Genomic DNA, 55,702 nt, shown 5'->3' with positions numbered 1-55,702 from the left:
GCCGTCGAGGACCCCGGCCACAACCACTTCAGGAAAGTCGTCCAGCGCGCCGGGCTCACCACCGTCCCCCTGCCGGTCGACGCCCACGGCGCCCGCGTCGACGCGCTGGTGCCGGGCACCGCGGCGGTGTTCCTCACCCCGGCCCACCACTACCCGACCGGCGTCCCGCTCCACTCCAGCCGCCGCCAGGCGCTCTACGCGTGGGCCCGCGACACCGGTGGCCTTCTGGTCGAGGACGACTACGACGGCGAGTTCCGCTACGACCGCCAGCCCGTCGGCGCGCTCCAAGGACTGGCGCCCGACCACACCGTCTACTGCGGCACCGCCTCCAAGACCCTCGGGCCCGCGCTCCGGCTGGCCTGGATGGTGCTGCCACCGGCCCTCCTGCAGGAGGTCGTGCTGGCCAAGCAGGAAGCCGACCAGTACACCGAGACCCTCAACCAGCTGGTGCTGGCCGACCTGATCGCCACCTACGCGTACGACCGCCACATCCGCGCCGCCCGCCTGCGCTACGCCCGCCGCCGCGCGCTCCTGCTCGACCGCGTCGCCGCGATCCCGGGACTCGCCGCCCACGGCGTTCCTGCGGGGCTCCACACTCTCGTCACCATCCCGGACGACGGCCCGAGCGAGCGGGAACTCCTGGACCACTGCGCCGCCCGCGGACTCGCGCTCCGCGGCCTCACCGAGCTCCACCACGACGCCGCCGACTCCCCGCAAGGTCTGCTGATCGGCTTCGCGGCACCGTCCGAACGCGCCTATCCTGCCGCCCTCGACGCCCTGTCCGCGGCCCTGTCCTCCGTCCGATTCCCGTAGCGTTCCGGCGCGAAGTGGCCGCCTCTACAGGTATTGCCCGGCGCCGGCGCTGTCCGACGTGGACACCCGTACCAACACCACGTTGGCCAGGTTGACGACCACGCCGTTCGTCTCGGTCTCGTGGTCGTAGCCCGCCTGGGTCAACACCAGGCTGCGCCGTTCGTCCAGGGCGCTGGCGATCGCCTCCACCGCCTGCCGCTCTCCGTCGAAATCTCCGGTGACCATGGAGATGTCCTCGCCGCTGAGCGAGTGCAGTCGGATGATCAGTACGTTGTCAGGCACGATCGGCTCCTTTCGCCAGAGCCGGCTTCCGGCAGGACGGCAACGATACGCACTTGGCTCGAATCTACTCCGATAAATGATATTCGACGATAATTTGGACTTATATTGAAATATTGGCTTTATCTTTCCTGAAGCACGCGCGGTATCTCACCTGCGCGCCACCGCATGGCGCGCGTCTTCATGCCCGGCCTTCACGAGGTCCCTGCCGAGCAGGGTAAGAGTGTGCAAAGGGCTGCCGGGATCGGCGTGAAGGGTGATCAGTTGCTGGCCTGGCGCGCTGTTGACGTTGAAAGTCTCGTACGTGACGGTCAGGTCTCCGGCCACGCGGTGGCGCAGGAGTATGACCTTGTGCGGTACGCGGGACACGTCGTGGCCGGCCCACAACCGGCGGAAGTCGGCGCTCCTGAGGGACAGCTCGCCGACCAGGTCGGCCAGGTGGGGGTCGTCCAGGTCCGCCCCCGCCTCGGCGCGCACGTGCCCGACATGGGCGCGGGCGACCTGCTCCCACTCGCGGAAGAACTCGTGCGCCCCCGGATCCAGGAAGATCATGCGCAGCAGGTTGCCTGCGTGGTCCAGCCCCTCGTGGAGGGCGGTGGCCGTCGGGTTCGCCGCCAGCACGTCCAGCCGCCGGTTCGTCACCAGGGCCGGCGTGTACGGCCAGCTGTTCATCATGCGCAGCAGGTCCGGGCTGACCTGCTCCGGCAGGCTGGTCGTTGCCCGGCGACGTGGTCTGGGATGGGCGAGTTCGTGCAGGTGCTCTTCGGCGTCGAGGTCAAGGGCGAGTGCCTGGACCAGTCCCTCGAGCACCCGTTCGGACGGGTGGCGTTCGCGTCCCTGTTCGAGACGGACGTAGTAGTCCGTGCTGACCCCGGCGAACATCGCCACCTCTTCGCGGCGCAGTCCAGGGGTTCGGCGGGGACCGGCGTGCGGCAGCCCCACCTGCTCGGGGGTGGTGACCTCGCGCCGAGCGCGAAGGAACTCACCCAGAGAGTTGTCGCTGACCATTTCATTCACCGAATGTGTTGTTCATCACTTTTCGGTGGCAACCAGGCGGCTGTGTGGCGTATTCCTGGTTCGCGATAAACGCTTCGGCATTTCCCGTCCATGGGGGTGAGGGGGAGGGCCGCCCCTGGGAGCGGGACTCCTCCCATGCCTTTCCGCATCCCTCCTAGCGTGATGTCCGCAGGCGCCGTGTCGGTGCACGCGATACCGATGTCGGCGTTCCGTCAGCCCGGGCCCATCGCCCAGGGCGCGACCGACAGGACATGGAGTGATCTGTCATGATCAAGTTCAGGAACGCTCTAGCGGTTGGAACGATGACGGCCTTCGCCCTTGTGGCGCCCGCGGCCGCGGTGGCCCCGTCCGCCGGCGCGGACACCGTTGCCGGAACGTCGTCCATCGTGTCCGCTGTCACCGTCCAGCTGGATGGCGGCGGTGGCAGCGCCAACGGGGCCGCCACCGGGGCCGCCAACGGGGCCGCCAACGGAGGGGGCGGCGCCAGGAGACGCTGAGCGGCGGGGGCGGCGGAAACACCTCCGCCGCCTGCCCTGCCCGCCTGGCGGCCGGGGGGCGACGTCCTCCGCTCAGACGAAGCGCTTGACGAAGGCCAGGGCGGTGTCGCAGACCTCGCGCCAGCCGCTGTCGATGGTCAGCGAGTGCCCGCGCCCCGCCATCTCCGTGATCTCGGTGACCGCGTGCTCGTTGCGCGCCTGCTTCTTGTAGGAGGCGTTGGTGATGGCCCACGGGACCGTGTGGTCCTTCTCGCCCGAGATGAGGAGCAGCGGGCCGCGTCCTGGACCGGTGCTGTCGACCTTGGTCTCGCTCCACGGGTTGAAGTTGGCCACCGCGGCCTGGAACAGCGGAGCGCCCGGGGCGGGGACCGAGAAGGTCGCGTACAGCTGCTCGGCCTCCTCCTCGGTGACGGCGTTGGCGAAGGCGTAGCGGAACTGGTCGTAGGTGAGCGGGACGGCACGGTGGATGTTGGCCGGGTTCGTCAGCACCGGCGCGGCGGCACGCAGGGAGGACACCGGCAGCGGCAGCACGCCCTGGAAAGGGGCTGGGTCGATCGCTACCGAGGCGCAGGACAGGCCGCGACCGGCGAGGATCTGGGTGAGCAGGCCGCCGAAGGAGTGGCCGATGACGGCGGGCCTGCGCTCCAGCTTGGAGATCAGCCCTTCGAAGTGGTCGGCGATCTGCCCGACGGTCTTGTGGGCGAACACCTCAGGGTGGGCCCTGGCCTCGGCCACCGTCTCGGGGTCGTCGGGCCAGCCGGGCGTCACCGGGGCGAAACCCGCCTCGGAGAAGACGGCGGCCCAGCGGTCCCAGCTGCTGGGCAGCAGCCACAGGCCGTGGACGAAGACGACAGGGATCCTGCCGGAGGCGTTGGCGTGCTCGATCTGCTGATTGTCATGCTCGGCGGACATGGTGGGGGCTCCTTGCGACGGGTGGCCCCAGCCAACCCGAGCGCGCGCCTCGCGGCATCGCGTGAATGAGCCAACTAGCGGCCCGCCGCGGCGCGGATCATGTCCGCCACGGCGGCGGGCAGGGACAGCGGTACGGCGTGCGAGCCGTCCAGGTGGTGTTCGACGGCCGCCATGCGCTGGGCCATGAAGTGCTGGGCGCGGGGGTTCAGCGCCCGGTCGGCGTGGGCGATGGCGTACCAGGTGGGCAGCGACGCCCAGGAGGGCCGCCCCGACCTGCCCTCCAGCGCGCCGCGGGCGATCGGGCGCTGTGCGGCCGACATGACGGCGGTCACGTGGGGCGGCAGGTCGGCGGCCAGCACCTCGCGGAAGCGATCGTCGCGGACGTACAGCTCGCCTTCCGCGCGGACCGTCGCGGCCGCGATCGGCATGGGGGCGAAGCGGTGCACCAGGTCCCTGACGCTTTCCCCTGAGTCCAGGCCGAAGGCCGCCACGAAGCCCAGGGCGACGACGTTGCCGGCGTCCACGTTGGTGATGACCGCGCCGCCGTAGCAGTGGCCCACCAGGACGACGGGCCCGTCGATCGCGCGTACCACGCCTGAGATGTGCGCGGCGTCCCCGGCCAGGTCGCGCAGCGGGTTGGCCGGGGCACGCACGGTGAACCCGGCCGCCTGAAGCTCGCCGATGACCGCGGCCCAGCTCGACGCGTCGGTGAAAGCGCCGTGCACGAGCACGATCGTCGGCCGGATGGGTTCGCTCATGTCGCCTCCCGGGAGATACCGCCTCCAGCGAACCCGACTGCCGGGCCATGGGCATCGCACGAACGTCCCACATCCGGTCGTCAGTCCTCGGGGTGGCTCATGGCGATGTGGGTGAGCTGCACCCGTGAGTTGACGGCCAGCTTGCGGTAGACGGAGGTGAGGTGGGTGTTGATCGTGTGGGGGGAGACGACGAGCCGGCCGGCGGCGGAGCGGTTGGTGTGACCCGCGGCGATGAGGCGGGCGACCTTCTTCTCTGTGGCGGTAAGCGCCTGCCAACCCTGCACCGGCCGTACCGTGCGGGTCGAGCCCGTCTCCAGGTGGGCGCGGACGCGGGCCGCCTCGCCGTGGGCGCCGAGGTCGGTGAACGTGTCGTGGGCCTCGTTCAGCGGGCTGAGCGCCTCGCCACCGCGCCCGCGCGCCATCAGCGCCAGCCCCAGGTCGGCGGCGATGTCGGCACGGACGAGCGGGCGGGGGCTTGACCGTGCCAGCTCGTGCGCGCCCGCCAGCAGGTCGAGGTCGTCGCCGACGAGCCCGGCGACCTGTGCGGCGATGGCGTGAACTGTCGGGACACCGGGGTTGAGCGCGGCGTGGGCGTCCGCCTGGGCGGCCAGGCTCCCTGCCAGGTCCTGGTCCCCGTCGCGCAGCGCCAGCCGTACCGCGGGGGCGATCCACGTGCGCAGCAGCCGCCAGCGGGTGAACGGTCCCTCGACGTCGCGCAGCCTGCTCGCGGTCCGGCCGATGATCGCCTCGGCGAAGGCGACGGCCGCCTGGTTGCCCCGATCCGGCTTGTCGGCGAGTGCCTGGCGGGCCGCCTCCAGACATACCCCGGCCTCGTCGGGCTCGCCGCGCAGGCACGCGATCCAGCAGCGGATCACGTGCGCGTTCACCTGGTGGACGGACTCGCCGACGTTCCGCTCCAGGTGTTGCATGGTCAGCAGTTCGGCCTCGGCGTCGTCCAGCCTGCCCAGGCCCAGATGATGGTTGGCCTGCGCCCATCGGAGCATCCCTGGACGGGGAGCCTCCTGCTCCGCCTCCAGTACGGCCAGCAGCCGCTCGGCGGCGGCATAGTCGTCGAGATGCTGGTGGGCGATGACCTCTTCGGCGGTGTAGGCCTCGTCGACCAGCCGCAGGGCGGTGAAGTGGGACAGGGCGGCGCCGCCGCGACCGGCGTTGAGCTCGATCTCGCCGAGCGCGAGCAGGCTCGTCACACGCGCCTGGCGGTCGCCTGTCTCGACGGTCTGGGCCAGCGCGGCACAGCCCGCCTCGCGTGCGGGTTCAAGGTCGGGATCCCGCGACATCGCCAGCGCGCGCAGGGCCGCCAGCCGCGCCTGGACGTGTGGGCCGCCACCGCCCGCGTCAAGGCCGCTCTCGGCGCGGTGCCGCAGCTCCTGGGCCAGGCTCAGGTTCCACAGCGGGTCGCCCAGCGCGGCCTGCAGCCGCCCGAAGACGTCCAACGACGGTCGGAGGGCCAGCAGTTCTTGACCGGTCCGCACGGCTTGCCGGTTGCGGCCGGCCCTGGTCAGATGGACGATGGCCTGCTCGCCCACCTCGAAACGCAGCGGAGAGGCGACGGGCGCCAGCTCGAGAGCGCGGATCGCCAGGTCGGCGGCCAGCGCGGGGGCGATCGGCAGCACGTCGTGGGCGGCCCTGCCCAGCAACGCGATCGCCTGCTCGTCCCCTGGCACGGCGCCGATGAGGATGTGCGGGGCGGCGTCCATGGGGCTGCGGCCCGTGGTGACCAGGTGCGCGGCCGCTTCGCGGTGCAGCGCCTTGCGGGCGGAGGGCGGCACGTCGGCATAGATGGCCTGGCGGAGCAGGTCGTGGCGGAACGACAGGTGATCACCGTCGTCTTCCAGCAGGCCGCCGCGGACCGCCGACTCCAGGTCGGCCAGCAGGGTGACGGGTGGTCGGCCGAGGAGCGCGGCGGCGTCGGCGAGGGTGAACCTCCGGCCCAGGACCGCTCCAGTCTGCAGGAAGCGCAGCGTGGAGGTGGGGAGCGAGCCGAGCCTGCCGCGCACGCCGGGGACCAGCCGGGAGGCTGGATCGGCGGAGGCCACCCCCGCGAGCATCTCCACCGCCAGGAACGGGTTGCCGCCCGCGCCCTCCAGCAGCTCCTTGACCCGGTCGTCGGCCTCCTCTCCCAGCGTGTCGCGGGCCAGCTGGTCCATCGCCGTCCCCGACAGCGGGCCCAGCCGCACGGTCCGCGCCGGCAGGTCGCGCGCCGCCGCGAGGGCGATCTCCTCCGCCGCGCCACCGTGGTCGTCACGGCTGGTCAGCAGCCACAGCACCGGCGAGGTCCGCAGCCTGACGGGAAGCAGCCCGAGCGCGAACCGGCTGAGCGGGTCGGCCCAGTGCACGTCGTCCAGCGCGATCAGGACCGGTTCGTCCACGGCTCTCGCCTCGATCGCTCCCGCGAGCTGCTCCACCAGCCAGATGCGCTGGTCATGACGGTGAGACAGCCGGGCGAAGGCGTCGCAGGACATCAGCGGGCGCTCGCCGTGACGCAGGCAGGCCACCAGCGACGCGAGGGGCGCGATCTGGTCGAGCTCGTCGGCGCGGCCGAGACCGACCGAGAATCCCGCCGCCCTCGCACGCGTGATCGCCTCGTCGAGCAGCGCCGTCTTGCCGATCCCCGGCTCGCCGCGCAGCACCCCCAGCGCGCTCGTCCCCGCCTGCCGTACCCCCTCCACCAGGCCGTCCAACCGCCCGATCTCGATCTCGCGTCCACGCAACCCCTGACGGCTGAGCACCTCAGCCACCGCTCTCATCCCCACAGCCGGTAAGGATGCCCCACCCCAGGTGCTCATCGAATCCCGGAAACACCGTAGTAATTCGACCAATCGTGAACTTCGATACCTTTATCCCCATGATCCTGCACGACAGGCAGGCCGAGCGTGTGGAGCTCGAACGCCTGGTCAACGGCGCGCGAGACGGCCTGAGCGGGGCTCTGGTGCTCCGTGGTGCGGCCGGAATCGGGAAGACCGCCCTGCTGGATCACACGGTCGAGGCGGCGGCGGACCTGCAGATCACCGTCGTGGCCGGAGTCGAGGCGGAGCAGGAGCTGGGTTTCGCGGCGCTGCACCGCCTGCTGCTGCCGTTCCTGGGCGAGCTCGGCGGGTTGCCCGCTCCGCAGCGCCACGCGCTGGAGACCGCCTTCGGGATGCTCGCCGCACCCGCGCCGGACCGGTTCCTGGTGGGGCTGGCGGCTCTGACGTTGCTGGCAGGAGCCGCGGCCGAACGCCCGCTGCTCGCCGTGTGCGACGACGCCCAGTGGGTGGACCGCGAATCCCTGGAGGTTCTCGCCTTCGTCGGGCGCAGGCTCCATGCCGAAAGGATCGTCCTGCTGTTCGGCGTGCGCGACGACGACACCGTCCTCGCGTCGCTGTCCGGCCTGGCGGAGCTGCACGTCGGCGGGCTGCCCGAGCGCGACGCCCTGGCCCTGCTCACCGCGACGATCGACGGCGACCTCGACCGCGTCGTCGCCGCCCGGATCGTCGCCGAGACCGGGGGCAACCCGCTGGCCGTCCGCGAGTTCGCGCGCGGCGTCACCGCAGGCGACCAGCTGCCCTTCGGCGGGCCGCGGCAGCTGAGCCACAGGCTGGAGGCCAGGTTCCTGAGCCAGGTCAGGGACCTGGGCTCGCTCACCCAGACGGTCCTGCTCGTCGCCGCCGCCGACGCGACCGGAGACCAGCACCTGGTACGGCAGGCCGTGACGTTGCTGGTGCCGGGCTCGGAAGACGCGGTGGACGCCGCCGTGGAGGAGGCGGAGCGCAGCGAACACCTGTACGGCGGGCTGCGCTTCCGTCACCCGTTGATCCGCTCCGCCGTGTACGGCGGCGCCACCCGCGCGCAACGCCGCCGCGTGCACGCCGCCCTCGCCGCGGTCACCGACCCGGCGACCGATGCCGACCAGCGGGCCTGGCATCTGGCCTCGGCGGCGGAAGGCCCCGACGAACGGGTCGCCGCCGAGCTGGAGGCCAGTGCCGTACGCGCCCGCGAACGCGGCGGCTGCCTGGCCCAGGCCGCCCTGCTGCACCGGGCCGCCGAGCTCACGGCGATCGGGCCGCGCCGCAACGCCCGGCTGCTGGCCGCCTGCGGAGCGGCGCTCACGGCGGGCGCTCCGCACCGGGCCGAGGAACTCCTGGACTGTCTCACCGCGGACCTGGGCGTGCCGGCCCTCGACGCGCAGGCCATGCGGCTTCGCGGGCTGCTCAGCGTCATGCTCGGCAGGGACGGCGCGGTCGGGCTGCTGCTCGACGCGGCGCGGATCCTCACGAAGATCGACGTGGAGGCGGCCAGGGACACGCTGCTGGAGGCGCTGGACGCCTCGATCGTCGTGGCGGGGAGCGAGGAGGGCGCGAGCACGCTCCGCGTCGCGCAGGCCGCGCTCGAACTGCCGCGCGTGTCGTCGGAGCCGGCGGTGGCCGACCGGCTCCTCGCCGCGCAGGCCACGCAGGTCGCCGTCGGCTACGTTCCGGCGGTCCCGAGGCTGAGTGAGGCGCTCGCCGCCATGCGGGCCGATGCCGCCGAGGACGGCGACGCGGCCCGCTGGTCGCTGCTCTGCATGATCACCGCGTTGGACCTGTGGGACGGCGTCGCGCTCGGCGCGTGCGCGCAGGACTACGCGGCGTCGGCACGCAGGAACGGGGCGCTGCGGGCGCTGCTGAGCGCCCTTCACGGGCTCGCGACGTGGGAGCTGCCACGCGGGCACTTCGCCGCGGCGGAAGCCCACTTCGAGGAGTACGTGGAGGTCGCCAAGGCGATCGGGACCTTTCCGCACTTCGCCCGGCCTCGCCATGTCATGCTGCACGCCCTGCGGGGCGAGGAGGCGGAGACGATGGCCGCCGTCGCCGAACAGATCGGCCCTGGCGGTGATCGCCGAGGCGGGCTCTCCGTGCAGCTCGCCCGTACCGCGCTGACCGTGCTGCACCTGGGGTACGGCCGCTACGCCGAAGCGCAGGCCGCCGGTGATGTGATCTACGAGGAGAACCCGCCGCACTACGGCTCGCTCGTGCTGCCTGACCTCGTGGAGGCGGCCGTGCGCAACAACGACGTCGCCATGGCGGAGCGGGCGCTCGCCCGGCTGGCCGAGCGCGCCACCGCGAGCGGCACGCCCTGGGCGCTGGGGTTGCTGGCTCGCAGCAGGGCGCTCCTGGCCGACGACGAGGCGCTGTATCTGGAGGCGATCGAGCGGCTGGGATCCGCGTCGCTGACCACGGAGCTGGCGCGGGCGCGGCTGCTGTACGGGGAATGGCTGCGACGAAGGCGCCGCAGGTCGGACGCCTGTGACCAGTTGAGAATCGCCTACGACCTGTTCGCGACCATGGGAGCGACGGCCTTCGCCGAACGTACCCGGCTGGAGCTCAGGGCCGGCGGCGAGCGCGCCCGCGCACGCGCGGTCTCCTCCAGTCACGACCTCACACCGCAGGAGATCCGTATCGCCCGGCTCGCCGCAGGCGGCGCCACCAACCAGGAGATCGCCACAGCCTTGTTCATCAGCGCGAACACGGTGGAGTACCACCTGCGCAAGGTGTTCAGGAAGCTCGCGATCCGCTCGCGCAGGCAGCTGGGCAGGGCGCTGCCCGACTAGGGGCTGCGAGGTCGTGGTCAGTCTTCGGGCTGTGACTGTTCAGCTCGTCTGGCGGGTGAGCATCAGGATCGGCGGACGTCGTGCCCAGCGCCTCGGCCTTCTCCGGACAGCCGATATCTCTGGTTCTTCTGGACCGATGCCCTCTGGCCGCGACCAGCCTGAGGGCATCGGCCCAGTTGCGCGGGTGGGCGGTGTGTCAGGTGGTGATGGTGGCGACGGGTTCGAGGCCGTAGGTTCGGGCGTAGCCGTTCTCGGTGCCGACGAGGAGGTCGACGACCTCGAAGTAACGGTCCCAGAACGGGGTTTCGCGCAGTGCGTCGATGAGGAGCTGGTAGGCGTGGTGGTCTTCGGCTTCCCACACCCAGACGTCGGTGACGCGCGCGGAGTAGAACTCCGTGTCGTAGAAGCATGACCGGACGCCGGTGGTCTTGGCCTCGATGGCCGGCAGGACCTGGGTGGTGAAGGCGTCCACGCGTTCCTGGACGGTCAGGGCGAGCCACTCGGGTGTGGTCTTGACCAGCATGAACGCCGTGACCGGTGGTTCGGTCTTTTCAGCGGGCATCAGGGTGCCTCCAAAGTGGCAGGTGGCCTTGGTTCGCCGGGCTCCATGTGTTCCGGCGCTGGGTGCTGGACTTCAGGAGAGGACGGCAGGCTTGAGGGTCTGGGCGCACCACTGCTCGAAGCTGGTGGGGGAGGTGGTGTCCGGGGTGCGGGCGATGCCGGCGTCGAGGCCCTCGTCCTTGGCCCGCTTCATGTCGACCATGCCCTGGACGAATGCCTCGTTGAGGCCGTGGCCGACGAGGGTGGTGTACAGCTCGTCGAGCGGCTGGCGTTCGTAGCGGACGGGGCGGCCGAGCTGTTCGGTCATGATGCGGGCCAGGTCGTTGGGGGACAGGTCCTGCGGCCCGAGGACCGGGACGCTGTCGGTGCCGGTCCACGAGCGGTCCAGCAGCAGGCCGGCGGCGACGGCCGCGATGTCGGCGACGGCGACGAAGGGGGCCTTGCGGTCGGCGTCGACGGAGTCGGTGAAGACGCCCTTCTCGCGGATAGAGTCGGACTCCTCCAGGAGGTTCTCGAAGAAGGACGGGTTGGCCAGGGCCCGATAGGCGACGCCGGTGTCGGCGATGAGGTCGTCCATGGCGAGGGAGGCGGTGACGAGGCCGGCCCGGTCGGCGAGCGGGGTGCCGCGGCCGAGCGCGGAGACGCCGACGACATGGCCGACACCGTGGGCGGCGAGCGCCTTGACGGCGGGGCGGGTGAAACCGCTGTAGGCGTCATGCGGGGTCAGGGAGGCGTCCGGGGGGACGAGCCAGAGGACGGCGTCCGCGCCCTCGAAGGCCCGGTCCAGTACCTCGGCTTCTGCGTGCGAGCCGGTGACCACCTCGACGCGTCCGCGTGCCGCGTCCGGAAGCCGGGCGGGATCGCGCACGATCACGCGCAGTTCCTCGCCCGCGGCGGGGGCGGACTCCAGGAGCCGGGAGAGCAGGTGACGGCCGATGTTCCCGGTGGGAGCAGTAATGACGATCATGAAAACCTCGTAGGTCGTGCTGGTTCGGTACGCCCCTCATCCTGCTGAGGATCTCCGTGCTGCCACAATGGGAATTTCAGCACGGAATCATTGACTGAAATGGAATAATGCTGGTGAGCAGCCCGGATCCGGTCATCGACGCCAACCTCGCCATCGCGCTGGATGCTCTGCTGGCCGAGCACAGCGTGACCCGCGCCGCCGCACGTCTGCAGACCTCGCCCGCCGCCATGAGCCGCACCCTCGCCCGTCTGCGCCGCATCCTCCAGGACCCCCTCCTGGTCCGGGCCGGACAGACCATGGTTCCCACCCCACGCGCCCTGGCCCTGCGCGAGGAAGCCGCCACAGTGGTGCGCAGCCTCGGAGCCCTGCTCAGCCCTGGCGCGAGCGTCGACCCCGCCAGCCTCCGCAGCACCTTCACTCTCCAAGCCGCCGACCTGGTCGGCGCGGCACTGGCCCCCGGACTGCTGCGACTGGCCCAGCGGGAGGCGCCGGGGGTCTCGTTCCGGATCCGGGCCGAAGAACTGGAGGCCGGACCCGCCCTGCGCGACGGCCGGATCGACCTGGAGATCGGATCCATCGACCACGTGGACCCCGAAACCCAGGTCGAAGAACTGGTCAGCCTCCGAATGGTGGCGGCCGTCCGGCCCGGCCATCCGCTCACCGAAGGGCCGCTGACCCCAGCCCGGCTCGCTGCCGCCCAACACGTCGCGGTCAGCCGCCGCGGCCGGTTCACCGGCCCCCTCGACACCGCTCTGGCCGAGCAGGACCTCCACCGGCGGGTCAGCGTCGTCCTCCCCAGCCACCTGGCCGCGATGACCCTCGCCACCCGCAGCGACATCGTCTGCCTCGTACCCGCCGCACCCCCCGGCGCCGCCCCCTCGCCCCTCACCCACGACGCCGGCGCCCTCGGACTGCACCTCCTCGACATCCCCCTGGAACTGCCACCACTGACCATCGGCATGGCCTGGCACCCCCGACACACGGCCGACGGAGCCCACCGCTGGCTCCGGGACGCCGTCCGCCGGACTCTCTGCACACCGACAGCGGCTTCTGAGATCACCGTGGCGGACGCGAGCGATCCCGAGTAGTACGACAGATCGGGAGGTTCGGGCTGTACTCGAAGCGGCTTCGGGATCAGTTCGAGGGGGTGCTCTGGCGGTTCCAGGCCCGTGGCCGTGTCGTCCGATCCAGTCACGCATATTCATCAAATGTCGGGCAAAGTCTGACTGGCACCCGGGGCATTGTGCGCGACCCGCTTTAAAGATCTGGGCACGTTTACCGCCTTGGTGAGCGCGGTTCTGCTACTCTGCGCCGCTTTTCCGCTCAGGACGGGTTTTCGGTGAAAGCCCTACCGTATAGGGCGACCTTGACATGGGATTGAGGCGGAGGTTACCTGAAGTATGCCTAGATCGCCGCAGGCCGGCGATGGCTCTGCGGTGCCAAAGGCCGGAAAAGATCGAATGAGATCTCTGACCGGGGGACGCCTATGGCAACGTACGAGTATCACTGCCCCGATTGCGGGCGGTTCGATGTGCATCTACCGATAGGGACTGCCACGCCGGTATGCGACTGCCCCGCGTGCCATGGCCCGTCCCGTCGAGTCTTCTCCTCGCCCTATCTCAGCCGGGTGCCCGCGGCGGTGGCTGCCGGACTCGCCCGTGAGGAGCGGAGCCAGGAAGCGCCTGAAGTGGTCACCGACCTGCCACCCAGGCGGCGCCGTCGGCGGCCGCACCCGGCGCTGGCACGCCTGCCCCGGCCCTGACCAACAGAATCTCTGACCAACAAACAGTGCGGCCACGTGCGGGCGAACCGGTCACGCACGCGGCTCCGCCGGTCCGGACGCGGCGACAGTCACGCGGACCGCCCGGCGTGAGTGATGCCGCCACACCACAACACCAGGAGGTGCGTCGCTCATGGGAGCGGTCGGACTTCTTTACGTCGGCGCAGTGCTCTTCATCAACGGAATGATGCTTCTGAAGATGGTCGAACCACGCGCGGCGGCCATCTTGAACCTCTTCGTCGGGGCCTTGCAGGTGATCACGCCGACCGTGCTGATCATCACCAATCCAGGGAACCCGGCCCAGATCCTCGGTGCGTCAGGCATCTACCTCTTCGGTTTCACCTACCTGTACGTCGGGATCAACCTGCTGGGCGGTTTCGACTCCACGGGAGTCGGCTACTTCTCCTTGTTCGTGGCCGTCATGGCGCTCGGATACTCGTACGCGAACTTCCGGCTCCTGGGCGACCCCGCGTTCGGCGTCATCTGGCTCTACTGGGCCTATCTGTGGTTCCTGTTCTTCGTGCTCCTGGGTTTGAAGCATGAGCAGATCACCAGGTACACAGGCTGGGTCACGGCGATCCAGGGGTGGATCACGGCGGCGATCCCCGCCTTCATGGTCCTGACCGGGTACTGGCAGAACACGAACCTCATCGCCCTCGTCCTCGCGGTGTTCGGCCTGGTGGTCTTCATCGGGCTGTGGCCATTGACACGAGGGAGCAAACCCGCCGCAGCGGCACCGAGCTCGAGCGACGAGGCGCTGGGCGGGACGCATCGCCCCCGCTGGACTTGAACAGGAGCGGCCCGCGAATCCGGAGGAGGTGGTCGGCGCCTACATGCCTGACGGCACATTTTCACAAGAAAGGCATTCATCATGCCAAACGTCGTCTTCAGCATCGATCAATCGATGTCTATGCGCGACCAGAAGATACCCGGGCATAACCGATGGCACCCAGATATTCCAGTAGCCGACATGGTTCGCCCAGGGGATGAGTTCCGAGTCGAATGCAGGGAATGGACCGACGCGCAGATCGGTAACAACGATTCCGCGAACGACGTACGCGACGTCGATCTGAGCGTCGCCCACGTCCTGAGCGGACCGATCGGGGTGGACGGAGCCGAACCCGGCGACCTCCTGGTGGTCGACATTCTCGACCTCGGCGCGGTCCCGCAGCAGGTCGGGGACGCGCCAGGACAGGGATGGGGATACACCGGCGTGTTCGCCAAGGCGAACGGCGGCGGATTCCTGACCGACTACTTCCCTGACGCGTACAAGGCGATCTGGGACTTCCATGGCCAGGTGGCCACATCTCGCCACCTGCCTGGCGTCCGGTACACCGGTATCACCCACCCAGGGCTGTTCGGCACCGCGCCGTCAGCCGAGCTGCTCGCGGCGTGGAATCGCCGGGAGCAGGCTCTCATCGACACCGATCCGCAACGGGTCCCGCCGCTCGGCCTGCCGCCGTTGACTGAGAACGTCATCGCCGGTACGGCAAGCGGCGAGGTGGCGCAGCGGGTCGGGAGCGAGGGCGCCCGCACGGTTCCCGCGCGGGAGAACGGCGGCAACCACGACATCAAGAACTTCACTCGAGGAGCCAGGGTCTTCTACCCGGTTCACGTCAAGGACGCGAAGCTTTCCGGAGGTGACCTGCACTTCAGCCAGGGCGACGGCGAGATCACCTTCTGCGGCGCGATCGAGATGGGCGGATACATCGACTTCCACGTCGACCTCATCAAGGGCGGCATGGAGAAGTACGGCATCTCCACCAACCCGGTCTTCATGCCAGGAAACGTCGAGCCCCGCTACTCCGAGTTCCTCTCGTTCATCGGGATCTCGGTGGACCACGACACCGACACCAACTACTACCTCGACGCCACGGTGGCCTACCGCAGGGCCTGCCTCAACGCCGTCGAGTACCTCAAGAGGTGGGGCTACAGCGGAGAACAGGCCTACCTGCTCCTCGGCTCGGCCCCGATCGAAGGGCGCGTCAGCGGGATCGTCGACATCCCCAACGCCTGCTGCTCGCTCTACCTCCCCACGGCGATCTTCGACTTCGACGTACGGCCGAACCCCGAAGGACCGGTCAGGAAGGAGCGCGGGCAGTGTGCCGTGACGAGCTGACGGTCACAGCGTGATCCAGGCGCCGGCGGCGCATGAGGACGAGAGCGGCCACCGCGCATCGGCTGATTGGGGACGAACGCCGATCGCGCGGTGGCCGCGATCGCGCCCGCGTCGGTTAATATTTTGCCCTTTTTATCCCCAAGAGCCTTTCGCCGCGCGAGCGTGCGGCCGGCAGGGCCGGGGCGCCTTCCGCAGCAGGCTGGAGGCCGTTTTCCAAGGTCTCGCCGCGAGCTGTTCGACGGTTGTCAATGGTCAACTCGGCTCATTGAGTAGAAAAATACGCAAAAATACGGTTATCCTCACGTGTAGCCGCAAACCCTGACATGTCCACCGAAAGCGGAGCAAATCCCGAACGGGTGTGCGCGCCTGCCACTTCGAAGGGTTGATCAATGAACAACGACGCCGTGTGGGTCCGAAGCGTGACGGGCATCCAGATGCACCACACCACAGACCTCCAGGACGCCAGCCGATTCCTCGGCAACGCGGTGATGGCCCTGCGGGCCGCGCACGTACGAACCGGCGACGACAGGTACTCCGACCTCGCCGCCCAGCTCAAGACCATGGTGGCCGAAACACGGACGCTGGAGACCCAGGCCAGGGACCGCATGCACGGGCTGCACTCGGCCGACCCCGAGCAGTTCGTCCGCTGCCGCGAAGGCGAAGAGCCGTGGCCCGACGAGATCCAGGCGGGATTCGTTCCGCGCCACACCTGCAACGACCGGTGCCTGTACCACGACCACGACGTCCTCAACGCCATCATGCAGTGCATCTGCGGGCGTCCCCCGTGCCGCGCGTGCGCCATCGCCGGTACGCCATGAGGCGCACCGGCCGTCGGCGCACGACGGTCGCTGCTCCTCTGCTGGCTCGAGTGTCCGAACACGGCACCTTCCTTCGCGGAGCCGTGACAGAGGCGGCGGTCAGCTCCTGACGAAGGCGAGCAGGTCGGCGTCGAAGGCGTCCTTGAACGCGCCGACGAGGCCGTGCGGGGCCCCGGAGTAGACCTTGAGGGTCGCGTCCTTGACCAACTCGGCGGACTTCAGCGCCGAATCGGCGATGGGGACGATCTGGTCGTCGTCGCCGTGAGCGATGAGGGTGGGCACGTCGATGCGCTTGAGATCCTCGGTGAAGTCGGTCTCGGAGAACTGCTTGATGCAGTCCAGCGCGGGCTTGAGCCCCGCCTGCATGCTCATCAGCCAGAAGGCGTCACGCGTGCCCTGCGAGACGGCCGAGCCCGGCCGGTTGGCGCCGTAGAAGCTCTCGCTCAGATCCCGGTAGAACTGGGAACGGTCGGCGGCGACGCCGGCACGGATACCGTCGAACACCTCGATCGGCAGTCCCTCGGGGTTGGCGTCGGTCCTGAGCATCAGCGGCGGGACGGCGCCGAGCAGCACGGCCTTGGCGACACGGGAGGTGCCGTGCCTGCCGATGTAGCGGGCCACCTCGCCGCCGCCGGTGGAGTGGCCCACCAGGACGACGTCGCGCAGGTCAAGCGTCTCCAGCAACTGGGCGAGATCGTCGGCGTAGGTGTCCATGTCGTTGCCGTCCCAGGTCTGGGCGGAACGGCCGTGCCCGCGGCGGTCGTGGGCGATCGCGCGGAAGCCCTCGCCGGCGAGCAGGTTGAGCTGGTCGTCCCATGCATCGGCGTTGAGCGGCCAGCCGTGGCTGAACACGACGGGGCGGCCGCTGCCCCAGTCCTTGTAGAAGATCTCGGTACCGTCGGTGGTGGTGAAATATGTCATGGTCATTCCCCTTGGATGGCTGTGGTCTCCACCCAACTCGGTGGGGGACGCGCTGACATCGCGCGAATGAGCCAATTCCGCCCGCGCATCTCGACGACCCCCGGCGCGCGGCAACGTCGCCCGCGTCTTCGGGCGGGTGCGGTGGGCGGATCCGTCGACGCCAAGCCGTATCCGGTCGCCCCTCAACCTTTGACAAAGCATCAGCACCCGCAGATTGGCGTGCACATCGCGGTGGAATGATGCCGAATGCACCTTTTGGGCAGCCGACATCCAGGAGGCCGTCCGGCACGTCCAGGCCACCACCGCGGTCCGGTAGCGGCGACGCGGTCTCACACCAAGGTCCGCACGCGAACGAGCTCCCGCCCGAGTCCCGCGTCCCGCCCGCCCGCCCGCGGTACCGGCGGAATGGCGGCCTCCGGCGACGTCGGCGCTGCCTGCGGCCTGATCACGATCCGACCGATCACGGAGGGCTCGACGTGCGCGAGTGGAACGCGATATTCCGGGGCGGGCCGCGGGTGTTCCTGGCCGCGTGCCTGCTGCTGGCGTGCGGGGCCTGCTCCTCGGGGCGCGGTCCCGAGCAGTGGGACCGCGGGGGGCTGGTGGACGGGCAGGTCGGCATGCTGCGGCTGGTCCACGTGCACATCCTGGCCCCGTCCATGGACAAGCAGAAGGCGGGCGACGACCTCGGCCTCTACCTGACGCTGGTCAACAACGGCGACAGGGAGCAGGTGCTCGACGGAGCCAGCACGGTGCACGCCGACAAGGTCGTCTACCGGGAGGGGGCCGCGCCCGCTGATCAGGCCATCCACGTGGCGGTCCCGCCCCGCGGCACGATCAGTCTCCAGCAGGGACACGACAGGCCGCACCTCGAGCTGGTCGGCATTCACCGCCCGATGGGGGCCACCCCCGTCGACGTCACCTTCCGTTCCCCGACCGCGGGCACACTGACGCTCCGCATCCCCGTCCTCCCGCTGTCGCGGGGAGCGGGCAACCCATCTCCTTCACGGTGACGACCCGGATTGGGGGCGTTGTGAGCACGAGATACGGAGTCCACTCCGAGGTGGGCACGCTTCGACAGGTGATCGTGCACCGGCCCGATCTCAGCCTGAAGCGGCTCACGCCGACGAACAAGGACGACCTGCTGTACGACGACGTGCTGTGGGTCGGCCGCGCCCAGATCGAGCACGACGCGTTCGTGGAGATGATGCGTGGCCGCGGCATCGAGGTGTTCTACCACCAGAAGTTGCTCGCGGAGGCGCTGGAGGCCGCCCCCGACGCCAAGAGGCACATCGTGGAGCGCATGGTCACCCACCTGACCGTGGGGCCGGTGCTGGTCGACGAGGTCCGTGACGAACTGGCCTCCTGGAGCGGGGACAAGCTGGCCGAGCATCTGATCGGCGGGCTGACCAAGGAGGAGTTCCTGGCCGACGTCCAGGCAGGCAGGGAAGGCTTCGACGTCCGCTCGCTGGTGACCGCGATGGCCGCCACGGGGTCGTTCATCCTGCCGCCGCTGCCGAACTCGCTGTACCAGCGCGACCCGTCGGCCTGGCTGTACGGCGGGGTGTCGCTCAACCCGCTCTACTACCACGCCCGCCGACTGGAGACGGTCAACCAGAGCATCGTCTACCACTTCCATCCGATGTTCGCCGATGAAGGCTTCGCCTACTGGTATCCGCCGATGGGTGACGACGGCGGGTTCGACGAGGAGGACTTCGGCCGTGCTTCGCTGGAGGGCGGCGACATGATGCCCATCGGCAAGGGCACGGTGGCCATCGGGGTGAGCGAGCGCACCAGCCCGATCATGGTCGAGCATCTGGCGCTGGAGTTGTTCGCCGCCGGGGCGGCGACCAGGGTACTGGCGGTCGGCATTCCGCCGCATCGCTCCTACATGCATCTCGACACCGTGTTCACGCTGCTGGATGTCGACAAGGCCACCGGCTATCCGCCGGTGGTGGAGAACGCGGCGGTGTACTCGCTGCGGCCGGGCGACAAGGAAGGGACGCTCGACGTGCACAGGGAGCCGAACCTGGCCGCGGCCTTCGAGGACGCCCTGGGGATCGGCAAGCTCGACATCATCCCGACCGGCGGGGACGACTACCAGCGCGCCAGGGAGCAGTGGGACAGCGGCAGCAACTTCGTCGCTCTGGAGCCGGGGGTCGTGGTCGGCTACCACAAGAACGAGTTCACCAACAGGAAGCTGCGCGAGCATGGCGTGGACGTCATCGAGATCGAGGGATTCGAGCTGGGCAAGGGCCGCGGTGGAGGGCACTGCATGACCTGCCCCATCCTGCGCGACCCGATCTGACCCGGTCGTCGCCCTTTGCCTCGCCCGCCTCGACCAGTGATGGGAGGGGCCGGGCGGTCGTGCTCAGGTGAAGTAGCGCAGCCAGACGTAGATCCACGCCATGAACGTGCTCAGTACGGTCACCACGATCCCGTACTTGGTGAACTGCCAGAAGCCGATGCTGTGGCCGGTTCGCGAGGCGATGCCGATGGCGACGACGTTGGCGCTGGCCGCCACCGCGGTGCCGTTGCCGCCGAAGTCCGCCCCGAGGGCGAAGGCCCACCACAGCGCCTGGCCGGTCCGCGGATCCGGGGTCGTCGCGACCACGCCCTCCACGACGGGCGCCATGGTGGCGACGTAGGGGATGTTGTCGAAGAAGGCGCCCAGCACGCTGGAGCCGAACAGCAGCGCCGTCGCCGCGAGGAAGTAGTCATCGCCGAACGCGGCCACCGTCCACGCGCCGACCGTGGAGATGACGCCGGTGTGCACCAGTCCGGCGACCATGACGAACAGACCCATGAAGAAGACCAGAGTCGGCCACTCGACCTCGTGCAGGATCTCCGAGACGTCGGCGCGGGAGACCAGGAGCATGACACCCGCACCCACCATGGCGACGATCGAGGGCTCGACGTGCAGCACGGCGTGCAGGCCGAAGCCGGCGACGACGCAGGCGAGCACGGCCATGCACCGCGCCAGCAGCCGGGGGTCGGTGATGGCGCGCCGTTCCTGCAATGCCGTCACGGCGGCGACGTGTTCGGGCTCGTACCGGAACGAGCCGCGGAACAGGACCCGCGTGAACAGCACGAACACCGCGAAGATGACCACCACCACCGGAGCCATGTGCGCGAGGAAGTCGTTGAAGGTCAGCCCTGCGCGGCTGCCGATGATGATGTTGGGCGGGTCGCCGATGAGTGTCGCCGCCCCGCCGATGTTGGAGGCGAGGACCTCGGCGATCAGGTACGGCTGCGCGGGGATGCGCAGCCGGTTGCACACCACCACGGTGACGGGCGCGACGAGCATGATCGTGGTGACGTTGTCCAGGAACGGCGAGGCGATGGCGGTGATGACCATCAACATCACCATGAGCCGGTACGGCTCGCCCTTCGACCTCTTGGCCGCCCAGATGGCGAGATAGTCGAAGACTCCCGTCTGCTTGACCACACCGACGATGATCATCATGCCCAGCAGGAGGAAGATGACGTTCCAGTCGATGCCCTCGTGCTCGGAGAAGAACACCCGGGCGCCGGGTACCAGGCCGAGCACGGCCATGGCGCCCGCGGCGACGAGCACGACCCTGACCTTGTTCGCCTTCTCCGTGGCGATGAAGTAGAACGCCACCACGAAGATCGACAGCGAGATGACGGCGCTCATCGATCACGTCCGGGCGGACCGGCCCGCACCGCTGCGCCCCCATGACCCGAGAAGCTCATGAAGGCGGGCGGCGGCGGGAGCGAGCGGTACACGAAACGACCTCCGGACATGGGCGCGCTGCTGTGTCGCAGGCAGGAGAACGGCGTCGGCGGCACGCGGCCGGTCAGCCGGCCGGGTCGGCGAGCGCGAGGTGGGTGAGCAGGCGTTCCAGGGTGATGGCGCCGAACAGCGTGCCGTCCTCGTCGACGACCGCGACGAGAGGGTTGCGCATCCGCGCCATGAGCGCGGCCACCTCCAGCAGCGTGGCGTCGAGAGGCACCGTGACGGGCCTGGCCGTCTGGCGCGGCAGGCAGTCGCCCACTCTCAGGTCGCCGAGCTCCTGCCAGAACAGGTCCGCGTGGGCCTCGTCGATCGTCTGCGCGAGCACGGGGTCCTCCTGGTAGGCGCCGGGCACGGCGAGCCGGAGCACCTGGGTTCCCGGCAGTACCGTCCACGGGCGCGCCCGGTCGTCCACGACCACCAGACCGGGCAGCCTGCCCAGCGCCATCACCCGAACCGCCTTGGCGACGGGATCGTCGACGGTCACCGTCGGCAGGCTCACGGCGATATCGCGTGCTCGCATGGCACCATCCCGCTGGACGACCGGGTGAGGGGCCGTCTCCGACGTGGTCATGAGGTCCTCCCCCGGAACCGGCGTCCGCGCAGGGCGCTGAGCTCGATCGGGGACACGGGGTTGATCACGACGTCCGGGTCGATCATGGTGTCCACCCTCCCTGCCTGGACGCCTGCCGGGCGCGGGCCGCGAATCCCTCCGCCCAGCGCGCCAGGTCCTTCCTGAGGCGTATCTCCACCCGGGAGAAGTCGATCAAGGTGATCTCCGCTCCCCAGGCGCCGGTGCGGTCGCTGATGGCTGCCGACAGCTCGCGTCGCTCGTCGCCTGAGAGCTCGGACAGATCCAGCAGGTCGTGTTCGCCGACGTACCGGCGGATCTCGGTCTCGGCGATGGTGATCAAGGCAGAGTTCGGCGGATCCTGGCTCAGCGCGTAGGCGACCGGATCGCGGACGGAGGCCAGTGCGGCACAGTTGACGGTCACCGCGACGCCGTCCCTGGTGACGGCCTCGAGCCAGAGCAGGTCGAGGTACGCCGAACCCGCAGGCACAGGGACCACGCGATGGACGCCCGGGATCACGACGGCGAGCCCCGCGTCCTTCACGGCCACCACGCGGCCGAACCTGAACACCACCAGGAGCCGCCCCGCCGGAACGCCCCGCAGGACCATGACCGCGAACGCGGCCAGCATCAGCCCGGCGGTGACGGCCCACACGGCCGGTTCCTGGGACAGAGCGGTCGCCGGCAAGCCGGCGGCGATCGACGCCATCACTGCTCCTCGCGCGTGCGGTGCCTGGAGCCCCAGTCTCACCAGCGCGTCCGGCCTCCCACCATCGGGTCCAGCACCCATATACGCAGGGGTACAACGTGTATGAGGGAGGCGGCGCGATGGGAGGCGGCCCTCATGGACAACCGCACTCACATTGGCGAGTCTGGGCAGATGAGCGACCTCGCCGACCGGCGAAGCGACGGGCGGCCCGCGACGAGCGCGCGCCCGCCCGCGCAGTCACTGTTCTGGCGGCTCTTCCTGATCAACGGGCTGGTGTTCACCGTCGGCACGCTCGTGCTGGCGCTCTCGCCCGCCACGGTGTCCTCGCCCATCCTGCTGACCGAGGTGCCCGTCCTGACCGTCGGGCTGGCGCTCATCCTCACCGCCACCGCGCTTCTGCTGCGCACCAGCCTGGCTCCGCTGAACGCGCTCACCGCGGTGATGCAGCGTGTCGACCTCCTGCGAACGGGCGACCGTATCACCGACGGCGGGAACGGTGACCTCACCCACCTCATCGAGACCTTCAACGCGATGCTGGATCGGCTCGAGTCCGAGCGCAACGCCAGCAGCGCCCACGCGCTGGCCGCGCAGGAGGGTGAGCGCGCGCGCATCGCCCGCGAGCTGCACGACGAGATCGGCCAGAGTCTCACGGTGGTGCTCCTGGGGCTGAAACACACTGTCGACCGGGCGCCCGACGAGCTCCACCAGGAACTGCAAGGTATCCAGGAGACGGTCCGCTCCAGCCTCGACGAGGTGCGCAGGGTCGCCCGCAGGCTGCGCCCCGGCGTGCTGGAGGACCTCGGACTTCAGAGCGCGCTGAGCGCCCTGAGCAGCGACTTCACTCAGGTCAGCGGCGTCCCCGTGGCTCGTACGGTCGACCAGGACCTGCCGGCGCTGAGCGGGGACGTCGAGCTGGTCCTCTACCGGATCGCGCAGGAGAGCCTCACCAACGTGGCCAGGCACGCCCACGCCGGCCACGTGCGACTCACGGTGAGCGCCGCCTCTGGCGACCTGACCCTGCGCATCACCGACGACGGCAAGGGAGGCGTGATCGAGGACGGGGCCGGCATCCGCGGCATGCGCGAACGAGCGCTGTTGATCGGCGCGCGCCTGACCATCACCTCCCCGCCCGGCGGCGGCACGGACGTGCGCCTGGTCGTATCCGACCCGGGGAAGCGGAGCTGAGCACGGTGAACACGCCCCCGACACGGATCCTGCTGGCCGACGACCACGCCCTCGTCCGCCACGGGCTACGGCTGATCCTCGACGCCGAACCCGATCTCACGGTCGTCGCCGAGGCGGCCGACGGGGCCGAGGCCGTCGAGGCGGCCGACCCCGGCCAGGTCGACCTGGCCATCCTCGACATCGCGATGCCGCGGATGACCGGGATCCAGGCCGCCCGCGAGATCGCCAGGCGAGCCCCGCGCATCCGGATCCTGATCCTTTCCATGTACGACAACGAGCAGTACTTCTTCGAGTCGCTCAAGGCGGGAGCCTCGGGCTACGTCCTCAAGTCGGTCGCCGACCGCGACCTGCTGGAGGCGTGCAGGGCGGCGATGCGCGGCGAGCCGTTCCTCTACCCGGGCGCGGTCACCGCGCTCATCCGCGAGTATCTGCAACGCGACCGGCTCGGCGAGCGGCAACCGGACAGCCTGCTGACGCAGCGGGAAGAGGAGATCGTCAAGTTGATCGCCGAGGGCAACTCGGCTAAGGAGATCGCCGACACGCTCGTCATCAGCGTGAAGACGGTCGACCGTCACCGCGCGAACATCCTGCAGAAGCTCGGCATGCGGGACCGGCTGGAGCTGACCCGTTACGCCATCCGCACCGGCCTCGTCGAACCCTGAGCCACGGCCGGTGAGCCCGCCCTGCAGCGCGATCGTCGAGGTCCCGCGCCCATGGCCGGCACCGGCCGGTCGCCGTGCCCCGGGGGCGTCGACGGCCGTACCTGCGGGGGCTCCCTCGGCCGGATCAGGCGAGCGTCTCCACGTACGCGGCGGCCTCCTCCATGAGAGCGCGCCAGGTGTCCTCGTCGAGCTCGGGTATCTCCACCCACTCCCGCATGCGCCTGGTGCCCATCTCCACCGCGTGCGCGGTGCCGACGGCCACGAGAGCGGCGGCCCGCTCCTGCGGCAGCTTGACCACCAGCCGTTCGCGCATGGAGATGAAGGCGAACGTCCTGCCGTTGATCTTCAGGCCGTCGTTGCGCAGCATGCGCCCGATGCTCACCTCAGGCCTGGTCAGATGCTCGGCGACGAGGTCCGCGTACAGTGCCTTTCCCTCGGTCATCCGAGGCCCCTTCCTCCATCCGGAAACGCCGGCCCTCAGAGTCGCACACGGCACCGACAGTTCCTCGCCCTCCGCCTGGCCGGCGGACCACCGCGCCGAACATCGCCAAGCCGACCGGCGAGATTCGGCCGCCGGATCTCCCGGCGGCCGCGACGCGCCCCGCTCGACGTCCGGGCGAGCAGGACGCGCGGGCGCCGGTCAGAGCCGCATCATGCCGTGGAAGCCCGGAGGGCGCTCTCGCGCCTGCCTCTTGCCGCCTCCGCGCAGGGGATCGCCTGCTGGTCGAGAACGCTCGCCTCGATCCGGGTCGGGCTGCTGGAGGTCAGGTGGGACCGCCCCTTCTCGTTACGGCCAGCGCGGGTCGGTGCCGGTACACCATCTGACGCCGGGGATCGGCTCGTAGTCGCCGCCGTAGGACACCGAAGTCGCCGGGATCCAGCCCCATCCGTTGTACTCGTGCTCCGTGGTGTCCCCCTGCGTGTACAGCCAGATGTCGTTCCTGCCGCCGCCGAGCTGGTCGTTCTCGTCTCCCTTGCGCTGGCAGACCACCCAGTTGTTCCCGGGGAAGAGGTAGCCGGTCGTGTCCCCGTTTCTCGCGGGCAACTCCCTGACCCGGGTCTGCACCCAGGTGGGGCAGACACTGGTCGAGTAGGTCCTGCCGTTCGGGATGGTGACGGTGGGGCCACCCCAGCAGCTCGCGCTCCGGGCAGCGGCAGGGGTCGTTGCGACGGCTCCGAGGGCGGCCACCAGGCCGATGACGGTGAGCGGTACGCGCAGGGCGTTGCTTCCTTTGAAGATCACGTCGTGAAACGCCAGGAGAGGCGTGTTGGGCCGGCGTTGGGGCGCGGTTGGCCCACGAGGGCGCGTTTCTCGTGAAGCGGCGGGCGGAGGCCGGAGAAACCGGCGCTCTGGTCTCAGGTGGGACCCAAGGCGATCCGGATCCTCGAAGAGGAGCTCGCGGCCAGGGGTCTCGCCTTCGCCGGTTCATGAAGCCCGGACACCGTGCCAAGGCCGTGACCTGGATCAGTCGAGGACTTTGATCTTCTTCATGGTCGGCTGGGAGATCACCCTGGCCACACCGGGTATGCCGATGATCTTCCCGGTCTGGAACGCCTCGTAGGCGGCGTAGTCGGCGACGAGGACGCGCAGGTGGTAGTCGGGGGTGGCGAACAGGCGGCGGAACTCGACGACCTCGTCGTAGGCGGCGATCGTCCTCTCCAGCTCCTCCAAGGTCTTCAGGTCGCTCACACTGACCTCGATGGAGACGATGACCTCCAGCCCGCCGCCGAGGGCCTCGTGGTCGACGGTCGCCCGGTAGCCGGTGATGATCCCCGCCTCCTCCAGACGCTTCACCCGGCGCAGGCACGGCGGCGGGGTGAGCCCCACGCGCCTGGCGAGTTCGACGTTGGTCAACCGGCCGTCCTGCTGCAGATGAAACAAAATTTCCTTGTCGAGGGCATCAAGCGCATGTTCATTGCTCACCTGGCGATTCTAGCGTCAGAATTGGAAACCAAATAAGGACAATTCCGGCCTAGAATTACTCCGACTCAACCCGCGCCCCGACTCCGAGCGGCCAGCCGGAACGTGGCATCGTCCGATGAGAGGGTGAAGCTCGTGACGAACCGTGCCGCGCAGGTCGAGGCCTGGCTGGACGAACGCGCAGAGGAGATGGCGCAGCTCCTCGAACGTCTTGTGGCCGTCGACTCCGAGAACCCGCCAGGGCGCGCGCTCCGCCGCTGCGCGCAGGTCCTGCGCGAGGCGATGGACCGCCTCGGCCTGTCTCCGGAGATCATCGACATCGTCGACGCACCTGGTGAGCTCGACGACCCGTGCGTCGTCCGCGGCACCGCAGGCGACGGTGACAAGCTCGTCTACTTCCACGGTCACTTCGACGTGGTGCCCGCCCAGAACCGCGGGCAGTTCACGGCCGTTCGCCGCGACGGAAAGATCATCGGCAGGGGCGCGGCGGACATGAAGGGCGGGATCGTCAGCATGCTCTACGGAGCCGCCGCCGCCCACCAGCTCGGACTGCTCGGCGACGGACGGATCGTCGTGCACCTGGTGTGCGACGAGGAGACCGGCAGCGTCGTCGGCGCGGGGCACCTGCGCGCCGCACAGCTGATCGATCCGGCCGCGCTGGCCATGGTCACCGCGGAACCCAGCGGTGGCGGCATCTGGAACGCCGCCCGCGGCGCCGTCTCCGTCCGTGTCGACATCCGGGGCCGCGAGGCCCACGTCGGCCAGGCGAACCTCGGCGCGAACGCCTTCCAACACATGCTGCACATCGCCCGCCCCGTCGAGCGGTACGCCGCCGAGATGGCGGAGCGGCACACCGGGTTCCCGATGGCCGCCGACGACGCCCGCGGCACCATGGTCGTCGTCGGCGGACTGTCCGGCGGCGGCTCCAACTTCAACGTCGTGCCAGGCTCGGCCTTCTTCACCGTCGACGGCCGCTACAACCCAGAAGAGGATCTCGAGGGCGAGCTCAAGCGCCTGACCGGCCTCATCGAGGACGCCGCCCGCGAGATCGGCGCCGACGTGTCGGTCCAGACGACGCAGCTGCAGCCGTCCGCCGGCACCGAGCAGGACCACCCGGCGGCCGTCGCGCTCGCCCGCGTCGTCGGCGACGTCCACGGCGCGCCGGCCCGGTTCGAGATGTGCGCAGGCATTCTCGAGATCCGCTGGTACGCACAGCTCGGCATCCCCTCCTTCGGGTACGGCGCGGGCCGCCTGGACGTCTCACACGGCCCCGACGAGTACGTCGACGAGGCCGCCATGCGCCGCTGCGCCGCCGTGTACGCCCTCTACGCGAGCGACATGCTGTCGTGACCCATGTGGTCGGCGCGGCCGTACCGCCCACCCGGTGAGGACGGCCGTCCACGAACCGAATCCTTCCGGTCATGGCCGGGTCGCCGATCCGCACCGCTCCTTCCTTGACCTTCACATGGATGTGACCCCTTAGCGTCCCAGTGTCGCTGATGTCGCAAGAGAGGAGACAGCAGTGTCCGAACCATTGATCATCGGGGCGGGCGCGGTGATCGGACAGGCTGTGACCCGCCGGTTCGGCCGAGAGGGGCTGCCGATCGCCCTGATCGCGCGTCACATCCGGAGGTTGCGCGCTGCCGTCGAGGCGATCTCGCCCAGCGGCGTGGACGTTGTCATGGTGGCGGCCGACAGCGCCGACGAGGCCGAGTCGCATGCCGCAGACGACATGGCCGAGCACGACCGGCGGCCGCACACGGAGCCGCCCCAGCAGCGGGAGCGGGAGGCTCTGCACGCGGGCGGGCCCCGATGACCGGCCCCGACGCCACAGGCGTCCTCACCGCCTTGCTCCATGCCTGGCAGCGGGCCTTCAACGCATACCACCCGACCGAGATCGTCCTGCTGTTCAGCCAGGACGCGCTCTTCCAGGGCATCAGTCCACGGCTGCGACGCGGCCGAGAGGAAATCTTCGAGTACTACGACAGGATCGCCCACGGCACGACCGCGGAAGCCAAGCTGTTGTCCGCCGCCCTGCTGGGCCAGGCGATCTTGCACGGGTTCGCGGAGGTGACCTTCACCGCGCCCACCGATGACATCCACCGGATACGCCTGTCCATCGTGGCCGAACAGGCAGAGGAGGCCTGGCTCATCCACCAGTACCACGCCGCCACCCACCATGACTCAGGGTCATCACCGCCTGGCGACACGGGTTCGCCCGCGAAGGTTCAGTGACGACCGGACCGCGATCATCGTCCCTGGAACCCAGGGATCCCGCCCACCCCGGCAGCGCGGACGACCACGTCGAAAGCTTGGTCCCCCAGATGGCGGACCAGCCGTACTGGGCCTGCCGGGTGGCCGAGCTGGGCATCGGCGCGGCACACGACGGTCCGACTCCGAGCGCCGAGTCCCTGTCGGGCGCGCTCAGGACGGCCCTGACCCCCGAGACCCGCGCACGAGCGGCCGCCGTGGCCGGCACGATCCGCGTCGACGGAGCCACGGTGGCCGCGACGCTGCTGGTCGACGCGATCAGCCGCACGGGCGTCGACGTCGGCCGCGTCGCCCCGGCCGTACGGATGCCGTCCGGCCGCGATCGTCCGGCCGCGATCGTCCGGCCGCGAGCAGGAGCGGCGTTCGATCACGCCGAAATAGGCTGGGAGTATGATCGCCGACTTCTGGTTCGACCCGTCGTGCCCCTACACGTGGAACGCCTCCCGCTGGCTGCTCGAGGTGACCCAGGTCCGCCCGGTCACCGTGCGGTGGCAGATCCTCAGCCTGTCCGCCCTCAACGAGCACCTCGACGAGGATCCGGAAGGCGACACCGAGGGCTACCTGTGGTTTCCTGCCAGGGTCTGCGCGGCCGTCGAGAGTCGGTACGGCAAGGCCGCGCTCGGTGAGTTCTACAGCGCGTACGGCAGGCGGGAGGACTGGGACTTCGCCGCAGCTCTGAAGGAGGCGGGGCTGGCTCCCGAGCTGGCCGAGGTGGTGACCGGCGAAGACTACGACGACGAGTTGCGCGCTTCGACCGCTCGGGGCGTCGCGCTGGTGGGGGGCCGCGTCGGCACGCCGATCGTCGCGGTGGGCGGTATCGCGTTCTTCGGGCCGGTGATCTCGCAGGTGCCTCGTGGCGAGCGGGCCGGCTTGTTGTGGGACGGGCTGCTGGCGGTGGCCGGCACGCCGGGGTTCCACGAGGTGAAAGGACCACCCGCTCCCGAGATCGTGAACTGAACCGTCACACCGCGACCTCATCGGGGGCGAACGCCTGCACGGGGGGCTCGTCCTCGTCGAACACGATGACCTGCCGTACGGCCTTGCCGTCGGCGAGCTGGTCCATCGCCTCGTTCACCGCGGAGAGCCCGATCCTGGACGTCACCAGCGCGTCGACAGGCAGCCTGCCTTCGCGCCACATCTGGGCGAAGACGGGGATGTCACGGGCGGGGACCGCTGAACCGAGATAGCTCCCGACGATGGTTCGTCCTTCCGCCACGAGCGCGAGCGGCGAGATCGACGATCGGGCGTCGGGCGCCGGAAGGCCCACGGTGATCGTGCGGCCACCGGGAGCGGTCGCGGTGACCGCGCTCTCGAAGGCGCGAGCGTTCCCGGCGGCTTCGATGACGACCGGCGCCTTGATCTTGAGCTCGGTGACCTCGGCGGGGGTGTAGGCGGCGTGGGCGCCCAGCTCCCGCGCGGTGACGAGCTTGTCCGGGTTGCCGTCGACGCCGATGACCGTGACGCCCTTCAGGGCAAGGGCGGTGATGAGCGCGGCCATGCCGACTCCGCCGAGCCCGACGACCATCACCGTCTGGCCTGCGGCGGGTTCGCCGACGTTGATCACCGCGCCGCCGCCGGTGAGCACGGCGCAGCCGAGGACCGCGGCGACCTCGGGAGGGACATCGTCGCCCACCGGGACGACCGAGTGCCGGTCCACGACCGCGTGGGTGGCGAAGGCCGAGACCCCGAGATGGTGCAGGACCCTGACACCGTCGCGGCGCAGGCGAACGCCGCCGGTCAGCAGCGTTCCCTCGTTGTTGCTGGCGCTCCCTCGGACGCAGGGCGTCACACCGTCGGTGGCGCAGCCGTCGCACGTGCCGCAACGGGGTAGGAAGGCCATGACGACCCGCTGCCCGACCGCGATGTCATCGACACCGACGCCGACCTGCTGCACCACGCCGGCCGCCTCGTGTCCCAGGAGCATGGGCAGGGGCCGCACCCTGTTCCCGTCGACGACCGACAGGTCGGAGTGGCACACACCGGCGGCCTCGACCCTGATGAGGAGCTCGCCCGGGCCGGGCGGGTCCAGTTCGAGCTCGCAGATCGACAGCGGGCGGGATTCGGCGTACGGGCGTGCCCGGCCGATCTCATCGAGGACGGCTCCGCGGATTCTCATCACATCACCTCTCTGGATCCCAGGTTGTCTTCGCGATCGGTTCGGCGGGCGGGTACCGGTACGGCCGGAGCCGCGGCCGGACGTCGGGCGACCGGCCGCCCCACAGGGCACCGGCCGATCCGCCGCTCACGCCGTGGCGGCCCGGTGATTGGCGAGCAGGACACCGGCGCCGCCGAGGACGAGCCCGGTGACGGCGAGCGGATGCAGCGACTGGCCGATGAGGACCCAGGCCAGCACCGCCGTCACCGAGGGCGTCAGGAAGAACACCGTACTCACCCGGCTTGCTGACGAGCGGAGCAGCATCTTGTTGAGCAGGATGAACGCCGCGATGGAGTTGACCAGCACCATCCAGGCCACGGACGCGCCGAAAGCCGCCCAGTCCGACACCCGTGGGGTCTCGACCGCCAGGCAGACCAGCCCGACCGCGGGGGCGCTGACGAGAAGCTGCACCGCGGTCCCGGTACGCACGTCCATGCCGGGGACGAACCGCTTCTGGTAGAGGGTGCCGGCGCTCAACCCGAGCAACCCGACCAGGCACAGCACCACACCCCAGGCGGACAGGCTCACCCGGTCGGCCACCGCGAGGACGACACCGGTCGCGCCGAGGGCGAAGCCGAGCCCCTGCCGCCGGGTGACCGTCTCGCCGAGCAGCCGCATGGCCAGCACGATGACGACGGGGCTGAGCCCCTGGACGAGGGAGACGACCGCGGCGGGAAAGCCCATGCCGAGCGCGGTGTAGAAGCTGCCGAACTGCACGGCCTGGATCAGCAGGCCGGAGACGGCGATGTGCGCCGCCGCCCGGCCGCGCGGCCAGGGCGCGCGGGTGATCAGGGCGTAGCCGGCGAGCAGTACCCCGGCCAGGGCGAAGCGCGCGAACATCAGCAGCAGCGGGGGAGCGGCCGCGACCCCGGGGATCCCGGCGATGAAGGCGCTGCTCCACAGCACGACGAACACGGCGGGCGCGACCGGCGTCAGCCGCTCTTTCGCGCCCCTCCTGCCCGTCGGGCCGCGGCCCGACGGGCGAGCCGTCGCCGGCGGTGGCCCAGGCGCCCCAGAGGGCCCAGACGGCCCAGGCTGCCCAGGTGGCCCAGGCTGCCCCGCCGGTCCGGGACGCTCAGAGAGCCCAGGTGGCGCACCGGACGGCGGCCCGGGTGAAGGTCCGGACAGGCCCGGGGTGACCGGCGTCAAGGAGTCGTCCTTCCATGAGACCCACCCGTGAGGACACACGCGGCGGCTGAGGGTTGGCTGGCCGGCGCCTGGCATCCAGGCACGTCGAAGCAGACGTGTGGCGCGGTGGCACAGCGACAGATGGTTCAGGAGGCGCGCAGGGCCGACCGGCGCAACTCCCACAGGTCCTTGTCCGAGGTGCAGACCCCGGCGGCGCCGTGGCGGAGCGCCTCGACCACGTCCGCCTCACCCTGGACGAACCCTGCGGCCAGGTACGGCACCCCCAGGTCCCTGGCCTGCTGCTCCACGTAGCGCAGCACGACCGCGGGCATGAGCTGGACCAGGTCAGGACGGGATCGGGTGATGGCCTGGATGCTCCGGTGCAGGTTGGAGCGGTCGGTCACGAACACCTTCTGCATGGCGAGCAGGCCGAGGCTGCCGGCCCGCTCGATGATCGCCGCCCGGGTGGAGCAGATCCCGATCGCCCCGATCCCCTTGAGGTAGGTCAGGGCGCCGGGGTCGTGGCCCAGACCGGGGGTCGAGTCCATGTTGACGAACACGATCTTGCCCGCGGCGAGGGTCCGCTGGACGGTCGCCTCCAGATCGCCGAGCGGGACCGAGGCGAGGATGCCGAGCGGCGTGGAGGTGGAGGTGAACCTGTCCGCCATCTCCACGCCGACCAGCGACGCCATCACGGGGTGTTCCGCGAGCGAGGTCAGCAGGCGCCGGTCAACAGGACGTTTCGGACGAGAGTTCACCGGTCCACCTTATGCGTCAGCCCTGCTCGGATGTGTCGGCCTGGAATCGGCTGGGCAGCCCCAGCTTCCCCGGGTTCATGATTCCCTCGGGGTCGAGGGCCTGCTTGAGCGCCAACAGGGTGCCGAAGCCGCTGCCCAGCGAGCGTTCGACGTACGGCGAGCGCAGCAGTCCGACGCCGTGGTGGTGGCTGATCGCGGCGCCGTGCCGGATGAGCACGTCGTTGGCGGCGTCCCATGCGGCCTGGTACCACTCGCGACGGCGAGCCCGTTCCACGTCGCCGCGCAGGGAGAAGTACAGGCAGGCGCCGTCGGTGTAGGCGTGGGACTGGTGCGCGGAGGCGCGCAGCGTGCCGGGGACCGCCTCGATGGCCGTCACCACCTCGTCGTAGATCACCGGCAGCGACGACCACGGCGCGGCGATCTCGCAGGTGTCGGCGACGAAGCCGGGGCCCTTGGCGAAGCCGTCGCCGGACTTGCCCACGATCATCCGCTCGTCCAGCCAGCGGGCGAGGATCGCGTCGCCGTCGAGCGTCACCGCCGCCCGCTCCGCGCAGACCTTCTCGACCACCGCCATGGTCGCATCCACCAGCGCGGGGTCTCCCTCGTCGGCGATGAGCAGCAGGTTGGTGTCCCGCTCGCCGAAGTGGGTGCCGCTCTCGTGGGCGTCGTACAGGCGCAGCACCGCCGGGGTGGCGCCCCGCTGGAGGATCTCCCTGCAGGCGTCGAGCCCCGCGGCGAACGTGTCGAAGCCGTACGCGAGCCCCACCGCGTAGTCGGGCAGCCGGTGGGTGCGCAGCCGCAGCCTGGTGATCACGCCGAGCGTGCCCTCGGAGCCGATGAACAGCTGGCGCAGGTCCGGGCCGACGGCGGCCCGTGGGTAGGTGCCGTAGGTGGCGGTGCTCCCGTCGGGCAGCACCACGTCCAGCCCGACGACCATGTCCTCGATCTTCCCGTACCGGGTGGACAGCTGGCCGGCCCCCCGGCAGGCGGCCCAGCCGCCGACGGTCGAGATGGCGAAGGCGGACGGCCAGTGCCCGGTGGTGGCGCCGTACGTCTCCTGCAGCTCCCTTTCGAAAAGGTCGCCGAACATGCCGGCCTGCACCTCGACGATCATCGACTCGTCGTCGAAGGAGATGATCCGATTGAGCCGGCAGACGTCCAGCACGACCCCGCCGAACACCGGCAGGGCGGCGCCTAGGACGTTGCTGCGGCCGGCCGAGACCGTCAGCGGGATGCCGTGCGCGTGGCAGAGCCTGACGACCGCGGCCACCTGCTCCTCGTCCGCCGCCTCGACGATCACGGCGTCGGGGGTGGCGGGGTGGCCGTCCGTCTCGCCGATGGACGTGCCCGCCCACCAGTCGCGGGTGCGCACGATCACCTCGTCCCGCTCGGTGTGCACGGCGGCGGCGATCGCGCGCAGTTCGGCGACGACCGTCCCCGGAACCTCGACCACGGCGGTCTGCAGGCTGGCCCTCCCCGCGCCGGGCGGGCAGTCGGCGGCCCAGCGCGGAGGGGTGGGCGCGCCGACGACGTAGTCGCCCCGGTTGAACGGATGGGTGATGGTCTGCCTGCTGATCATGTAAGTGCCTCCATCAGTACGTTCTTCTCGCGGTCGATGTCAGAGAGGTACTCGTCGACCTGCCTGGCGACCTCCTCGTCGGACAGCCCGAGCTCCCTCTGGAGCAGCAGGCCGACCTCAGGGGCCGCCTTGACCGACAGGTCACGGGCGAACACCCGCATGCGGGTGCGGCGCGACAGCACGTCGTCGACGGTCCGCGCCAGCTCGCACCTGGCCGCGTAGACCACCTCGGCCCGCAGGTGGGCGGTGCCCTCGACGATCGGCTCGGCCAGCGAGGGGTCTTCGCTGAGGAGGTCGGTGACGAAGCGGGCCTCGGTTCCGTACCGCTGTCCCAGGTGGGCGCCGAGCCCTCCGGTGGCCGAGGTGGCCTCCGCGTCAAAGCCGGCGCCTCCCAGCAGGGGCAGGCGTGCCGTACGGCATCGGGCCCTGCGGCCGAGCACCTTCAGGGCCGCGTCGACGACCAGCTCGCCCATGTGACGGCTGGTGGTGAGCTTTCCGCCGGTGACGGTGACGAGCCCGTGCGCGTCGGTCGAGATGCGATGGTCGCGGCTCATGTCGAGCGTGGCCCCCTCCTTGCCGCCGACAAGGGGACGGAGCCCGGCGATCGAGCCGACCACGTCGTCGGGGCCGAGACCGGCGTCGAAGGCGGTGTTGGCCCCGTCGAGGAGGTACTGCATCTCCTCCCTGGTGCACAGCACGTCCTCCAGAGAGCCGTCGTAGTCGGTGTCGGTCGTCCCGACCACGACCACGTCCCCCCAGCGGGTGCAGGTCGCGCGGCGGGCCCGGCCGGGGATGGGCACGGTCACGGTGCCGTCGACGGGCAGCCGGGTCCACGGCACCACGATGTGCACCCCCTTGGCGGGACGGATCCGGGGCCGGTGGCCGGGATCCGACAGGGCGTCGAGCGTGTCCGACCAGACGCCGGTGGCGTTGATCACGACGCCCGCCCGCACGTCGATCTCCCTGCCGTCGACCTCGACGGTCGCGCCGCGCACCTTGCCGCCCTCGCGCACGAGGCCTCGGCAGGCGGCGCCGTTGAGGACGGTGGCCCCGAAGTGCGCCGCGGTACGGGCGATCGTCAGGGTCAGGCGCGCGTCGTCGGTGCGGCTGTCGTAGTAGAGCAGCCCGCCCTTGAGCTGCTCGGCGCGCAGCCGGGGGGCGCGGGCGAGGACTTCGGGAACGCTGAGCCGCTGGTGCAGCCTGCCGATGCGCCAGCCTCCCGCGAGGTCGTACGTCCACAGCAGGCCCTCGAAGGCCTTGGCGATGCGCGCGTCGAAGACGCCGTCCTGGGCGAGCACGGGGAAGACGAACGGCAGCCGCTGCACCAGGTGTGGCGCGTTGTGACGGAACCGCTGCCGCTCCAGCAGCGAACGCCGGACCAGTGGCAGGTTCCCCTGCTCGATGTACCGCAGGCCGCCGTGCACCATCTTCGACGACTTCGACGACGTGCCTGACGCGAAGTCGTCTCGTTCCACCAGCGCCACGGTCAGGCCGCGGGTGACGGCGTCGAGCGCGGTGTAGCAGCCGGTGATGCCACCGCCGACGACCAGCACGTCCACGGGCCGGGAGGCGAGCCGTTCGATCTGCTCCCTGCGGTCGAGTGCGAGCGCGGTACGGCGGATGGCGCTCTTCGCCTCTGACCTCGCCTTGCGTTCGGGAAGCCGGATCACGACGTTGATTCCTCCTGTGCGTCGGGTTTGGGCCCTCGCGAGCCCGGTCCTGGTGGCCGGGCGCCGGGCCCGGCGGTGATGATGTGGCGGGCCAGCAGGTCGCGCCATGCGGCGCGGGCCTCCAGGCGCTCGGCCTCGGAAAGGGTGGGTTCGAACACGGGGGCCGCCTGGAGTCCGGCGACGGCCGCCGAAACACTCGGCCACAGACCGGCCCGTACGCCACCGAGGTAGGCGACTCCGCGGAGGCTGGCGGTCTCGTGGCCGAGGGCACGCCGTACCGGCCGGCCGATCAGATCCGCCTGGGCGGACATCAGCACGTCGCTGCTGGCCAGCCCGCCTCCGCAGAACAGGTCGGTGACCTGCCTGCCCATGACCTCCTCCACGCCTTCCAGCAGGTCGCACACCGAGTGCGCGAAGCCGTCGAGGACGCCGCGGGCCAGTTCCGCCCGGGTCGTGGACAGGCTGAGCCCGGCGAGCACCCCGGTGGCCTCCGGCGACCAGGCCGGTGTCCGCAGTCCCGCCAGGGCGGGCAGGAACATCACCCGGCTCGGGCCGGTGTGCTCGCGGGCGAGTGCGGCCAGCTGAGCCGGCGAGTCGAACAGCCCGATCTCCTCGCACAGCCACCGCATCGCCGACCCGGTCGTCGAGGCGTAGCCCTCCAAGCTGAACACGGACGTGCCCCGCGATCGCCAGCCGACGAGCGTGAGCACTCCTGGCACCTGGCGCCGGTGGACGGGCGGCCGGTCGCCCGCGACGGCGTCGAGGAACGTGCCGGTCCCGTGGACGGTCGTGGCCTGGCCCGGCCGGTGAGCACCGAGCGCGATCATCGCCGCGTGCTGGTCACCCATGACGGACAGGATGGGCAGCCGCACGCCGAGAACGGCCGGGTCGGTGGCGCCGAAGTCGCCGTCGTCGTCGACGATCTCCGGCAGCACGTCGCGCGGGCAGCCGAGAAATTCGACCCACGGCTCGTGCCAGTCGCCCGTCCGCAGATCGTAGGCGCCCGCGGCCACGGCGTTCGTGGCCGACATGACATGCCGGGCACCACCGGTGAGCTTCCAGACCAGCCAGGTGTCGACCGAGCCGAAGGCCAGCCTGCCCTCGTCGCGAGCCCTGCGGGCGGCCGCGTTGCCGGCGACCTCCTCAGCCGCCCAGAGCAGCGGCGCCCGGGAGCCGACCGGCCGGCCGGTGTGCTCCACCAGGCGCGCGTCCCACTCCGGCTCCCACTCCCGCAGCCGGGCGGCGTACCGGCGGTCCTGCCACACCACGGCCTGGCTCAGGGGGCATCCGGTCACCGTGTCCCACAGCAGCACCGTCGCGCGCTGGGTGGAGATCGACACTCCGGTGATCTCCACCCGGTGCGCGGCCGCCCAGTCCAGCGCCTGACGGCAGACCTCGACGGTGTTCGCCCAGATCTCCGTAGCGTCCTGCTCGACCCGCAGATGGTCGGGCGAGCGGACGGACAGGGGCAGGTACGCGGGTGGTGCGGCGCCGCCGTCGTCGAGGACGACGGCGGCCCGGGTGCCCGTGGTGCCCTCATCGATGCTGAGTACGCCTCGGCGGCGTTCCCTTGTCATCCGCGAAGGTCCTTTCATCGTGTCCGAGCCGGACACCGTTCAGGCCGACACCATCGTGCGCCGCTGGAGGCTGATCGCCTCTTCCTCCAGGTTCACCGCGGCGCGGGTCGGGTCCCACTTGATCGCCATGCAGGTGAGCAGGCCCACCAGCGGCACCACCGACAGGACCATCAGGCTGCTGCCCACTCCGATACCCGCCTGGAGCTGCGGGAACAGGTACAGGCCCGCAACCGATCCGAGGCTGCCGAGCATGCCGGTCACGCCGGTGCCCAGCGTGCGGATGTCGCTGCGGTACGACAGCGCCGCGATCGACTTGCCGTTGGGGCCAGGGCCGGCGGAGTGGAAGAAGATGAACAGCACCGGCAGCAGCGCGGCCAGCCCGATGGGCAGCTGCTTGAACGTCGCGCCCATCACCAGCAGGGCGACGAACACCATGGCGTAGCCGGCCATCGAACTGACCCGCAGGCCCAGCCGGCGGCCCGCGTAGGCCGACAGGCAGCCGCCGACGATGCCGACCGCGTTGAAGGCCATGGAACCGACCGTCGCCTTCTCGAACTCCCTGCCGAACAACTCGAGACTGATCACCGGCAGGTACCAGCCCACGGCGAAGTACTGCATGGCCTGGGTGAGGGAGATGACGGTCGACAGCACGGTCCTGGGCAGGTAGGGCTTGCGGAACAGGACGCCCGCGTCGCGCAACCCGACCTGGTGGGTGGCGCCCTGTGCGAGCCCGGCCTCCTGCGGCCCTTCCTGCGCGGCGAAGCCGTACATCCTGCGCAGGTTCGCCGCGGACTCCCGCAGCCTGCCCTTGGCGGCCAGCCAGGTGGGGCTCTCGACGAGGAAGACCAGTTGCAGGACGAACAGCGCGAGCGCGAAGGCGGCCGAGGAGCCGACGGACCAGCGCCAGATGTCGGCGCCGACGTCGAACTTGTAGAACAGCAGGGTCAGCAGCAGGTTGGTGGTCGTCGCGGTGTACCAGACGCCCTGCCAGAAGTTGAGCCTGCCCTTGAGGGAGGCGGGGGTGTACTCGGCGAGCAGCGCCATCGCCACGGCGAAGTCGATGCCGTAGGCGATGCCCACCAGGGCCCGCCCGGCGAAGACGGTCTGGAAGTCCGAGCCGGCCGCGGTCAGCAGCGCGCCGACCGCGAAGACGACCTTCGTCATCAGCAGCGGCCTGACCCGGCCGATCCGCGCGGCGAGCCAGCCGCCGAAGGGATTGGACAGGATGGCGATCGCCGGAGCCATCGCGGTGAGCACGCCGACCTGCGTGGGTGACAGGTCCAGCTGCTTCACCATGGGGGACAGGCCGGCTCCCAGCGCCGCGTTGGAGTAGGCGTCAAGGAACAGGCCCGCCAGGGCGAGGAACCAGATCCAGTTCGCCCTGCCGTTCAGGCTCTTGAGGGTGTCGATGAGGTTGGCCGCGTCGCCGGCGTCGCGGATGACCGCTGTTCTCGTGTGAGCGGAGCCTTCGTTCATGCCCAGCCGCCTTTCGGGGGGTGAATCCCTGCCAGCGGTCCAGAACGACAAAAAGCACAGACGAAGACCACTGACAGGAATGTCTTCGTCTGTGCCTGTCGGTTGCCGGGACGTTATTAGCGAACTGTCCGATTTGTCAAGTGTCGCGGGCTGGTTGTGAGCTGCCGCGGCATCCGCCCTAAAGTCACCTGGCATGGCCTATGTCGTGCAAGCTGTGTGGACCGCCCGCGCCGGTGAGGAGAACGCCGTCGCGGACATCATCCGGATCATCACCCCGTTGTCGCGCCAGGAACCGGGCAACCTCGGCTACCAGGCTCACGTCTGCGTCGACGACCCCCGAAGGTTCATGATCTACGAGCGGTACGTCGACGCCGCGGCCTTCGAGGCGCACCGCGCCTCCGCCCACTTCCAGAAATATGTCGTCGGCGACTGCCTGGCCCGGCTCGCCTCCCGGGAGGTCGTCGCCTACGAGCCACTCGACCCCTGACCCGCCCGCCGGTGGACGGTGTCACTCCCAGGGAGCGGCGCTCACTGCCTGAAACGCCAAAGAAAGGTATGCGTCTGTCCCTTCATTGGAAATCAGCGCGATGGGCGGAATGGGGAACGGGCCCGGCAGGTTGCAGCACAACGTAGCCGGATTTATCACATGATTCCGGGAAGCAAGTCCAGGGTGTAACCGATTCGACGTGGAGTGATCGCAATGATCGTGTTGAAGAACGTTCTCGCGTTCGGGGCAGCGGCGGCTTTCATCTTCGTGGGGCCGGCGACCCTGCCTCCCGAGATCACCGGCGCCGACACCGTGGCCGCGGCACACTACACCGCATCCACCGCCGATCCCGGCCCTGGGAACGGTATCGGCCTGGGCGGCACCAACGCGGGCGGTGGCGGCAGCAACAGGAACAATTAATGAAATTTGTGAAATGCCATGAAAACAAGATGAAGGGGCGCCGGAAGTCATTCTTCTGGCGCCCCTTCATCGTTGCTGAAGACCTGTCGAGGCCGTCCAGGTCGAGCCCTGGCTTGCCGAGCGTCCATCGGCTTGCCTCAAGCGAGACCGCCTCTTAAAAATCTTGCATGTCAATGTCCGTTATCATGAAAGAGGCCCATCCGAAACGCAGAACCACGGCCCAGGAAGCGAGTCCCCCTCATGTCCGACTTCCCTCCGGCGGACGAAGACTCCCGCAGCTTCACCTTCCCCGGCGACCACACCGGCACCGTCCCGTCGCTGCACCTGCTCGCCCTGACGGGCGCCCCCGACACCTCGTACGAGACGATCCGCCCGCAGTTGCGCGACACCGACACCCTGGCCTTCTGGCCGATGGTCGTGAACGGTGCCGACGTGGTCGCGGTCGGGATGAACGAGAAGGCCTTCCCGCTCGACCGCGAGAACGTCACCTGGCTCGCCCACCTGCTGGGCCTCGCGGACGACGCCCCGCACCAGTTCGTGGTGTCGATCGACCGCGACCTCGCCAACCCGGACTTCCTGAGCGTCGAGGTCGGCCTCGGCTGGGTCGAGCTCCGGCTGTACCAGGAGCGTGTGTACACCGGCGTCCGCGTGATCATCCCCGCCGACCACTGTGACGAGGTGCGCGAGGCGCTGACCGCGCTGACCGCGCTGCTCCCGCAGGCCCCGCACACCCTGGTCGGGCAGTCGGCCCGATGAGCGAGCTTCCGCAGCTCGTCGAGCGCGCCGCTCCGGCATCCCCGCGCCTCGGTCCGCGACGCGATCGCCACGGGAGTGCTCCGCTGATCCTCGCGGTCGTCGCGGACGGCTAGATCGCTCGCGCGTCGAGGCTCGCGAAGAACTTCTGGATGTCGGCCACCAGCGGATCGGGGGCCGCCATCGCCAGCATGTGGCTGGGGTGCTCGTGGTCTTCCCAGTGCACGATGTCGTTGGCGCGTTCGGCGATCCGGCGGAAGGCCGAAGGGCCGCCGTGGGAGACGCCTGTCGGCACCACGTTCTGGTCGATCGGCATGCCCGCCGCGCCCTCGTAGTAGGTCCACGACGACGACCCGCCGGTGCCCGTCAGCCAGTACAGGCTCGCGTTGGTGAGCACCAGGTCGCGGTCGATGGGCTCCTGCGGCGCCGACCCGTCGGGCCAGCCGTCGAACTCCTTGAACCTCTCCACCAGGTAGGCCAGCTGGGCGACCGGCGAATCAGCCCAGCCGTAGCTGAGCGTCTGCGGCCGGGCGGCGAGGTAGGGCGCGTAGCCGCTTCCTCCCGCGCTGCTCAGCATGTCGGCCAGCCATTCCACGCTGGCCCGCTCCTCCTCCGACAGCCCCTCGAGGTCGGCCGGGTCGCCGGTCGGCATGCCGAGGCCGCCGGTGATGTGCACTCCGACCACGTGTTCCGGGGCCAGCGCGCCGAGCTGCGGTGAGACCAGCGCGCCTGCGTCGTTGCCGTGGACTCCGTAGCGCTGGTAGCCCAGCCGGCTCATCAGTTCCGCCCACGTGCGGGCGACCCGCTCGATGTTCCAGGGCCGCTCGTCGGCGGGCTCGGGAAACGGGGAGAACCCGAACCCGGGCAGCGAGGGGGCGACCACGTGGAAGGTCCGCGACAGCGGGCCGAGCAGATGGGTGAACTCGGCGATCGAGTTCGGCCAGCTGTGCGTGATGATCAGCGGGAGCGCGTCGGGGTCGGCGGACCGAACGTGGAAGAAGTGCACGCTCTGTCCGTCGATGTCGGTGGTGAACTGCGGGAACCTGTTCAGTCGCGCTTCCTGGGCGCGCCAGTCGTAGTCGTCCGCCCAGTACCGCACCAGCTCCTTGAGGTACGAGACGGGGACCCCGCGGCTCCACTCGGCGCCCGGCAGGCGGCTGGGCCAGCGGGTGCGGGCCAGCCGGTCGCGCAGGTCGTCCAGGTCGGCCTCAGGGGTCTCGATGCGGAAGGGCCGGATGTCAGTCACGTCGTGCGTCATGAAACCCACGCTAGACAGTAATGCGGAAAGGTTCTTTCCTCATTTGCCCGGCTGGTTCGTGATCTCGATTACCCAGCTGATCAGGGACGGCCGTAAGGGCTTCGAGCCGAGACGGCCGGCCATGCGTCGCGGGTGTCAGCGGTGCTCGGGGTCGCGGATCAGAAGGCGGTCAGCTCGCCGTACCTCCGCAGGATCGTGGCGAGGTCGCCTGGCTTGTCGCGGAGCGTGCCGTCCAGGAAGGCGACCGTGGTCTCCACGGTGACGCGCGGGCCGCCGGCGCGCCCGAAAGAGCCGACGAGCGCGGGCAGGGGCGGCAGGTACAGCGGGGAGTCGGTGAAGGTGAGGTGCGCCGAGCCGGGGACGGTGAGCCGGTAGCTCGGCGCCGTGCTCAACTGGAGCACCTGCGTGAGGCGGGAGAGGTAGTCCGCCTCCTCGCCCGGCGCGATCTCGTGGGTGAGCGCGAGCACGGGCTGGTCGAACGGGCGCGGAGCGGGGTCGCGGGGGAAACCGTCCAGGACGATGACGGCGGCGAAACGCGAGTCCTGGCGCGCGGCCTGCAGGGCGGCGGCGCCGCCGAGAGAGTGGCCGGTCGCCGCGGCCCGCCGGGTGTCCAGCCGTCCGGTCAGCGGGCCCTGGATCTCGCCGCGGTGCAGCCGGCCCAGCTGGGTGAGGGCGAAGCTGAGGTCGGCGGCCCTGACCGCCGTCCACCCGGCGGCCCGCCTCGTGTCCTCCGCGTCGTCGCCGGTCGCCTTGACCCGGGTGCGGACCGTCCGGCCGTCGGCCAGGGTGACGACGGCCGAGTCGTAGGGGTGGTCGATGGCCGCGACGACGTACCCGCGGCTGGCCAGTTCCTCGGCCCAGGCGGTGTTCTGGGTGCGTACGCCGCCCAGCCCGGGGGAGAACAGCACGATGGGGAACCGTCCGCCCTTGTCGGCCACCGGGGCGTCGGGCGTCGAGCGCGCGTACGCGCGCACCGCCTCGTCCAGCATGAAGCCGGGCACACCGAGGTAGTCCGCCGTGCCGTGGGCGACGAGCCGCGCCTCCTGCTCGGTGCGGCCGAGGTATCGCGCGGGCCGGGCTCCCTCGGGATTGCCGCGCGCGGGATACCAGAGCTGCACCACGACGGTGCGCCGGTCGTCGGGCTGGGCCGTGGCGGTCTCGTCGCGATCGGGATCGGTCCACTGGACGACGGTGGTGCCGACCCCGTACGCCCCCGACGGTTCGGGGAACACGGGCAGGGGGAGCGCCCACGCCGCCCCCGCACCGGCGACGATCAGGGCCAGGCAGGCCGCCGACCCCGGCAGTGCCACCCACCACCGGGCCCGCCACCCGGGCCGCTCGGCACGCCGTCTGAGCACAGGGAGCGCAGCCAACGCGAGCGCCATGGCCCCGCCGGCGAGGACGGGGAGAAGCTGCCAGCGGATCCCGAGCACCGCCAGGACCGCCGCGGACAGCGCGAGCGCCCCGCCGGCGACCGTTCTGACGGGCCGGCGCGCGCCGGGCGGCAGCCAGCGGGCCAGCACCAGCATGACGGCGGCCACCAGGGCCAGGAGCTCCACGAGCGACAGCCCGAGTATCGTCACATCCATGTGATCATTCTTGGCGCGCCGCCCCTGCCTGGCATCGGCTCGAAGGTCCAGACCCGCGTGCCACCCTGGTATGACCTCCGAACGGCGGGTGCGATCAGGGTCGCATGGGGTCAGGTGACACGTCCCGTGGTCGGCGTCAGGGCACGCGCCAGTACTGTCGCTTGTCCCTGTCGCGCACGACGACGCCGATTCTGGTCAGTTCCTTGCGCAACTCCCTGGCGTCGTCGCCCTTGTCCCCCTTCAGCGCCTGGGCGCGGGCGGCGAAGACGGCGTCGGCGCCGTCGGGGAGGCCGGAGGCGCCGGGCACCCAGAGCCGGTAGGCGTCGTCGTGCGGGTCCGTCTCCGCCCAGCCGTACCCGTGCTTGGTGAAGGCTCTGGACAGGCGTTTCGCGCTCAGGTCGGTCTCCTCCCTCGCGGCCTCCCGGCCGTGATGTCCGAGCAGAACGAGCTGCTTGCCGTCCTTGAACGCCAGGGCGATCTCACCCCCGTCGACGACCTGGGTCTCGTCCCTGGTGGAGAGCGTCACCTGCGCGTCGGAGACGGCGACGGTCAGGGATTCGTGCAGGGCGGTGAGACCCAGCAGCAGGCCCGCGACGGCGCCCACGGCGACGGCGCCGATGGTGAGCCCCGGCTCGGGGAACGAGCTGAGCAGCTTGGCCGGGCCCTGGAACGGCGCCCACGGCAGGGTCACGAGCCATCGCGCCAGCAGCTTCACCAGCCAGCCGACCAGGGCGCAGCCCGCGACGCAGACCAGCATCACGAGCAGGGCGGAGTCGGCGACGACGGTGGCCTCAGGATGTCTACCGGCTTTCACGTCATTCGAACATACCGTCACCGAAGGCCGGCCGGCGGGCGCGCGCCTCGACGGCGACCAAAGTCGGAAGACCGTCGACTTTGGGAGGGGGTGGTCAGGATCAGGCGACGCACACACGCGCGGGTCCGGGCGAGCCGCCGGGGTCCCGGCGGGTCAGTGCGAGCGTTCGGTCCCGACGAGGAGGACGCGGGAGCGCGCGTCCAGCGCGCGTCCAGCGCGAGTGCGGCGCGCGTGTCGGCGTCCATGGACAGCAGCCCCGCCGCGCCCGCCGCCCCGCACGGCGAGAGCCGTACTCCCTGGCCGGCCAGGGAACGTGCGGCGTCCTCGGCCTGCTCGTCGGTGATGGTCACGAACGCGTCGGCCAGGCGTGCGAGCAGCCGCCAGGCCAGCAGGGACGGCTCGCGGCAGTCGAGCCGCCCCAGCGTCGTCCGCCCGCCGCCGACCCTGGAAGGCCGGCCCTCCATCGCGCTGACCATCAGGCAGGGGGCGGCCTCCGGTTCCACGACGACGATCCTGGTCTCCTCGCCCCAGCGGTCGCGCACGTAGCCGGCGGCGGCGCCGGCCAGCCCGCCCACGCCCGCCTGGACGAACACGTGGGTGGGTGCCGTGCCGATCTCGGCGAACAACGTGGTGTAGCCGCGCATGATGTCGAGCGGGACGTCGGTGTAGCCCTCCCACGAGCTGTCGGCCACCAGCCGCCACCCGTGGGTCCGTGCCGCCCGCGCCGCCTCCGCCATGCTCTGCTCGTAGTCGCCGGCGCTGCGCCGTACCCGCGCGCCGAACGAGCGCAGCCGCCGCGCGAACGGCTCGGGGACGTCCTCGCTGAGGTAGACGACGGGGTCGCCGCCGAACTCGCGCACCGCCGCCGTCATGGCCAGGCCGTGGTTGCCCGCGCTGGCGCACACGAACGGGGTGGCGGCGGCGACCTCGCGCAGCCGCCCGTCGCCGGGGTGCGGGCCGTACAGCCGTTCGGCCTCGGCGGACACCAGCCGCGCCACCGCGTGCCCCTGCCCGTGCCGCGGACGTGACCGCCCGCGGCACGAGTCCGCCGAGAACGGCCACAAGGACTCCGGCCGGGCACTCACCCGGCCACGATCGCCGGGCGGGCCAGTTCGCGGTAGCGGCCGGAGTGGAAGACCAGTGGGTCCCCTCCGGCGCGCTGGTAGCGTTCCACCTCGCCGACGAAGATGTGATGGTCACCGCCGCCGAAGGTCGAGACCGTACGGCAGGCGAAGCCGGCCAGGGCGCCGGCCAGCATCGGCAACGGGTGGTCGAGCAGCTCCACCCCGGCGAACTTGTCCGGCGCGGGCGTGGCGAAGCGCCTGGACAACTCGCCCTGCCCCGCGGCCAGCACGTTGACCGCGAAGCGCCCTGCCCGCAGGAACAGCGGCGCGCTGGGGGCCCGGTCCGACAGGCACCAGAGCACCAGCGGAGGGTCGAGCGAGACCGAGGTGAAGGAGTTGACCGTCACCCCGGCCCGCTCGCCGTCGGCCACCGTGGTGACGACCGCCACCCCGGTGGCGAACTGCCCGAAGGCGTCACGCAGCGACCTCATGCCGCGACCCGGTCGAGATAGGCCTGGGCCAGGGCGCCGTCCATGAACCATTCGGCGTAGTCGGCCGGGTCGTCGAAGCCGTTGACGAAGCGGGAGGCGATGTCCTGGAACCGGCCGGCCGCGCCCAGAAGCGCCAGATGGTGCGGTTCGGCCGGGGCGAGCAGGGCGTTGGTCCAGCTCGTGACATGGCGGGCCTGTGCCCAGAACCGGTCGAAGGTCTGCTGCATCCACACGGCGTCGAACGGCCGGCCGCCGCGCTCCAGGATCGCCTGGAGGTAGACCGCCGCGCACTTGGCGGCGTTGTTGCTGCCCTGCCCGGTGATGGGGTCGTTGAGCACCACCACGTCGGCGACGCCCAGCACGGGCGCGCCCGAGGGCAGGACGGCGACGGGGTGACGCACCGTGGGAGCGAAGCGGCCGGTCAGCACGGCGTTGGCGTCGGTGAGCTCGATACCGGCGCAGCGTTCGGCCTCCCAGGGGAGGAAGTCGGCCAGGATCCTGCGGGCCTGATCCAGATGCGCGCCGGGGCCGTCCAGGCCGCCCCAGCAGTCCATCGGGCCGCCCGGCGTACCCTCGAACACCATGATCTCGCAGGGGCCGGTGTGGGTCAGCGCGGGGAAGACGAAGTACTCGCCGAGGCCGGGCAGGAGGTTGAAGCAGACGGCCGAGTGTTCCGGGCGCGGCCGCAGTCCGTTGACGTAGAGGAGCGCGAGCGCGCGCTGCGGGCTGCCGTACGGCGAGCGGGCCGCGTCCCGCTGGAAGAGCGAGGCGACCTGTCCCTTGCCTGCCGCGACCAGGACCAGGTCGTACCGGGCGGCGTAGCGCTCGAGATCCTCGGCCGTCGCGTCGTGGATGACGACCTTGCCGCCGAGTCGTTCGACCTCGGCCAGCCAGGCCGGCATCTTCATCCGCTGGTCGACCGAGACCGCGGGGGTGTGCAGCCGGGCGGACCAGCCGATCGCCTTGCCGCCCTCGGGGCCGGGCACCGACAGTTCGATGCCCTCGATGGGCGGGCAGGCACCGGCCCACCAGTCCAGGCCGAGGGCGCGTTCGTGCGCCTGGGCGGTGCCGAACATGGCCTGGCCGGACATCACCCGGCCGTCCCTGAGGGACTCGGCGGTGCGGTTGGACACGACGGTGACGTCGTAGCCGTTCTGGAGGAGGCCGATGGCCAGGTGCAGTCCGGCCTGACCGGCGCCGACGACGAGAATGCTGCGCATGGTGGGTGTTCCTTCTGTCAGATGGTGGTGTTCGATCGGCGCCTGATTCGAAGGTATGGCAGGCCCGCCGGCCGAGCCATCCGCTGAGCGCGGATGTCATCCACCTGGCGCGAACCGCAGCGTCTCCGAAGGGCTCTGGCCGAATCGGCGGCGGTACAGCGCGGCGAACCGCCCCTGGTGCAGGAAGCCCCAGCGGGCCGCCACCGTCGTGACCGTGACCCGTGCGGGGTCCCCGGCCGCGAGTTCCTCGTGCACGCGCGTCAGCCGTACCTGCCTGAGGTAGGCCATCGGGGTGAGCCCGAGATGCGCGCGGAAACCCTCCTGGAGCGAGCGGCCGCTGACCGCCACGGCCCTGGCGACGTCGTCCGTGGTGAGCGGGAGATGGGCGTGTCCCTCGATGAACTCCATGGCCCGGCGCACCACCTTCGGCAGCGCGGGCGGGCGGGGCGCGCTCAGCCGCTCCAGGTAGTTGGACGGCTGCATGGTGAGCAGCGAGGTGATCAGCGCGTTCTCCAGATGCGCGACGGCCAGCGGCTGGACGGCCAGCCCGTCGTCGTGCTCGGCCTCCCGGACGATCAGGTCGACCATGCCTCGCCAGGCCCTGGCCCAGCCCGCGGCCATGTCCACACCGAGATCGAAGATGATCGGCCGGTCGAGCGGCTCGCCCAGCATCTGCTCCAGCGAGCGCTCCATCGCGGTGCGCTCGAACTTGACCAGCAGCTGGGGGCAGCCCGCCGCCCAGCGCATGTCGAGGTGGCGCTCTGGTGAGGGCAGCGCGGCCGTGGACGGCGTGGAGACGATCTCCTTGTCGCCACCCCTGATCAGGCTGCGGCCGGCGAGGGGGAGCATGAAGAGGAAGAACGTGCCCAGGTCGCCCGGCTCGATGCGGACATCGGACCCGTAGTCGAGGTAGCTGACGCGGACCGATCCGAACTGGACGGAGTTGAACCGGGCCGACAGCGGGACGTCGTCTCCTGCCAGGTCCAGCCGGTGCGGGCAGAACACCTTGGCCACCTCGTCGCGGACCTCGTCGAGGTCGGTGCTGGCGAAGATCGGTCGGTTGCTGAGAAGCACAGCAGATGATCCCCGGTCCGTGCCCCGGCGTTCCAGGTAAAACGACGCACACCGACCGGCTTCATCAGGGCCGCGCGCCTCAAGAAGGGAGCCTGCTCTTCGCTTGATCGCCATCTCGTGTCAATGGTCCGGATCTCTACCTTTGTCACGCTGTCGGCCATGTCTCATGGCCTCTCACGACGTTCCCTCCTCGCCCTCGGCGCTGGAGTGGTCGCAGGTTCGCTCCTGCCCCCCTCTGTTCACCGCGCGCTGGCGATGCCCGTCCCCCAGGGCGGACTGTCCGCCATCAAGCACGTGGTCTTCCTCATGCAGGAGAACCGCTCCTTCGACCACTACTACGGCGGCCTGCGAGGCGTGCGCGGCTTCGGCGACCGCAACGCCGTACGGCTGAAGACCGGCAAGCCGGTCTTCGAGCAGCCCAACGGGGCGGGCAGCGTGCTGCCGTTCCCCGTCCGTGAGGCCGCCGACCTGGTCGGCAAGGACCTGCAGTGGATCAACGCACTCGCCCACGGCTGGAACGACGGCCAGCGGGCCGCGGCCCAGGGCTGGCACGACGGCTGGATCCCGGCCAAGAGCCCCGCCACCATGACCTTCTACCGCCGCGAGGACATCCCGCTCCAGTACGAGCTGGCCGACACCTTCACCATCTGCGACAACTACCACTGCTCCGTGCTGTCGTCGACGAGCCCGAACCGCAACTACCACGTCTCCGGCCACACCGGCTACGAGCCAGGCACCACCAAGCGCGCCATCGACAACGCCGCCTACTCCGAGGACACCCACAAGGGCTACACCTGGGCGAACGCCGGCGAGATCCTGCAGGCGGCGGGACGCTCGTGGAAGGTCTACCACGAGTGGGACAACTACCAGGACAACAACCTGGAGTTCTTCGCCCGCTTCCGGCAGATCGCCCGCAAGGCGCTGCGGGGCGACTACAAGAGCATGGATTCCTTCTACTCCGCGGTGCTCGGCGCGCCGGAGGCCGAACGGCAGCGACTGCTCGCCCGCCTGGACGAGGGCGTGGCCACGCTGGACGCCGAGGAGCGCGTCCTGTTCGACCGGGCGCTGCGCCGCGTGCCCGCCGAGCAGCTCGCGGCCGCCTTCCGTGCCGACGTCGAGGCCGGCACGCTGCCCGAGGTCAGCTACATCGTCCCCTCGGCCGCCGACTCCGAGCACCCCAGCGCCTCCTCGCCGATCCAGAGCGCCCGCATCACCTACGACATCCTCGACGCCATCGCCTCCCACCCGGAGACCTGGCAGTCGACCGCGGTGTTCATCACCTACGACGAGAACGACGGCTTCTTCGACCACGTGCCACCGCCGCTGCCGCCCGCCGAGCAGACCGACGACTGGTACGACGGCAAGCCCATCGGCCTGGGCATCCGCGTGCCGATGACGATCGTCTCCCCGTGGACCGCGGGCGGCTATGTCGCCTCTCAGATCTTCGACCACAGCTCCACCTGCCGCTTCCTGGAGACGTGGCTGGGCGTGCGCTTCCCCGACATCACCCCCTGGCGCCGCACGGTCGCCGGCGACCTCACCTCCGCCTTCGACTTCACCGGTACGGCACAGCCGCCCGCCCCGGCCCAGCCCGCCCAGGTGCCCGCCTTCAGCGGCCGGTGGAAGCCCACGCCCCCCGCGCAGCAGGCCATGCCGGAGCAGGAACCGGGCACCAAGCCCGCGCGAGCTCTGCCGTACCAGCCGAACGCCTGGGTCCGCGCGCTCGGGAAGGAACTGGAGCTGACGCTCGGCAACGCCGGCGGGGAGAGCATGCACATGACGCTCTACCCGTACCGGGGCGAGTTCGCGCTCCCGCTCCACCTGGACGTGCTGGGGGTGACCACCCGGCGGGTGCCCGTGGACGGCGCCTATGACCTCGTGCTGACCGGGCCGAACGGGTTCCGGCGGGAGTTCGCCGGTTCCCTTGCGGGCGCGGCGGGCCGGGTCGAGGTGCGCTCGGTGATCGACATCGACCCGCGCAAGGTGCGCGTCGAGATCGCCAACCTGGGCGACGCGAAGGTCAAACTGGACGTGCGGGCACTCGCCTACGGGGACAAGGAGCAGGCCGTACCGCTCGGGCCCGGGCAGTACAAGCAGGTGGTGTGGCCGGTGGAGGACGCCCAGGGGTGGTACGACCTGGAGATCACCTGTGCGGACGATCCGTCGTTCCGCCGCCGCCTGATGGGCCACGTCGAGAACGGCAGGCCGAGCATCACCGGCTAGCCGAGCCTGCGGCGTGAAGAGAGCGGCGGCCCCGGTCATGGGGCCGCCGCATCGGCGTTTTCGCCGAGCTCAGGCGGCGGCTCCGCCCACGCGCCGCGCGGCGAAGATCTCCTTTCATATCCTCGTCCAGCCGGTGGCGTCATGGTCCGCCGCGAACGGCCGCTCATCCGTACCCGCCGGAGGCGGCGTCCGACTCCACCGGCCGTGAAAGCGGAACGCCTCATCGGTTGAGTGAGAGATGTGACTGCCAATTCGACGGTCCCGGATCTCGCCGATCCGCGGGGGACGGTCAGCGACGAGGTCCTGGTGGAGCTCTCGCGCCGGACACCCGAGCGGTTCGGCGAGATCTACGACCGGTATGTGAGCGACATCCACGCCTACCTGGGCAGGCGGCTCGGCCCGCAGGCCGCTGACGACCTCACGGCCGAGGTGTTCCTGGCCGCGTTCAGGAAGCGTGAGACGTTCGATCCCCGGCGTGGCGCGGTCCGTCCCTGGCTGTACGGCTTCGCCGGCAACGTCATCGCGCTGCACCGGCGTGCCGAGCTCCGGCGGCTGGCGGCGCTGCAGCGCAGCGCGGGCGGGGACGACGCCTGGGAGCACAGCCACGAGGACGGCGTGCTCACCCGCGTGGACGCCGTGAGCGCACAGGGGCGGCTCGCGGCCGAGCTGCTCGCGCTGTCCGACGGAGACAGGGACGTGCTGCTGCTGAGCGCGCTGGGCGAGCTGAGCCATGAAGAGGTGGCCAAGGCGCTGGACATCTCGTACGGCACCGTCGGATCCCGCCTGTCCCGGGTGCGAAGGAAGCTCCGTGCCGCCCTGGGCGGCGTCAACCCCTTGCGTGGAGGCTCTGATGAATGACTACCAGGCGGTGCGGGAACTGCTGCCCGCGCCGCCCCTGTCGCCCGAGGTCGAGCGGGCCGGACGCGAGCGGCTGGCCGGCGCGTTCGCCCAGGAGCGGGTACGGCGGGGCCGCAGAGCAGCCAGGTGGGGCGCGTTCGGGCTCGTCCTGGCCGGGGCCGCCGCGGCGGCCATCGCGATCGCGCCGACGACGCCCCCGAAAGCGCCCGCCACCTCTGGCACGGTCGCTCACGCGGACGGCAAGCGGTTCCTGCTGGTCGCGGCGGAGTCGGTGGCTGCCATGCCCGACGAGGGCGCGTGGTGGGGCCGTACGGAGGTCAACGGCCGGCAGTTCCGCGAGCCTGGCGGCCGGTACGTCCTGCGCGAGAGCGAGTCGGTCGAGACCTGGATCCCCGCGGACCCTGAAGGGCGCACCTGGTACCGCCAGACGCCTCAGGGAACCAAGCCCGCGACGCCCCAGGACGAGGCGGCCTGGCGCGCCGACGGCTCGCCGACGTCATGGACGTACGACAAGCCCTCGCAAACGGGACGCGCCGGTGTCGTCCGGGCGGAGCCCGGCGAGCAGTGGACCTGGTCGACCGAGGACTGGGACTTCCGGATCCTCACAGCGGGCAAGCCGCTGACCAAGATGAGTGAGGTGCCCGACACCCCCGAGGGGCTCAGGGCGTTCTTCGACGCCGACGACCGTACGACCATCGACACCGCGGCGCGGCTGCTGTTCTTCGCGCCGGTGACGAGTGAGACCAGGGCCGCCGCCTACCGGCTGCTCGCCTCAGCGCCCGGCGTCACCACCGTCGGGCAGGTAAGCGACGCGCTGGGCCGTGCAGGGCAGGCGATCGAGTACGAGTCCGGCGAGTTCGCCCCGCCGGACTACGCGGGGGCGACCAGGACCCGGCTGGTGATCGACCCCGTCTCCGGCAGACCACTTTCCATCGAAACCCGCGCCGTCGCAGACGGCCTGCTCCTGATGTACACCGCGATCCAGGACAGCCGCTGGGCGGACGACAACCCATTGAAGGAGAACGAATGAGATCCACCCTGACCCTTACCGTCGCCGCTGGGCTGATCTTCGCCGGCGCGGGCGCCGCCCCGGCGTCCGCCGACGCGCCGAAGGGGGCGTACTGGCGGGTCGAGACGGTCTTCACCAGGACTCATCCCCACGCGGTCGGCAGTGGCTACCACCTGACCGAGCGCAGCGTCAGCGTCGACTGGCTGTCGCCCGAGGGCAAGAGCTGGGGCGGATACAGGGAGCTGGGGGCCAGGCCCGCGACCGAGAAGGACGAGGCGGCCTGGCGCGCCGACGGATCGCCGACCGCATGGGCTTACCGCACGGAGGGCATGAAGATCCGTCTGTCCACCGAACCGGGCAAGGGCTTCGTCGGGACGGACAAGAAGCGGCCTGACGGGTTCCGCCTGGGCGAGAAGTACGTGACCTTCCAGCAGCTCCAGTCGTTGCCCACTGACGTCGAGGCGCTCAGGAAGTACCTCGTCGCGGACGTCAACGCCTGGATCGACAAGTCCGCGGAAGAGGCCAAGACCACCGCCCCGAAGGCGACGAAGAACGACTGGCTGGTCAACCTCGACCGATACGTCGCCGGGATGGCCACCGAACTCCTGTACGTGAACCCCGCGCCCGACAAGGTCAGGGCGGCCGCCTACCAGGTACTCAAGACCACCAAGGGCGTCAGCGACCTCGGCCGGGCGAAGGACCCGCTGGGCCGCCCCGGCCAGAAGCTGGCGCTGCCGGTTCCCTCCAACAAGGACTCGGTGCTCAAGCAGCAACTCCTCGTGGACACCGAGGCCATGACGCTGCTGGCCGAGTACACCGACCTCAAGGACGGCGGCAAGGCGGTGCTCGGCAAGTCCGGCGTCAAGACGTTCGAGGCCGGGTGGACGAACGACAAGCCTGCGGTTCCCGACGCGCGCTGATCGGTTGCCGCGGTCCTGACGCCCACGTCAGGGCCGCGGCCGCTGCGGTCGCTCCACGTGTCAGGCGTCGAATCGGCGGCGTGAGGACTCGATGTGCGCGAGGTACCGGTGGGTCCAGTCACACATTCCATGGACCGTCTCTCGTAGGGCTCGGCCCGGCTCGGTGAGGGTGTACTCCACCCGCGGCGGCACGGTCGGATGCACTGTCCGCTCGACCAGGCCGTTGCGCTCCAGCATGCGCACGTTCTGGGTGAGCATCTTGTGGCTGATGCCCTCGACCTCGTTCCGCAACTCGCCGAAGCGCAGGGTGCCCTCTCCCAGAGCCTCGATGATCAGGAGCGCCCACTTGTTGGCGACGTCCGAGAAGATCTCCCGCGCCAAGGAGTCCGCGCGCGTCAGATCCGCTTCTTCGGGTGAGCCCCTGAACTTCTTGGTCACCATAAGGTTCCTCAGTCACTGAAAAGTGCGTTCTTCCATGTCAGCGGACACTCTCCTACAGTTCCCGAGTTACCACAAGAGACCACGAGGCGGTCGTGGTCCGGTGGAGGCGAGCCCACGGGCTCTGACGACAAGGAGAAGGGCAACATGGCCATCACACTGGTGAACCCCGGCGGATTGCCGGAAATCGACGCCTACCGGCAGGTGTCGATCGCGTCTGGGTCGAAGCTGGTCTTCATCGCGGGGCAGGTCGCCTGGGATGCCGATGGAGTCACGGTCGGCGAGGGCGACCTCGCCGCTCAGGTCGAACAGTGCTACCTCAACATCGGCACCGCCCTGGCCGGGGTCGGTGCCTCCTTCGACGACGTGGCGAAGCTGACCGTCTACGTGGCCGACTGGACTCCCGACAAGATGCCCCTGTTCCTGGAGGGCGTCGCCCGGGCGGCCGCGAAGCTCGGGGTCACTCCGGTACCGCCGGGCACGCTGCTGGGCGTTGCGGCACTGGCCGTACCCGGCCATCTGGTCGAGGTCGAGGCCACCGCGGTCATCGACTGACCCTCGAGCTCGTTCTTGCCTCGACGTCTCCCACCGTGAGCGGGTTCCGCCGGTCCGGCCGAACCGATCAGAGGCCTTCCGTTCGGCCTTCGTCACCCGCTGCGGCGCTCTGCCTGGGCGCTCAGGCACGAACGCGAGGGGGCCGCCTTGAGTGACTCGACTCCACGTCACAGGCGTCGGCCGATCGTGAGGACGGCCGACCAGTGGCGGGTGAGTCGTCCGTCAGGGCGTGCGGCGAGGAGGCGGCGTACCTCCTGGTAGAGGTGCTCCCGCTTGGCGGGCTTCATGGCGATATGGCCGGAGAACGTGTCGAGCAGAGCGATGTATTCGTCCGCCGTGTAGCGCAGGGCCCACACGTAGCGCCGGGTTCCGACCACCGCGAACTGTCCGGAGGCGTCGAACTCGGCGGCGGTGGGGTCGGGCTGGTCCTCGGGCGCCGGCCACGGGCCGGGATGGCCTTCGCCGATGTCCTCGTAGACCTTCGTGTGCTTTGGCCGAGGCGAAGACGGCGTCACAGCTCGTCGCGGTACCAGGCCTCGGCCTCGGCGTTCAGCGCGTTCTCGTCCGGCTTCGGCGGTCGCGCCTGACCGAGCCAGCGGAGCAGACACCCCGCGAGCTGGGCCACGTTCTCCGGCTGCGCGGATCCATGGACGGTGAAGTACGTGACGATCGGGCCGGTGAGGGGATCGTCCACGTCACAGTGGGCGCACACCAGAAGTTCACTGGTGCCGCGAACCTGGTTGCCCGACGCGTTCGTCCAGGTGTGGGGGAGGCGCAGGACGGCGAGGACGTCGCCGGTACGGCATCGCGGGCACGCCCGGCCGCGGCTCATGCCTGACCGATCGCGCCGGCGCCGAGCAGGGCCTTGACATCGCCGTGAAACGACGGTTGCGGTGTGACCTGGAAGGGCTGGAGGTTCAACAGCACGCTCTTGGCGCCGTGGCGGTGGACGAGCACGTGCACGGGTGCTCGGCCGGGATGGGCGGTCAGGATGTGCTTCAACTCCTGGACGAGCCGCACGTTCAGCTGGGCTTCCTGGATCGAGATCACCACAGGCGGCCCGGTGTGCGCCTGGGAGACGTCGAGGAGGGTGATCTCCTCACCGTAGACGCTCATCGTCTCGTCACGTACGTTGATCCGTCCTCGCATGGATATCACGCGGTCCTGAGCAAGCGCTTCGCCGTACAGGGTGTAGGTCTTGGGGAAGATCAGGCACTCCACGGCGGCGTCGTGGTCTTCGAGGGTGACGATCGCCCACGGGCTGCCCTGCTTGGTGACCTTGCGTTGCAAGCCGGCGATGATGCCGCTGACCCGGGCCGGGCCTTCCTGCCGCCCGGAGGCGAGCAGGTCGGCGATGGTGGTGTCGCGGTTGGCGGCCAGGGCGGGTTCGGCGCCGTCGAGTGGGTGGCTGGAGACGTACAGGCCGAGCATCTCGCGTTCGAAGGCCAGGAGGCCGGCCTTGTCCCACTCGCCCTCGGGGATCGCGATCGAGAAGGCGGTGCTCTGGCCCGGCTCCCCGAACAGCGAGTCCTGGCCGTGGGCCTCGTTTCGCTTGACGTCGGCGATCGCGTCGACGGCCTGCTCGTGGACCGCTACCAGGGCCTTACGGTGATGGCCCAGGCTGTCGAAGGCGCCGGCCTTGGCGAGTGACTCGATGACGCGCTTGTTGCAGACGACGGAGGGCACCTTGGCCAGGAAGTCGTTGAAGTCGGCGTAAGGGCCCTTGGCCTCCCGGGTGGTGACGATGGCGTCCACGACGCCGGCGCCGACGTTGCGGACGGCTCCCAGGCCGAAGCGGATGTCGGAGCCGACGGCGGCGAAGTCCAGTCGGCTGGCGTTGACGTCGGGAGGCAACACCCTGATGCCCACGCGTCGGCAGTCGGCCAGGTAGACGGCCATCTTGTCCTTGTCGTCGCCGACCGAGGTGAGCAGCGCGGCCAGGTACTCCTGCGGGTGGTTGGCCTTGAGGTAGGCGGTCCAGTAGGAGATCAGGCCGTACCCGGCGGTGTGCGACTTGTTGAAGCCGTAGCCGCTGAAGGGGACCAGGACGTCCCAGACCGCCTTGATGGCCTCCTCGGAGA

The 55,702-nt window shown here is 70.3% G+C and carries 56 protein-coding genes (2 of these 56 only partly in view); 24 read left to right on the top strand and 32 right to left on the bottom strand.

From position 1 onward, the window contains the following. Positions 1-813, top strand: partial view of a MocR-like pyridoxine biosynthesis transcription factor PdxR gene (gene pdxR / locus ACFSKW_RS00650; RefSeq protein WP_379567958.1) — the 3' portion only. Its footprint begins 591 nt before the window's first position; only the last 813 of its 1,404 coding nucleotides appear in the window; the start codon falls outside the window, past its left edge; the stop codon is at positions 811-813. A 24-nt stretch (positions 814-837) separates the two neighbouring features. On the opposite strand, the gene ACFSKW_RS00645 is transcribed toward pdxR, so the two are convergent. Both ACFSKW_RS00645 and ACFSKW_RS00640 read right to left on the bottom strand, forming a co-directional pair. Then, a complete protein-coding gene (locus ACFSKW_RS00645) occupies positions 838-1,095 on the bottom strand; it encodes a hypothetical protein (protein ID WP_379567956.1) in 258 nt (85 codons plus the stop codon). 147 nt (positions 1,096-1,242) lie between these two features. Beyond that, positions 1,243-2,100, bottom strand: coding sequence for a helix-turn-helix transcriptional regulator (locus tag ACFSKW_RS00640; RefSeq protein WP_379569159.1), 858 nt, complete (start codon positions 2,098-2,100; stop codon positions 1,243-1,245). 275 nt (positions 2,101-2,375) lie between these two features. Here ACFSKW_RS00640 and ACFSKW_RS00635 point away from each other — a divergent pair, with 275 nt between their 5' ends. Next, positions 2,376-2,606 carry a hypothetical protein gene (locus ACFSKW_RS00635; RefSeq protein WP_379567954.1) on the top strand — a complete coding sequence of 77 codons (231 nt, stop codon included), beginning with the start codon at positions 2,376-2,378 and terminating at the stop codon, positions 2,604-2,606. Between the two features lie 72 nt (positions 2,607-2,678). Here the strand turns inward: ACFSKW_RS00635 and ACFSKW_RS00630 are convergent, their stop codons facing one another. From ACFSKW_RS00630 to ACFSKW_RS00620, 3 genes are all read right to left on the bottom strand, one after another. Next, positions 2,679-3,518, bottom strand: a complete 840-nt coding sequence (locus ACFSKW_RS00630; protein ID WP_379567952.1) for an alpha/beta hydrolase — start codon at positions 3,516-3,518, stop codon at positions 2,679-2,681. 74 nt (positions 3,519-3,592) lie between these two features. Continuing rightward, positions 3,593-4,276, bottom strand: a complete 684-nt coding sequence (locus tag ACFSKW_RS00625; RefSeq protein ID WP_379567950.1) for an alpha/beta fold hydrolase — start codon at positions 4,274-4,276, stop codon at positions 3,593-3,595. An 80-nt stretch (positions 4,277-4,356) separates the two neighbouring features. Then, entirely contained in the window at positions 4,357-7,035 is a 2,679-nt protein-coding gene (locus ACFSKW_RS00620) for a helix-turn-helix transcriptional regulator (protein ID WP_379567948.1), read from the bottom strand. A 107-nt stretch (positions 7,036-7,142) separates the two neighbouring features. Between ACFSKW_RS00620 and ACFSKW_RS00615 the strand changes: the two genes are divergently transcribed. Next, complete coding sequence (locus ACFSKW_RS00615; protein ID WP_379567946.1) at positions 7,143-9,866, top strand: helix-turn-helix transcriptional regulator; 2,724 nt, start codon at positions 7,143-7,145, stop codon at positions 9,864-9,866. Positions 9,867-10,062: 196 nt separating this feature from the next. Here the strand turns inward: ACFSKW_RS00615 and ACFSKW_RS00610 are convergent, their stop codons facing one another. Both ACFSKW_RS00610 and ACFSKW_RS00605 read right to left on the bottom strand, forming a co-directional pair. Next, the gene (locus ACFSKW_RS00610) at positions 10,063-10,428 is read right to left on the bottom strand and encodes a darcynin family protein (RefSeq protein WP_379567944.1); all 366 of its coding nucleotides are present in this window, start codon (positions 10,426-10,428) and stop codon (positions 10,063-10,065) included. Positions 10,429-10,500: 72 nt separating this feature from the next. Next, on the bottom strand, positions 10,501-11,394 hold the full coding sequence (locus tag ACFSKW_RS00605) for an NAD(P)H-binding protein (RefSeq protein WP_379567942.1): 894 nt from the start codon (positions 11,392-11,394) through the stop codon (positions 10,501-10,503). A 113-nt stretch (positions 11,395-11,507) separates the two neighbouring features. On the opposite strand from ACFSKW_RS00605, the gene ACFSKW_RS00600 reads away from it, so the two are divergent. From ACFSKW_RS00600 to ACFSKW_RS00580, 5 genes are all read left to right on the top strand, one after another. Continuing rightward, positions 11,508-12,482 carry a LysR family transcriptional regulator gene (locus ACFSKW_RS00600; RefSeq protein WP_379567940.1) on the top strand — a complete coding sequence of 325 codons (975 nt, stop codon included), beginning with the start codon at positions 11,508-11,510 and terminating at the stop codon, positions 12,480-12,482. A gap of 398 nt (positions 12,483-12,880) precedes the next feature. Further along, positions 12,881-13,156, top strand: coding sequence for an FmdB family zinc ribbon protein (locus ACFSKW_RS00595; protein WP_379567938.1), 276 nt, complete (start codon positions 12,881-12,883; stop codon positions 13,154-13,156). 151 nt (positions 13,157-13,307) lie between these two features. Further along, positions 13,308-13,964 (top strand): AmiS/UreI family transporter, encoded by a 657-nt coding sequence (locus ACFSKW_RS00590; protein ID WP_379567936.1) that lies wholly within the window; start codon positions 13,308-13,310, stop codon positions 13,962-13,964. 81 nt (positions 13,965-14,045) lie between these two features. Then, complete coding sequence (fmdA, locus tag ACFSKW_RS00585) at positions 14,046-15,293, top strand: formamidase (protein WP_379567934.1); 1,248 nt, start codon at positions 14,046-14,048, stop codon at positions 15,291-15,293. A gap of 389 nt (positions 15,294-15,682) precedes the next feature. Further along, positions 15,683-16,111 carry a hypothetical protein gene (locus tag ACFSKW_RS00580; RefSeq protein ID WP_379567932.1) on the top strand — a complete coding sequence of 143 codons (429 nt, stop codon included), beginning with the start codon at positions 15,683-15,685 and terminating at the stop codon, positions 16,109-16,111. A 99-nt stretch (positions 16,112-16,210) separates the two neighbouring features. Here the strand turns inward: ACFSKW_RS00580 and ACFSKW_RS00575 are convergent, their stop codons facing one another. Beyond that, positions 16,211-17,032, bottom strand: coding sequence for an alpha/beta fold hydrolase (locus tag ACFSKW_RS00575; protein WP_379567930.1), 822 nt, complete (start codon positions 17,030-17,032; stop codon positions 16,211-16,213). A gap of 476 nt (positions 17,033-17,508) precedes the next feature. On the opposite strand from ACFSKW_RS00575, the gene ACFSKW_RS00570 reads away from it, so the two are divergent. After that, on the top strand, positions 17,509-18,042 hold the full coding sequence (locus ACFSKW_RS00570) for a copper chaperone PCu(A)C domain-containing protein (protein WP_379567928.1): 534 nt from the start codon (positions 17,509-17,511) through the stop codon (positions 18,040-18,042). Continuing rightward, the gene (locus ACFSKW_RS00565) at positions 18,039-19,337 is read left to right on the top strand and encodes an arginine deiminase (RefSeq protein ID WP_379567926.1); all 1,299 of its coding nucleotides are present in this window, start codon (positions 18,039-18,041) and stop codon (positions 19,335-19,337) included. Before ACFSKW_RS00570 ends, ACFSKW_RS00565 begins: the two co-directional genes overlap by 4 nt. A 63-nt stretch (positions 19,338-19,400) precedes the next feature. Here the strand turns inward: ACFSKW_RS00565 and ACFSKW_RS00560 are convergent, their stop codons facing one another. The 3 genes from ACFSKW_RS00560 to ACFSKW_RS00550 form a co-directional block, all read right to left on the bottom strand. Further along, on the bottom strand, positions 19,401-20,687 hold the full coding sequence (locus ACFSKW_RS00560; RefSeq protein WP_379567924.1) for an ArsB/NhaD family transporter: 1,287 nt from the start codon (positions 20,685-20,687) through the stop codon (positions 19,401-19,403). 163 nt (positions 20,688-20,850) lie between these two features. Next, positions 20,851-21,309, bottom strand: coding sequence for a CBS domain-containing protein (locus tag ACFSKW_RS00555; RefSeq protein WP_379567922.1), 459 nt, complete (start codon positions 21,307-21,309; stop codon positions 20,851-20,853). A gap of 133 nt (positions 21,310-21,442) precedes the next feature. Then, the gene (locus ACFSKW_RS00550) at positions 21,443-22,066 is read right to left on the bottom strand and encodes an SPFH domain-containing protein (protein ID WP_379567920.1); all 624 of its coding nucleotides are present in this window, start codon (positions 22,064-22,066) and stop codon (positions 21,443-21,445) included. Positions 22,067-22,237: 171 nt separating this feature from the next. On the opposite strand from ACFSKW_RS00550, the gene ACFSKW_RS00545 reads away from it, so the two are divergent. Both ACFSKW_RS00545 and ACFSKW_RS00540 read left to right on the top strand, forming a co-directional pair. After that, on the top strand, positions 22,238-23,251 hold the full coding sequence (locus ACFSKW_RS00545; RefSeq protein ID WP_379567918.1) for a HAMP domain-containing sensor histidine kinase: 1,014 nt from the start codon (positions 22,238-22,240) through the stop codon (positions 23,249-23,251). Positions 23,252-23,256: 5 nt separating this feature from the next. Further along, positions 23,257-23,913, top strand: a complete 657-nt coding sequence (locus tag ACFSKW_RS00540) for a response regulator (RefSeq protein ID WP_379567916.1) — start codon at positions 23,257-23,259, stop codon at positions 23,911-23,913. A gap of 124 nt (positions 23,914-24,037) precedes the next feature. Here ACFSKW_RS00540 and ACFSKW_RS00535 read toward each other — a convergent pair whose 3' ends face one another. The 3 genes from ACFSKW_RS00535 to ACFSKW_RS00525 form a co-directional block, all read right to left on the bottom strand. Next, on the bottom strand, positions 24,038-24,355 hold the full coding sequence (locus ACFSKW_RS00535; RefSeq protein ID WP_379567914.1) for a hypothetical protein: 318 nt from the start codon (positions 24,353-24,355) through the stop codon (positions 24,038-24,040). Between the two features lie 345 nt (positions 24,356-24,700). After that, the gene (locus tag ACFSKW_RS00530; protein ID WP_379567912.1) at positions 24,701-25,156 is read right to left on the bottom strand and encodes a hypothetical protein; all 456 of its coding nucleotides are present in this window, start codon (positions 25,154-25,156) and stop codon (positions 24,701-24,703) included. A 222-nt stretch (positions 25,157-25,378) separates the two neighbouring features. Further along, complete coding sequence (locus tag ACFSKW_RS00525) at positions 25,379-25,837, bottom strand: Lrp/AsnC family transcriptional regulator (protein ID WP_379567910.1); 459 nt, start codon at positions 25,835-25,837, stop codon at positions 25,379-25,381. Between the two features lie 132 nt (positions 25,838-25,969). On the opposite strand from ACFSKW_RS00525, the gene ACFSKW_RS00520 reads away from it, so the two are divergent. The 4 genes from ACFSKW_RS00520 (at position 25,970) to ACFSKW_RS00505 (ending at position 29,062) form a co-directional block, all read left to right on the top strand. Beyond that, positions 25,970-27,184, top strand: a complete 1,215-nt coding sequence (locus tag ACFSKW_RS00520) for a M20/M25/M40 family metallo-hydrolase (protein ID WP_379567908.1) — start codon at positions 25,970-25,972, stop codon at positions 27,182-27,184. Between the two features lie 172 nt (positions 27,185-27,356). Continuing rightward, positions 27,357-27,650 (top strand): SDR family NAD(P)-dependent oxidoreductase, encoded by a 294-nt coding sequence (locus ACFSKW_RS00515; RefSeq protein ID WP_379567906.1) that lies wholly within the window; start codon positions 27,357-27,359, stop codon positions 27,648-27,650. Continuing rightward, positions 27,647-28,069, top strand: coding sequence for an SgcJ/EcaC family oxidoreductase (locus ACFSKW_RS00510; RefSeq protein ID WP_379567904.1), 423 nt, complete (start codon positions 27,647-27,649; stop codon positions 28,067-28,069). Before ACFSKW_RS00515 ends, ACFSKW_RS00510 begins: the two co-directional genes overlap by 4 nt. A gap of 426 nt (positions 28,070-28,495) precedes the next feature. Beyond that, positions 28,496-29,062, top strand: a complete 567-nt coding sequence (locus ACFSKW_RS00505) for a mycothiol-dependent nitroreductase Rv2466c family protein (RefSeq protein ID WP_379567902.1) — start codon at positions 28,496-28,498, stop codon at positions 29,060-29,062. Between the two features lie 4 nt (positions 29,063-29,066). On the opposite strand, the gene ACFSKW_RS00500 is transcribed toward ACFSKW_RS00505, so the two are convergent. The 7 genes from ACFSKW_RS00500 to ACFSKW_RS00470 form a co-directional block, all read right to left on the bottom strand. Beyond that, complete coding sequence (locus ACFSKW_RS00500) at positions 29,067-30,221, bottom strand: alcohol dehydrogenase catalytic domain-containing protein (protein WP_379567900.1); 1,155 nt, start codon at positions 30,219-30,221, stop codon at positions 29,067-29,069. 126 nt (positions 30,222-30,347) lie between these two features. Beyond that, positions 30,348-31,175, bottom strand: coding sequence for a DMT family transporter (locus tag ACFSKW_RS00495; protein WP_379567898.1), 828 nt, complete (start codon positions 31,173-31,175; stop codon positions 30,348-30,350). 359 nt (positions 31,176-31,534) lie between these two features. Continuing rightward, a complete protein-coding gene (locus tag ACFSKW_RS00490; RefSeq protein ID WP_379567896.1) occupies positions 31,535-32,146 on the bottom strand; it encodes a glycerol-3-phosphate responsive antiterminator in 612 nt (203 codons plus the stop codon). A 16-nt stretch (positions 32,147-32,162) separates the two neighbouring features. Further along, a complete protein-coding gene (locus tag ACFSKW_RS00485) occupies positions 32,163-33,725 on the bottom strand; it encodes an FAD-binding oxidoreductase (protein ID WP_379567894.1) in 1,563 nt (520 codons plus the stop codon). Continuing rightward, positions 33,722-35,395, bottom strand: coding sequence for a glycerol-3-phosphate dehydrogenase/oxidase (locus ACFSKW_RS00480; protein WP_379567892.1), 1,674 nt, complete (start codon positions 35,393-35,395; stop codon positions 33,722-33,724). The genes ACFSKW_RS00485 and ACFSKW_RS00480 overlap by 4 nt, the downstream gene beginning before the upstream one ends. Further along, on the bottom strand, positions 35,392-36,972 hold the full coding sequence (locus ACFSKW_RS00475) for an FGGY family carbohydrate kinase (protein ID WP_379567890.1): 1,581 nt from the start codon (positions 36,970-36,972) through the stop codon (positions 35,392-35,394). Before ACFSKW_RS00475 ends, ACFSKW_RS00480 begins: the two co-directional genes overlap by 4 nt. A gap of 39 nt (positions 36,973-37,011) precedes the next feature. Then, positions 37,012-38,448: an MFS transporter gene (locus ACFSKW_RS00470; protein WP_379567888.1), complete on the bottom strand. Its 1,437-nt coding sequence runs from the start codon at positions 38,446-38,448 to the stop codon at positions 37,012-37,014. 193 nt (positions 38,449-38,641) lie between these two features. Between ACFSKW_RS00470 and ACFSKW_RS00465 the strand changes: the two genes are divergently transcribed. The 3 genes from ACFSKW_RS00465 to ACFSKW_RS00455 all read left to right on the top strand — a co-directional run bounded on the left by ACFSKW_RS00465 (position 38,642) and on the right by ACFSKW_RS00455 (position 40,111). Then, complete coding sequence (locus ACFSKW_RS00465) at positions 38,642-38,935, top strand: putative quinol monooxygenase (RefSeq protein WP_379567886.1); 294 nt, start codon at positions 38,642-38,644, stop codon at positions 38,933-38,935. Positions 38,936-39,148: 213 nt separating this feature from the next. After that, positions 39,149-39,355 carry a hypothetical protein gene (locus ACFSKW_RS00460; protein ID WP_379567884.1) on the top strand — a complete coding sequence of 69 codons (207 nt, stop codon included), beginning with the start codon at positions 39,149-39,151 and terminating at the stop codon, positions 39,353-39,355. 240 nt (positions 39,356-39,595) lie between these two features. Continuing rightward, positions 39,596-40,111, top strand: a complete 516-nt coding sequence (locus ACFSKW_RS00455) for a hypothetical protein (protein ID WP_379567882.1) — start codon at positions 39,596-39,598, stop codon at positions 40,109-40,111. A 109-nt stretch (positions 40,112-40,220) separates the two neighbouring features. On the opposite strand, the gene ACFSKW_RS00450 is transcribed toward ACFSKW_RS00455, so the two are convergent. The 7 genes from ACFSKW_RS00450 to ACFSKW_RS00420 all read right to left on the bottom strand — a co-directional run bounded on the left by ACFSKW_RS00450 (position 40,221) and on the right by ACFSKW_RS00420 (position 47,618). Continuing rightward, on the bottom strand, positions 40,221-41,366 hold the full coding sequence (locus ACFSKW_RS00450) for an epoxide hydrolase family protein (RefSeq protein ID WP_379567880.1): 1,146 nt from the start codon (positions 41,364-41,366) through the stop codon (positions 40,221-40,223). Positions 41,367-41,524: 158 nt separating this feature from the next. After that, on the bottom strand, positions 41,525-42,955 hold the full coding sequence (locus tag ACFSKW_RS00445) for an alpha/beta hydrolase family protein (RefSeq protein ID WP_379567878.1): 1,431 nt from the start codon (positions 42,953-42,955) through the stop codon (positions 41,525-41,527). A 136-nt stretch (positions 42,956-43,091) separates the two neighbouring features. After that, positions 43,092-43,769 carry a YqeB family protein gene (locus ACFSKW_RS00440; RefSeq protein WP_379567876.1) on the bottom strand — a complete coding sequence of 226 codons (678 nt, stop codon included), beginning with the start codon at positions 43,767-43,769 and terminating at the stop codon, positions 43,092-43,094. Between the two features lie 17 nt (positions 43,770-43,786). After that, on the bottom strand, positions 43,787-44,767 hold the full coding sequence (locus ACFSKW_RS00435; RefSeq protein ID WP_379567874.1) for a pyridoxal-phosphate dependent enzyme: 981 nt from the start codon (positions 44,765-44,767) through the stop codon (positions 43,787-43,789). Positions 44,768-44,850: 83 nt separating this feature from the next. Next, positions 44,851-45,324: a flavin reductase family protein gene (locus tag ACFSKW_RS00430; RefSeq protein WP_379567872.1), complete on the bottom strand. Its 474-nt coding sequence runs from the start codon at positions 45,322-45,324 to the stop codon at positions 44,851-44,853. Beyond that, complete coding sequence (locus tag ACFSKW_RS00425; RefSeq protein WP_379567870.1) at positions 45,321-46,544, bottom strand: styrene monooxygenase/indole monooxygenase family protein; 1,224 nt, start codon at positions 46,542-46,544, stop codon at positions 45,321-45,323. The genes ACFSKW_RS00430 and ACFSKW_RS00425 overlap by 4 nt, the downstream gene beginning before the upstream one ends. 96 nt (positions 46,545-46,640) lie before the next feature. Next, positions 46,641-47,618, bottom strand: a complete 978-nt coding sequence (locus tag ACFSKW_RS00420; RefSeq protein WP_379567868.1) for an AraC family transcriptional regulator — start codon at positions 47,616-47,618, stop codon at positions 46,641-46,643. Between the two features lie 159 nt (positions 47,619-47,777). On the opposite strand from ACFSKW_RS00420, the gene ACFSKW_RS00415 reads away from it, so the two are divergent. From ACFSKW_RS00415 to ACFSKW_RS00400, 4 genes are all read left to right on the top strand, one after another. Further along, positions 47,778-49,841: a phosphocholine-specific phospholipase C gene (locus ACFSKW_RS00415; protein WP_379567866.1), complete on the top strand. Its 2,064-nt coding sequence runs from the start codon at positions 47,778-47,780 to the stop codon at positions 49,839-49,841. 240 nt (positions 49,842-50,081) lie between these two features. Next, a complete protein-coding gene (locus tag ACFSKW_RS00410; protein WP_379567864.1) occupies positions 50,082-50,699 on the top strand; it encodes an RNA polymerase sigma factor in 618 nt (205 codons plus the stop codon). Then, positions 50,692-51,729, top strand: coding sequence for a hypothetical protein (locus ACFSKW_RS00405; protein WP_379567862.1), 1,038 nt, complete (start codon positions 50,692-50,694; stop codon positions 51,727-51,729). Before ACFSKW_RS00410 ends, ACFSKW_RS00405 begins: the two co-directional genes overlap by 8 nt. Then, positions 51,726-52,628: a hypothetical protein gene (locus ACFSKW_RS00400; protein WP_379567860.1), complete on the top strand. Its 903-nt coding sequence runs from the start codon at positions 51,726-51,728 to the stop codon at positions 52,626-52,628. Before ACFSKW_RS00405 ends, ACFSKW_RS00400 begins: the two co-directional genes overlap by 4 nt. Positions 52,629-52,688: 60 nt before the next feature. Here the strand turns inward: ACFSKW_RS00400 and ACFSKW_RS00395 are convergent, their stop codons facing one another. Beyond that, entirely contained in the window at positions 52,689-53,069 is a 381-nt protein-coding gene (locus ACFSKW_RS00395) for a winged helix-turn-helix transcriptional regulator (protein WP_379567858.1), read from the bottom strand. A 144-nt stretch (positions 53,070-53,213) separates the two neighbouring features. Here ACFSKW_RS00395 and ACFSKW_RS00390 point away from each other — a divergent pair, with 144 nt between their 5' ends. Then, on the top strand, positions 53,214-53,621 hold the full coding sequence (locus ACFSKW_RS00390) for a RidA family protein (protein ID WP_379567856.1): 408 nt from the start codon (positions 53,214-53,216) through the stop codon (positions 53,619-53,621). 167 nt (positions 53,622-53,788) lie between these two features. Here ACFSKW_RS00390 and ACFSKW_RS00385 read toward each other — a convergent pair whose 3' ends face one another. The 3 genes in view from ACFSKW_RS00385 to dnaE are tightly spaced (each overlapping or abutting the next) and all read right to left on the bottom strand, a layout consistent with a single transcriptional unit that may run on beyond the window. After that, positions 53,789-54,136 (bottom strand): hypothetical protein, encoded by a 348-nt coding sequence (locus tag ACFSKW_RS00385; protein ID WP_379567854.1) that lies wholly within the window; start codon positions 54,134-54,136, stop codon positions 53,789-53,791. Then, a complete protein-coding gene (locus tag ACFSKW_RS00380; protein WP_379567852.1) occupies positions 54,133-54,453 on the bottom strand; it encodes a DUF6300 family protein in 321 nt (106 codons plus the stop codon). The genes ACFSKW_RS00385 and ACFSKW_RS00380 overlap by 4 nt, the downstream gene beginning before the upstream one ends. Further along, positions 54,450-55,702: the end of a DNA polymerase III subunit alpha gene (gene dnaE / locus ACFSKW_RS00375; protein ID WP_379567850.1), read on the bottom strand. It continues 2,278 nt past the right edge of the window; 1,253 of the gene's 3,531 nt are visible here — the last part of the coding sequence; the start codon falls outside the window, past its right edge — the gene reads right to left on this strand; its stop codon occupies positions 54,450-54,452. Before dnaE ends, ACFSKW_RS00380 begins: the two co-directional genes overlap by 4 nt.

The sequence above is a fragment of the Nonomuraea mangrovi genome (assembly GCF_042681425.1).
GTDB lineage: Bacteria > Actinomycetota > Actinomycetes > Streptosporangiales > Streptosporangiaceae > Nonomuraea > Nonomuraea mangrovi.
This window is presented reverse-complemented; position numbering and strand designations above follow the sequence as displayed.

Excerpts from the sequence above, each read along its gene's own strand:
- ACFSKW_RS00595 (WP_379567938.1), top strand. The coding sequence starts at position 12,881 with ATGGCAACGTACGAGTATCACTGCCCCGATTGCGGGCGGTTCGATGTG.
- ACFSKW_RS00510 (WP_379567904.1), top strand. The coding sequence starts at position 27,647 with ATGACCGGCCCCGACGCCACAGGCGTCCTCACCGCCTTGCTCCATGCC.
- ACFSKW_RS00605 (WP_379567942.1), bottom strand. The coding sequence starts at position 11,394 with ATGATCGTCATTACTGCTCCCACCGGGAACATCGGCCGTCACCTGCTC.
- ACFSKW_RS00500 (WP_379567900.1), bottom strand. The coding sequence starts at position 30,221 with ATGAGAATCCGCGGAGCCGTCCTCGATGAGATCGGCCGGGCACGCCCG.
- ACFSKW_RS00590 (WP_379567936.1), top strand. The coding sequence starts at position 13,308 with ATGGGAGCGGTCGGACTTCTTTACGTCGGCGCAGTGCTCTTCATCAAC.
- ACFSKW_RS00615 (WP_379567946.1), top strand. The coding sequence starts at position 7,143 with ATGATCCTGCACGACAGGCAGGCCGAGCGTGTGGAGCTCGAACGCCTG.
- ACFSKW_RS00630 (WP_379567952.1), bottom strand. The coding sequence starts at position 3,518 with ATGTCCGCCGAGCATGACAATCAGCAGATCGAGCACGCCAACGCCTCC.
- ACFSKW_RS00625 (WP_379567950.1), bottom strand. The coding sequence starts at position 4,276 with ATGAGCGAACCCATCCGGCCGACGATCGTGCTCGTGCACGGCGCTTTC.
- fmdA (WP_379567934.1), top strand. The coding sequence starts at position 14,046 with ATGCCAAACGTCGTCTTCAGCATCGATCAATCGATGTCTATGCGCGAC.
- ACFSKW_RS00445 (WP_379567878.1), bottom strand. The coding sequence starts at position 42,955 with ATGGATGTGACGATACTCGGGCTGTCGCTCGTGGAGCTCCTGGCCCTG.
- ACFSKW_RS00485 (WP_379567894.1), bottom strand. The coding sequence starts at position 33,725 with ATGATCAGCAGGCAGACCATCACCCATCCGTTCAACCGGGGCGACTAC.
- ACFSKW_RS00405 (WP_379567862.1), top strand. The coding sequence starts at position 50,692 with ATGAATGACTACCAGGCGGTGCGGGAACTGCTGCCCGCGCCGCCCCTG.
- ACFSKW_RS00635 (WP_379567954.1), top strand. The coding sequence starts at position 2,376 with ATGATCAAGTTCAGGAACGCTCTAGCGGTTGGAACGATGACGGCCTTC.
- ACFSKW_RS00470 (WP_379567888.1), bottom strand. The coding sequence starts at position 38,448 with ATGAACGAAGGCTCCGCTCACACGAGAACAGCGGTCATCCGCGACGCC.
- ACFSKW_RS00550 (WP_379567920.1), bottom strand. The coding sequence starts at position 22,066 with ATGGCGTCGATCGCCGCCGGCTTGCCGGCGACCGCTCTGTCCCAGGAA.
- ACFSKW_RS00390 (WP_379567856.1), top strand. The coding sequence starts at position 53,214 with ATGGCCATCACACTGGTGAACCCCGGCGGATTGCCGGAAATCGACGCC.
- ACFSKW_RS00380 (WP_379567852.1), bottom strand. The coding sequence starts at position 54,453 with ATGAGCCGCGGCCGGGCGTGCCCGCGATGCCGTACCGGCGACGTCCTC.
- ACFSKW_RS00575 (WP_379567930.1), bottom strand. The coding sequence starts at position 17,032 with ATGACATATTTCACCACCACCGACGGTACCGAGATCTTCTACAAGGAC.
- ACFSKW_RS00450 (WP_379567880.1), bottom strand. The coding sequence starts at position 41,366 with ATGACGCACGACGTGACTGACATCCGGCCCTTCCGCATCGAGACCCCT.
- ACFSKW_RS00610 (WP_379567944.1), bottom strand. The coding sequence starts at position 10,428 with ATGCCCGCTGAAAAGACCGAACCACCGGTCACGGCGTTCATGCTGGTC.
- ACFSKW_RS00545 (WP_379567918.1), top strand. The coding sequence starts at position 22,238 with ATGAGCGACCTCGCCGACCGGCGAAGCGACGGGCGGCCCGCGACGAGC.
- ACFSKW_RS00640 (WP_379569159.1), bottom strand. The coding sequence starts at position 2,100 with ATGGTCAGCGACAACTCTCTGGGTGAGTTCCTTCGCGCTCGGCGCGAG.
- ACFSKW_RS00535 (WP_379567914.1), bottom strand. The coding sequence starts at position 24,355 with ATGACCGAGGGAAAGGCACTGTACGCGGACCTCGTCGCCGAGCATCTG.
- ACFSKW_RS00395 (WP_379567858.1), bottom strand. The coding sequence starts at position 53,069 with ATGGTGACCAAGAAGTTCAGGGGCTCACCCGAAGAAGCGGATCTGACG.
- ACFSKW_RS00465 (WP_379567886.1), top strand. The coding sequence starts at position 38,642 with ATGGCCTATGTCGTGCAAGCTGTGTGGACCGCCCGCGCCGGTGAGGAG.
- ACFSKW_RS00455 (WP_379567882.1), top strand. The coding sequence starts at position 39,596 with ATGTCCGACTTCCCTCCGGCGGACGAAGACTCCCGCAGCTTCACCTTC.
- ACFSKW_RS00425 (WP_379567870.1), bottom strand. The coding sequence starts at position 46,544 with ATGCGCAGCATTCTCGTCGTCGGCGCCGGTCAGGCCGGACTGCACCTG.
- ACFSKW_RS00415 (WP_379567866.1), top strand. The coding sequence starts at position 47,778 with ATGTCTCATGGCCTCTCACGACGTTCCCTCCTCGCCCTCGGCGCTGGA.
- ACFSKW_RS00460 (WP_379567884.1), top strand. The coding sequence starts at position 39,149 with ATGATCGTGTTGAAGAACGTTCTCGCGTTCGGGGCAGCGGCGGCTTTC.
- ACFSKW_RS00555 (WP_379567922.1), bottom strand. The coding sequence starts at position 21,309 with ATGCGAGCACGCGATATCGCCGTGAGCCTGCCGACGGTGACCGTCGAC.
- ACFSKW_RS00505 (WP_379567902.1), top strand. The coding sequence starts at position 28,496 with ATGATCGCCGACTTCTGGTTCGACCCGTCGTGCCCCTACACGTGGAAC.
- ACFSKW_RS00430 (WP_379567872.1), bottom strand. The coding sequence starts at position 45,324 with ATGAGGTCGCTGCGTGACGCCTTCGGGCAGTTCGCCACCGGGGTGGCG.
- ACFSKW_RS00400 (WP_379567860.1), top strand. The coding sequence starts at position 51,726 with ATGAGATCCACCCTGACCCTTACCGTCGCCGCTGGGCTGATCTTCGCC.
- ACFSKW_RS00475 (WP_379567890.1), bottom strand. The coding sequence starts at position 36,972 with ATGACAAGGGAACGCCGCCGAGGCGTACTCAGCATCGATGAGGGCACC.
- ACFSKW_RS00560 (WP_379567924.1), bottom strand. The coding sequence starts at position 20,687 with ATGAGCGCCGTCATCTCGCTGTCGATCTTCGTGGTGGCGTTCTACTTC.
- ACFSKW_RS00580 (WP_379567932.1), top strand. The coding sequence starts at position 15,683 with ATGAACAACGACGCCGTGTGGGTCCGAAGCGTGACGGGCATCCAGATG.